The sequence below is a fragment of the Methylobacterium sp. WCS2018Hpa-22 genome (genome assembly GCF_031843785.1).
In the GTDB taxonomy this organism is placed as follows: Bacteria; Pseudomonadota; Alphaproteobacteria; order Rhizobiales; family Beijerinckiaceae; genus Methylobacterium.
In genome coordinates this window covers 1-56,390 of the sequence record NZ_JAVTJA010000024.1, presented here as the reverse complement: position 1 = coordinate 56,390, position 56,390 = coordinate 1, and the positions used below count along the sequence as shown (strand labels likewise).

The window sequence follows — 56,390 nt, the reverse complement described above, 5'->3', positions numbered from 1 at the left end:
ATCCGCCGGAGCGGACTGGCCCAATGTCTTCTAAGGGTCGCGAGCGAGCGGTACCAACCGTGAAATTTCAGCCCCTTGCCTGCCGGCGACTTGGACGGAGGCCACTCGAAGTCGACGCACGCCATCGCGGATGGGCCGGCTCCCCCGACACGTCTTGCAATTATAGATTATGATAATAATCTATAAGCCGAAGCGGTCCCCCGAGGGGGGCGCATCGTGGGAGAGTGTCGTGGGCAAGACGGACATCAAGACGGCCATCGTCACCGGAGCGGCATCCGGCATCGGACTGGCAACGGCCAAGGCCCTGAAAGCGGCGGGCTACCGCGTCTACGGCACGAGCCGCAGACCCGCGCAGGGGCGGGACGGGGACGTCACGATGCTGGCCTGCGACGTGACCGACGACGCCTCCGTCGAGGCCCTGGTGCAGACGGTCCACGGCGAGACCGGGCGGATCGATCTGCTGGTCAACAATGCCGGTTTCGGCATCAGCGGCGCGGCCGAGGAATCCACGGTCGCGCAGGCGCAGGCACTCTTCGACGTCAACCTGTTCGGCGTCATCCGCACGACCCGGGCGGTCCTCCCCCTAATGCGGGGGCAGGCGGGCGGCCGCATCGTCAACATCAGCTCCATCCTGGGGCTCGTCCCGGCGCCCTACATGGCTGTCTATTCGGCCAGCAAGCACGCGCTGGAGGGCTATTCGGAATCCCTCGACCACGAGGTCCGCGGCCAGGGCATCCGCGTCGTGCTGGTCGAGCCCGCCTATACGCGCACGGCCTTCGACGCGAACCTGGTCTCCCCCGATGCCCCGTTGAGCCTCTACGATTCCGATCGCGCGGGCCGGGAGCGTTTCACGCGGGAGGTCATGGCCACGGCCGACGCGCCCGAGATCGTCGCCAAGGTCGTGGTGAAGGCCGCCACCGCGGCGGCGCCCCATCTGCGCTACACCGCCGGATCGATGGCGCGGCAGGCCAGCCTCCTGCGCCGTTTCGTGCCGGCAAAGCAGTTCGACAAGAGCTACCGCAAGCAGATGCGCCTTCCCCCGGTCTCCTGAGCCTCCGCCCTTCGGGGGACGTGGGAAACATGGTCCGCCCGTCTCTCAGCCACGATCGGGATTGACCATCGGGTCGGCCTGGAGCCTCGCCGCGGCCAGACCGATGAAGGCGCGCACCTTGGCCGGCGCGCGCCTTCCCTCCAGGGTCACGATATGGACCGGGAGCGGCACCGCGTCCGGATCGTCGAGGACCAGCCTGAGCCGGCCTTCGGCGACCGACGGCGCCACCTGATAGGACAGCAGAGATGCGATCCCCTGGCCGGCGAGGGCGGCCGCCAGGACCGCGTCGATCGTGTTGCAGATCAACCGGCATCGCGTGGCGCCACGCGTCGGCCCTTCGGCCGGGGAATGGCGCTCGAAGGGCAGTCCCATGGCGGTCGAACCGATGGTCGCGTGGCGGTGCAAATCCCCCATCGATTGCGGTGTTCCGTGCCGGTCGAGATAGTCCGGCGCGGCGCAGAGAACCCGTCGGACGGTGCCGACCCGAACCGCGACGAGCCCGGAATCGGCGAGGTGCCCGATGCGGATTCCCACATCGGCGCCCTCCTCGATCAGGTTGACCACGCGGTCGAGGAACAGCGCACGCACGCCGACGGCCGGGTAACGCGCAAGAAAATCCGTGATGGCGGGTAAGACATAAAGCCGGCCGAACTGCACCGGAGCGGTGATCGTCAAGGTTCCGGAAGGTGTCGCATAGGCGCCGGCCGCGAGTGCTTCCGCTTCTTCCATGTCCGCGAGGATGCGGCGGCAATCCTCCAGATAGCGTCCGCCCGCCTCGGTGAGCATCAGCGAGCGCGTGGTCCGCGTCAGCAGCCGGGTGCCGATCCGGTTCTCCAGGGCGGCCACCGCACGGGTCACTGCGGGTGGGCTCATGTTGAGTTGGCGCGCCGCAGCGGCGAACCCCCCGCTCTCCGCCACCCGCACGAAGACCCGCATCGCCTGCCACCGATCCATGCCGGCTTCCTCCTCACCCGCGGATTATTCCAGAAACTGGAATAGTCGATTGCGGAGAATGCCGGTTCACGCGTTCCACGCAAGGGTCTCTGATGTGTCCGTGGCCGGTGCCCTCGTCCGGCCGTCGCGGAGATCCATCATGAAACTGTTCCACATGGCCCTGTCCGGGCATGCGCACCGGGCGCGTCTGTTCCTGTCCCTGGTGGGCGCGGATTGCGAGATCGTCGAGGTCGACCTCGCCGCCGGCGCGCACAAGACGCCGGATTTCCTGGCCCTGAACCCGTTCGGACAGGTGCCGGTGCTCGTCGACGGCGACGTGGTGGTTCCGGATTCGAACGCCATCCTGGTCTACGTGGCCAAGACACTCGGGCGCACGGATTGGCTGCCGGAGGATGCCCTCGCGGCGGCGCGGGTGCAGCGCTGGCTCTCGGTCGCGGCCGGGCCCATCGCCTTCGGACCCGCCGCCGCCCGGCTGATCACTGTCTTCGGCGCTCGCTTCGACACGGCCGAAGTGATTGCCCGTGCACATCAAATCCTCGGCCGCCTCGAGGCGGAACTCACCGGTCGCGACTGGATCGCCGCCGACCATCCGACCATCGCGGATGTGGCCCTCTACAGCTACGTCGCCGCAGCCCCCGAGGGGAATGTCGATCTCGGCCCTTATTCCGAGATCCGTGCCTGGCTCGGCCGCATCGAGGCGCTACCCGGCTTCGTGCCCTTTCCGACGACGGCGGCCGGCCTGCGCGTGGGCTGACACCACACCCTGCCACGAAACCCTTTCAGTGGGAGATTCCCATGTCATCCGACCATCACCCCGCCTCGCCCTGGCATTCGGGCGAGATCGCGATCCAGAATCATGCGGGCGTCACCGAGCGCATGGCCGAGATCGGTCCCCGCGTCATCCGCGACCGGATGATCGACCAGCATCGCGACTTCTTCCGGCACTTACCTTTCGTGGTGCTGGGGGCTGTGGACCCGGAGGGTGAGGTCTGGGCGACGATCCGGGCCGGCGAGCCGGGATTTCTCGACGCACCGGACCCCTTCCGTCTCCGCGTTCGGAGCGCCGCCGATCCCCACGATCCCGCCGAGGCTGGCCTGGCAGACGGATCGGCGGTCGGTCTTCTCGGAATCGATCTGGCGACGCGACGCCGCAATCGCCTGAACGGGATCGTCCGGCGCGAGGAGGGCGACGAATTCGATGTCCGGGTGCAGCAAAGCTTCGGCAATTGCCCGCAATACATCCGGGTCCGACAGGGGCCTGAGCGTTTACTTGATCCCGTTGCGGCTGCCCCCGAGATCGCCCGCGGCCTCGACGACCGCGCCCGGGCGCTCATCGCAGATGCCGATACGTTCTTCGTCGCGACCTATGCGGACGGGGAGGAGGGGAACCGCCAAGTCGATGTCTCGCATCGCGGCGGCCCCAAAGGTTTCGTGCGGATCGGCGAAAACGACGTGCTGACGGTCCCGGATTATTCCGGCAACCGATTCTTCAATACCCTTGGAAACATTCGCGCGAATCCTCGCGCCGGGCTCGTCTTCATCGACTTTACCAGCGGTGACCTGCTGCAGATGTCGGGGCGGGCGGAGGTGCTCCTCGATACTCCCGAGATCGCGAGTTTCCCGGGAGCCGAGCGGCTCTGGCGCTTCGCGCCCCGCACCCTCGTCCGGCGCGTGGGGGCCGTGCCGCTCCGGTTCGAGGCCGCTTCACCCCCCGGGCGTGCCTGATCCCCTGGGGCGGGACGGATTTCGCCCCGTGCTTCGCCTCAGCGACGGCGGACCTGGCTCTGTTTCGTGTGGAGCACCTTGCGTGCCCGCGCCTCGTGAATCGCGGCCACCTTCATCAGAAGGCGGCGTTCGACGTCCGAGGGAGCGCTCGCGGCACAGTCCCGCAGGGCGATCGCCGCTCGCACATGCATCAGCGCCCGATCCAGCATCCGGTCCTCGCTCTTCGCCTCATTCCCTTCCTGCCTAGCGCCGCTGTGCTTAAGGCATCATCAAGCTGGATGCCGGGGCGGAGCGGTCGCGCGCGCCCAACGAGGCGTCCATTCTTCGCCCGTCTTCACGAAGGTCCGGCCCGGCATTGGGCGGGCCGTCCGGGCGCCGCCGATCCGCTCCGAGAGTTGACGCCGGCCGTCGGGACTGCCAACCCGGCCGCATTGCGGGCGCGGCCGCTCCCTCGGTCCGCAGGAGTACCGAATCTTCATGTCCGATCTGCTTGAGACGATCCGCAGAACCCTCGTGCCGATCCACAAGGAGGGCTACCCCTTCATCCTGATCGGCATCGTGCTGACCGTGCTGTTCGGCTATTTCGCCCAGTTCGCCGGCTGGATCTTCCTGATCCTCACCCTGTGGGTCTGCTATTTCTTCCGCGATCCCGAGCGGGTGACCCCGGTGGCGGACGGCCTGGTGGTTTCCCCGGCCGACGGCCGGGTGAACCTGATCTCCACCGTGCTGCCGCCGCCCGAACTCGACCTGCCGCAGGAGCCGATGACCCGGATCTCGGTCTTCATGAACGTGTTCGATTGCCACGTGAACCGCGTCCCCGTGACCGGCAAGATCGGCCAGATCGTCTACACGCCCGGCCTGTTCCTCAATGCGGAACTCGACAAGGCCAGCGACGACAACGAGCGCAACGGCCTCGTCATCGAGACCACGCATCGCGGCAGCCCCCTGCGCGTCGGCGTCGTGCAGATCGCTGGATTGGTAGCCCGTCGCATCGTCGGCTGGGTGCAGGCGAACGATACCTTGAACGTGGGCGAGCGCTTCGGCCTCATCCGCTTCGGCTCCCGCGTCGACGTCTACCTGCCGGTGGGGACTCGGGTGCTGGTCGGCCTCGGCCAGAAGGCGGTGGCTGGCGAGACCGTTCTCGCCGATCTCGGCGGCGGCCCCGAGCGCAGCTTCCGCCGCATCTGATCCCGCCCGGCCCCGCCCTGGCGGGGTCGCGATCCTTCGCGGACGGTGCCCTTGAGGCCCGTTCGCCCGTCTTTCTGAAAAGGCGCGTCATGGACGATCTCTTTCCGCCCTTCGAGCCGGATGCCAACGAGCCGAAGCCGCGCCGCTTCAAGGCGGTGCCTTTCCGGATGATCGCGCCCAACATGATCACCCTGATGGCGGTGTGCCTCGGGCTGACCGCGATCCGTCTCGCGTTCGAGGGCAAGTTCGAACCGGCCGTGATCGCCATCGTCGCGGCCGCCTTCCTCGACGGGATCGACGGGCGCGTCGCCCGCATGCTCAAGGGAACGTCACGTTTCGGCGCCGAGCTCGATTCCCTCGCCGACTTCGTCAATTTCGGCTGCGCGCCGGCGCTCATCCTCTACGGCTTTGCCCTGAAGGAGCTGCGCTCGCTGGGCTGGATCGTCGCCCTGATCTTCGCCATCGCCATGGCCCTGCGTCTCGCCCGCTTCAACGCGATGCTCGACGATCCCAACCGGCCCGCCTGGAAGAAGGACTTCTTCGTCGGCATGCCGGCGCCGGCCGGGGCCCTGACGGCGCTGCTGCCGCTCTATCTCCACTTCCTCGGCCTGCCGATCGAGCGTTGGGCCGCGCCGGTGGTGCTCGGCTACACGCTCTGCATCGCGCTCCTGGTGGTCTCCACCGTGCCGACCTTCTCCGGCAAGACCATGGGCAAGCGCGTTCCCCGCGAATGGGTGCTGCCGATCTTCCTCGTGGTGGTCGCGGCCTTCGGCCTCTTCATCAGCTACCCGTTCGAGGCCATGGTGGTGATGGCGGCCGGCTACCTCATCACCCTGCCGATCGGGGCGGCGCAGTATCGGCGCCGGGCGAAACACGAGGAGCGCCTCGACGCAACCGACCGTGGACAGATCGGTACGGCGCCTGTCGAAACCTGATCGCCTCGCCTAACGTCCCGGCGGGAATGCGGGCGGCGCAAGTTTTGGAGGCGACGGTGCTGGAAGAATTCAAGAAATTCGCGTTGCGCGGCAACGTCGTCGATCTAGCGGTGGGCGTGATCATCGGCGCCGCTTTCGGCTCCATTGTCACCTCCGCCGTCCAAGACGTGTTCATGCCGATCATCGGCGCGATCACGGGCGGGCTCGACTTCTCGAACTACTACATCGCGCTCTCGTCGAGCGTGCAGAAGGGGGCGGCCTACGCGGACGCCAAGAAACAGGGCGCTGTGATCGGCTACGGCCAGTTCATCACCGTGGCGCTCAACTTCATGATCGTCGCCTTCGTGCTGTTTCTCGTCATCCGGGCGATGAACAAGCTCCAGACCCAGGAGGAGGCGAAGCCTCTTCCCGAAACCCCGGCGGACGTGAAGCTGCTGGGCGAGATCCGCGATATCCTCGCGGCCAGACCCAAGGTCTGAGATCAGATCGTCGTCGCGGGTGGTGCCTTCAGGTCGTCGAGGAGGCCATCAAGGGCCTGCTCCACCGCCCCGGTGCCTTCCTCATGGGTCTTCAGACGGATCTCGAGACGGCGCAATTGCGGCTCGAACTCTTCCGGCACAGCCGGATCGCCGAGGAATTTCGGCGCATCGTCCTGCGTGGTGAAGACGGAGCGCAGCTGTTGGCCGAGATGATCCCGCACCGGCTCGGGCAAGGCCGGATCGACATCCGCGCCGCCGGCCTGACCGGGGGGCGATTTATCAATGCGGAAGATCGGATCGTTCGCCATATCGGGTCTCTCCTCAATCAAGAGCAATAACCAGCCGGGGCGGAGAGTGTTGCGTGCCTCGACTCACAAATGTTGATGGTACCCGATCCAGCGCCGGTATTTCTGGTATTTCTCGTGCGAACCCCGACCATCTTCCGATCCACGAAAAAGCCCCCGGTGCCGTGGCACCGGGGGCTCTTGCCGAATGGTCAGCTGCGATCGACGATGATTAGTCGATGACTTCGACGATGCGGCGGCTGCGATCCACCAGGACCGGACGGTCGTTGACGATGGTGTAGCGCGCGCCGCGGGCATTGTACTCGGACGGCACGTCGTAATAGGTCACGCCAGTGCCGGGCAGGGTCGCGCCGACGCGGACGTCGCCGTCGTAATTGTAGGAGCTGTGACGCTCGCGGGTGACGTACTGGCGGAAGCGGGGACGGTCGTCGACACCGAGGATGCCACCGACGGTTCCGGTCGCAGCGCCGACGGCACCACCGACGATGGCACCTACGGGACCAGCTGCATCGGCACCTTCCTGGGCGCCACGCTCAGCGCCGCGCACGAGGCCCTGGGCCTGGGCGGCGAGGGGGAGGGACAGAGCGATCGCCGAAGCGGCGAGAAGGGTCTTGATGTTCATGATCGAGATCTCCGTATCCGATGACCCGCGAACGGTGACGCTCAGCGGGGTTCGGGGCAGTAACGCCCCATCTCGGAAAAGGGATGCCTCGAAAATCGATTTTGCCGGAATGTCCCGATCATGCCCCCGATGGGAGAACGATATTCCCCGTCCGCAAGACGTCGCGGAACGGGTAGCCCGGTGAGCATGGTGGGGAGCCGATCCCGACCGCCCACCTGGCGGCCTCAGGCGTCCTTCGGCATGGCCGACTGGATCAGCCGATCCGAGCTGAGGTCTTCTTCGTCGTAGCCGAGCAATTCGGCGAGCCGCCCGCGGGCACGGCTGACGCGGCTTTTCACCGTGCCGACCTTGCAGCCCATGATCGTGGCGGCCTCTTCGTAGGACACACCCTCGGCGCCCACGAGGACGAGGGCCTCGCGCTGATCGGGCGGAAGCTTGGCGAGCGCCGTCTGCAGATCCTCGACATCGAGGCGGTCGCCCTGGTGCGGTGCCGTCGCGAGACGCGCCGCGTAGGAGCCGTCCTGGTCTTCCACCTCGCGCACGCGCTTGCGGTGGTCCGAGTAGAAGATATTGCGCAGGATGGTGAAGAGCCAGGCATTCAGGTTCGTGCCCGGCTGGAACCGTGCGCGATGCTGCCAGCCCTTGAGCAGGGTGTCCTGCACCAGATCGTCCGAGCGGGCGGGGTTGCTGGTGAGCGACAGCGCGAAGGCCCGCAGCGACGGCACCGCCGCGAGCAGACCGTTGCGGAACTCGGGCTCCACCTGCTCGCCGCGAGCTTTCAGGGCGGCTTCCAGCTTCTCGATGAGTTCGGCGAAGCGCGTTGCCGGCTCGTCCGCGCCAAGGCGGTCGTAGACGGTGCGGAGCTGGTCGCCGAGATGTGAGCGGATGGTCGCGGTCAGGCCCGGCCGCCCATCGTCGTTCGTGTCGCTCAGGAGGTCGTCGCTGGTTTCAAGGACGTCGCGTGTCATGGCTCGTCGTATTCTGGTCGTTGGGCAGGAAATCGTCCGGTTCGGGCCGGCCGTATCGGATCGGTCCGCCTGACATCGACGGCGAGGCCGTAGCGTGTCTCGGGTTGTAGCGCATCATACCCGGTCACGCACCCCGCCAAGCCACGCAAATGGCGACCTGCGCCGTTCGCGTCCACATGCGGCGGATGGCATCGGCGGCGGCGACATCTTCCCGATATCGAGGAAGGAGGGCCGCCTCTGCTTGCGCCCCATATCCGGCCATTGTCTCACCTGTCTCTCTGCCATCGCGAAAGGAATCGTCCATGCATCGTCGCGCCTTCACGGCGAGTCTCACGGCGGCCGTCCTGGCCGGGCCGGGCGATGCGGTTCGCGCGTCGGCTCGTAGCAGGCCACCCGTCAGCATCGCCATGCTGATGTTTCCCGGCATGACGGCCCTCGACCTCGTCGGGCCGCAGGCGATCCTGGCGGGTCTGGCCGGCGGCCGGCTCCACCTCGTGGCTCGCCAGACAGGCCCGATCCCCAGCGATACGGGCCTGACAATGGTGGCCGATACGTCCTTCGAGACCTGTCCGGGCGAGATCGACGTACTCTTCGTGCCCGGCGGCGACGCGACCCCCGGCCAGATGCGCGAGGAGGCGACCCTCGCCTTCCTGCGCGACCGGGCGGCACGAGCGTCCTGGGTCACCAGCGTCTGCACCGGTTCGCTCATCCTCGGCGCGGCGGGACTGCTCCACGGCTACCGCGCCACCTCGCACTGGTGCGTGCGCGAGACCGTGCTGCCCCGCCTCGGCGCCATTCCGGTGAACCGGCGCGTGGTGGTCGATCGCAACCGCATCACGGCGGCGGGCATTTCCGCCGGCCTCGACTTCGCTCTCGTCCTGGCGGCCCTTCTGCACGGCGACGATGCTGCGAGGACGAGCCAGCTTGTCGCCGAGTATGCGCCGGAACCGCCCTTCTCCGCCGGCACGCCCGAGACTGCCGGGCCGGATATCGCCGCTGGCGCCGGAGCGATTCTCAAGGATCTGGTGGATGGGTCTCTCGCGGCGGCAGCGAGCTACGCGCCGCGATGAGGTCCGGGGCTCAGGGCCTCCGGCCGCACATGGTCTCCCTCCCCCGCGACGGCGCGTCATTTTGCCGGAACTCCGTTGAATGGCCAAGGTTTAGCCCCTGGCGAGAAAGCTGCATGGTCGCGATGCGCTGGCCGCCGGACTTCCGCGCTCCAACCATGAAGGGCATCGATCCATGGCATCAGGCCTCGCTGGCGATCTCACCCGGACGAAATCCCTCGAGCGACTGAATGCCGATGCCGAAGGGGGGGAGCACAAGCTCGAGCGCACCCTCGGCCCCTGGAGCCTCGTCGCCCTCGGCATCGGCGCGGTGATCGGAGCCGGCCTGTTCTCCCTCACCGGGATCGCGGCGGCCGAGCATGCCGGTCCCGCCGTGGTGATCTCCTTCGCCATCGCGTCGATCGCCTGCGCCTTCGCCGGCATGTGCTACAGCGAGCTCGCGGGCATGATCCCCGTGGCGGGTTCGGCCTATACCTACGCCTATGCCACGATGGGCGAGTTCGTGGCCTGGATCATCGGCTGGGACCTTGTGCTCGAATACGCTGTCGGCGCGGCCACCGTCTCGGTGAGCTGGTCGAGCTACGTCACCCGGTTCCTGCGTGACACCCTCGGCATCAACCTGCCGCCCAGCCTCGTCAATTCCCCCTTTGAGACCTACACGGTCGACGGGGTGACGGCGCATGGCATCGTCAACCTGCCGGCCATCCTCATCATCGTCGCCGTCTCGGCCCTGCTGATGATCGGCATCCGCGAATCCGCCCGGGTCAACGCCGTCGTCGTGGCGATCAAGCTCGCGGTGGTGGCGGTCGTGGTGGGCGTCGGCCTGTTCTACATCAAGGCGCAGAACTACGTGCCGTTCATTCCCGAGAACACCGGGACCTTCGGCGAATACGGTTGGAGCGGCATCATGCGCGGCGCCGGCGTGGTGTTCTTTGCCTATATCGGGTTTGACGCGGTCTCGACTGCGGCGCAGGAGGCCAAGAACCCCCAGCGCAATATGATGATCGGCATCCTCGGCTCGCTGGCCATCTGCACGGTGATCTACATCGCCTTCGCTGGTGTGCTGACCGGCCTCGTGCATTACGACGCCATGAAGGGCGATGCTGCGCCTGTGAACACGGCGATCGCCCAGACACCGTTCCCCTGGCTGAAGAGCCTCGTGACGCTCGGCGTCATCGCCGGCTTCTCCACCGTGATCCTGGTCCTGCTGCTCGGCCAGAGCCGGGTGTTCTACTCCATGAGCCAGGACCGACTGCTGCCGGGCTTCTTTTCCAAGATTCATCCGACCTGGAAGACGCCCTATCGCTCGAACCTGTTCTTCATGGTGTTCACGAGTGCTCTGGGCGGCTTCCTGCCGATCAGCCAGCTCGGCCACATGACCAGCATCGGCACCCTGCTCGCCTTCATCCTGGTCTGTGCGGGAGTCATCATCCTGCGCCGGACCCAGCCCGATGCGCGACGGGACTACCGGACGCCGCTGGTGCCGCTGGTGCCGATCCTCGGCATCGTCAGCTGCCTCGCCATGATGGTGTCCCTCGACGGCCAGACCTGGCTGCGACTGATTGCCTGGCTCGCGGTAGGACTTGTGATCTACTTCGCCTGGAGCCGACGCAACAGCCGTCTCGGCCGGGCGGAGGCGGCCTGACCGTAGCAGTCTCGGCTGTCCCCAGGGAACGGGATCCGGTGCTCGTGACGGCGGCCTGATCCGTCAGGCTGTCTTGATCAGCGACAAGAGAGGGCTTTTGGAATCCTTCTCCACCATCACCTCGCCCACATGGACGATCTGCCGCTCGCGCGCGACGAACGCCGTTGGCATTTCGGACTGCATCTCGGCTTCCACGGCACGCAGCATGGCGTCGCTATGGGCGGGATGGAGATGGATGATCGCGAGCGCCTTGGCACCGGCGGCCTTCGCCAGTTCGACGCCCTTCTGCCATGTGGAATGACCCCAGCCGCAGCAGCGCGGATATTCCGACTCGGTGAACATGCCGTCGTAGACGAGGAGGTCCGAGCCTTCCACGAACCGGCGCAGGGACTCGTCCGGCCACGGGTCGGAATGCTCGATGTCGCTGATGATGCAGAGGCGTTTTCCGCCATGGTCGAAGCGGTACCCCACCGATCCTTGCGGGTGGTTGAGGAGGATCGTGTCCACACGCGACCCATCGGGGAAATCGAGCGCCTCGCCGGCCTTGAAGCCGTGATGGGCGAGGGTGCAGGGAAGGATGTCCAAGGTCACCGGGAAGAGTGGCGGCGAGAACAGGCGGTCCAGGGTCTCCTTCGCGCTCGCTCCGTCGAGATTGCCGCAATAGGTGTTGATCGTCCGTTCCGGGTTGAAGATGACCGGCTTGAAGAACGGCAGGCCCGCCGTGTGGTCGAGATGCAGATGGCTCAACAGGAGGTCGATCTCTTTCGGCATCTCCTCGCGGTGATGCAGCCCGCAGGCATTCAGGCCCGAGCCGGCATCGACGATGAACAGGCGCGAGCCGCAGCGGATCTCCAGGCACGGGGTGTTGCCGCCGAACTCGACATAATCCGGCCCGCTAACGGGCGTGGAACCGCGGACGCCCCAGAAGCGTAGGGAGAGGCCGTCTTCGGTCGAGGGCGTGTGCGTCATACTCATGGTTCGACTACCGATTGCCCGATCCGCCTGAGACCCGGTGCCTTTCGGCGCACCGATGCGATCCATTCCTCGCGAGAACGGTCACAAACAGGTTGCCAGGATCGAAGTGGGGTTGACCATGAGGTAGTCAGCCCCCTCCGACATCGATGTGCGGCCACGCACACAGCTTGGAGACGCTCGTCCTCGGCAAAACCGCGCTCACCGGCCAGCTTTCAATCGGAGCGAGCCCAATATTCGCCTGCGTGAACCGGCCGACGCTCCGGGCGGCCGTTGCCTCGGGCAGAGCCAATGTGGCGTTGCCGAGACGGCGAATCCGGCCCTCGTGTCGAGTTCGTGCCCGATCCTGACGACAGCATCTCCGTCGCGATTCCAGAGAAAATTGGGAAATGTCTTTGCCGGAGCCTTCTCGGCTCGGCCCATCGACCTTTGCACTCTTCGGTCTCCGACACTCGGACTTCCCGCTCCTGATCGGCACGTGCTTTACCGAAATCTATCGTCCGGGAGACGATGAGGGCCGAGGCTGCGCATGGATTCCGGCCTATGGGGGAAGGACCGGCTGACGGCATGGGCCGTCACGGCCATCGCTGGTGCTGGATGCGGATACAAGGAACCGGAAGTGGAGCAGCTTGGCGCTCTCCCGTGCTACCGCTGATAGGCAACGATGGCTCACAAATTCGAATATTTCCAAATCAAGACTGCGGAATATTTCCGCTGCTCGCGTTTTATAGTCTTTCCAATATTCAGGCTTACTCTTGATTGATTGGGGGGATTGCCTCTTTATGTCGGTTATCGGGGCAATGCGCGATGAGAAGGCCCTCCAAAATGGAACGGATGCTGGAACTGGTCCGCGGCTATGCACGGCTGGCGTGGTGGGATGGCTGTGCCGTCGACATGCGCCTTCACCGCCTTGCCGACTTCATCGATTTCCTGGCTGCCGCGAGGGAGCCGGTGCTTAGGCACGAGCCGATTCCGATTGTAAAAGGAGAGATTGCGTGAGCGCCTTCCGATCGACCCGGCCATGTATCGAGCCGCCCAAAGAGGGAAGCGAACTGGACGAGGCCTTGCGCCGCGCCTTCTGGACCAGCCTGAACCGCCATCCCCTTCCGGCGCTCCAGGCGCTGGCCACGGCGGCGCGAACCATCGGGACCCTGTATCGACAGATTGCCCAGGCACATGAAGGCCCCGGCGGCTGTGGTTGCGGTTGGGAGCCCGATCCGGACAGCGATCTCATCGTGCTCGAAGCCAATCTGGCCGCTTCCCTGCTGAAGCCGCCCGAACCAGACCTCGCCCACATGGTGACGCTCGGACGAGCGTGACGTCTCATCGGGGTCACTGGCGCGCCGGGGCGTCGATCCACCATCCCACCTATCGAGACGCAACATCGCGGAAGGGATTGGTTAACCCACCAGTCCGCATGATCGGCTCGATCCTGCAGGGTGGAGGTGGGAATGGACGTGATCTACCGCGGTCTCGAAACGTCGCTCCTCGGCCTCACCCTGGTCCTTGGCATCGCGGCCTTGGCCCTTCCATCCCTGGCGCCCCGGATACTCGGCGCTCCGGAACTCGCCGTGACCCTGCCCTTGCTCAGTGTCACCGCCGCACATTGAGGGTTTCGCGCTGGATTTGCGACCCGGCAGCCGATGCCTGAGGTGATCGCCTCAGGCGACGATCATGGCGCTGGCTGTGCGGTTCGACACAATCGACCCACGCTGACGACTTTCACAGTGCGTTGCGTCATCGCACTGCAACTGTTTCGCCCTCACGCGACTTTATAGACTAAGCGCTGCGGTGAGCGCACTGGCTTGGGTCTTTAAGGCGCTCCGGACAACGGCGCGCGGGCAAGGTTGCGATGGCGAAACGATTCGGTCTTTCCGCTGCGTTGGGCGTTGCGCTCATCGTCGGCGCCACCTCTATCCCGGCCTCCGCGATGCCGGGAACCGAGGGAGCCTCGTCCACGAGTGTTCAGCGGGACGCGGAAGTCGGCAAGGTCGCATTGACGGTAGAGGCCGAGGACGATGCCCTGGCCTGCACGAAATCGCGCAAGCGGTTGTTCGTCGATGGCGAAGGCTGGATCGTTCGCCGGGTCACCACCTGCCGCTGAGGTGATCGCCGCTGCAGTCGTGCGGGACCGGTTCATGCATGTGGTCTCGTCCGTTTCGTTCATTCCGGCTATCCGACCACCGTATGGCTCGGTCGTCAGTCGAGCCATCGTTCCCGGCTCAGGCCTATGCGCTGCGAGGTTCGCATGTTGGCGATGAGGAGATGGTCAGCGCATTCAGCAATGCTGGTGCTCACCCTCCTCATTGTGCCCTTTGCCCATGCTCAGACCGCGGTGACTTCCGGCTACGGTCATTCGGATCTCCGGTTCGATGATCGCTACGCCGGACCGTATCCGCCTGCGGCGTATGGTGTTGCTCCGCTGGTACGGTTCCCGCGTCCGACCGAACTCGTTCCGAGCGCTTGGGGCTATGGAACTTACGGCATTCCCACCGCGACCGGCATCCGTCCCGCCTCCGTGGGGACACCCGTTGTATACGTGATCGACACGCCCGCCCGCCGGGTCATGCGCCAGACCCGCAATCCCGGGCCGCGCATTGTGTCGCGTAAGGCGCGAAAGCCGGATCCTGCATCTCTTGCCATATACCATTAGGCCGGCGCGGAGGTCGTGACCCTGCGCATGGAGCGCACCAGCTCGCGCTGAAGACAGAGCCTTGTCAGTATTGCGCGCGCAGGACCGCTTCGGAGACGAGCTTGATCGGCTTTCCCCTGCCCATCATGATCGCCGCCCGCGACTGTTCCGGGTCGGCCTCGAACCGCGTCCGCAACCAGGCGACGAGGAATTTCAGGTATTCTGAACCGATGAGCTTCGCCGTTCCCGGATGACGCCACCAGCGATCGGCGTCGAAACCTTCCGCGATCACCGGATGGGGTAGGACGCGGTCCTTGCCCATCAATGCGTGGTCGAGCTCCACCAGGGTTCGGGGCATATGATAATTCGACGTCACCACGGCCACGGTGTTGAACCGGTGCTGGCGCATCCAGCGACGGGTCTCGATGGCGTTGCCGATCGTGTTGCGGGCCCGGTAATCGAGATCGACGCAGCACTCGATCCAGTGGCGCTGGCTCGGATTGAGCCGGGCGATCTCGTCGCGGCTGGTCCGCTCGTTCACGCCGGTGATGAGAAGACGTCGGCCATAGCCACCGGCCAGAAGGTCGATCGCGTCGCCGATGCGCTGGGCACCCCCGGTCAAGGCCACGATCCCGTCCGCACGGCCGTCGAGAGTGCGCTCGTCACGGGCGATCGATTCCGCGAACACCAGGAAGCCGGCGACCAGGGCCAGGGTAGCGACGGCACCGAGGCCGAGAGCGATTTGACCGAGACGGCGGAGGGTTGAAGACATCACCATGGCGATCCGCGCGGGAGGCACCGACGATTCCGCCCGACCCCGTGGCCAGACCCAACCGAACGCCTCTGGAGGGCGAGTGGTGCCGTGTCCTGACATCCGCGTGGCCATTCTCCAAAGGTAGCGCGGAATGCGTCATCCGCGAGGCGACATTTCCGCCCCGATGGGTTTACGAATGGTTAACGCGGATCCGGCGCGGATGTCTGTAGTCCTATGATGTCATACGGAACCGCTGATCTGGCGGGTCCGGCGACCGGAAAACCGGCTTCAGCGCAGGAAACGCCGGACGGTCAGCCGCGAGACGATGCCGGTGACCACCGATGCGATGACGCCGATGAGCAGGACAGCGGCATAGCCGCGCCAACCGATATGGAACGCACCGAATAAGGCCTCGATCTCGTCCCCGGCGGGTCCCGAGCGCCAGACCTGGGCGAGCAGTCCGGCGAGCGCGAACACGGCCAGAGCCAAGCACGAGCCAATGATCCCGCCACGCAGGCCGAGGCGGAAGAACCGACGCTGGAACGCGCGGGCGATGAAGTCGTCGTTCGCGCCGACGAAATGCAGCACCTCCACGACCTCGCGATTGCCGGCCATGGCTCCTCGTGTGGCGAACACGACGGCGAGGCCGGTGGCGATCAGGACGAGGGTCACGATACCGACTCCGACGCCGACGAAGGTATTGGCCATGGTCGAGAGCCGCTGAAGCCACAAGGCATGGTCGTCGAGGCTCGCGACCCCCGGCATCGCCTCGCTGAGCGACCCCCGCAATCCCTTCAAATCCGGGGGAGGGGATTCCGCGAGCTTCAGGGTGACGAGACGCGGTACCGGAAGGTCCGAGAGGTCGAGGCCGCTCCCGAGCCAGGGTTCGAGCAGGCGCTCCGCCTCCGTCTTCGAGAAGATCCGCGTGCTGGCGATGCCGGGCGTGGCCTTGGCCAGCGACTCGGCCCTCGCCACGTCGGCATCGATGTCACGGCCGACGCTGGGCCTCACCTGGATCGTCACTTCCTGCGCGACGCTGCCCTGCCACTGGTTGGCACTGGACGCGACGATCTCGGCCGCCCCGGCGCACAGGGCGGCCAGGAAGGTCAGGATCGCGATCACCGCGGCGAGCGCCCGGCTCGCCGCCGAATCGGTGGGGACGAGGGGCGCGTTGCGTCGCAGGGTCGCCGGCAGGCCGGCCTCCTGGTCGGGTGTGACGGGCATGGCGGGACGTGGGTCTAGGCTAGCCTCGCCCATCAGCGTTCGATCTGAAGCCGGCCCTGGCCCAGAACGAGCCGGGGGGCGTCGACGAGGTCCATCAAGGCGAAATCGTGGGTCGCGATCAGGACCGAGGTGCCAAGGCGGTTGAGTTCGATGAACAGCCGCAACAGACGGCGGCCGAGGCCGGGATCGACATTGCCGGTGGGTTCGTCGGCAAGGAGCAGGTCGGGCCGGGCGATCAGCGCGCGGGCGATCGCCGCGCGCTGTTTCTCGCCGCCCGACAGAAGCGGCGGCAGGACATGCATGCGCTCGCCGAGGCCGACCCAGCGCAGGAGTTCCACCACCTCGGCGCGGTAACTCGTTTCCGCCCGACCCTGGACGCGCAGGGGGAGGGCGACGTTCTCGTAGGTGGTCAGGTGGTCGAGCAGGCGGAAATCCTGAAACACGATGCCCATCCGCCGGCGCAGGCCGGTGAGCGCCTCGTTGGAAATATCGCTGACCTCTTCCCCGAACACCGAGACCAATCCGCGCGTCGGCCGCACCGAAAGCAGGATCAGGCGCAGCAGGGTAGTCTTTCCCGCGCCCGAAGGGCCGGTGAGGAACTGGAACGAGCGCGGGGCGATCTGGAAGCTCACGTCGCTCAGCACTTCCGGCCCGAGGCCGTAGCGCATGCCGACATTCTCGAACTGAACCACGGGCTCCTCGACGCCCGACAGGAGGCTGTCACGGCTCACGCTAGGGTCCCGGATCCGTCGATGCGCGATTCTGCTGACAAGCCTGCCCTCCCATATCCGCCGCTTCACGGAGGATTAACCGCTTCCGGCGATGACGGTGTGAGTCTTTTTCACCGAGCCGGCAACTGCCGATCGAGATATTCGAGGCGGCGATTCGCCATGCTGATCGTATGCCCCTCCTGCGCAAGCGAATACGACGTCGCCACCGACAGGGTCGGCGTCGAGGGTCGCTCCGTGCGCTGCGCCGCCTGTCGCGAGACCTGGTTCATCTCACCCGACGAGGTCGCCGCCGCCCTTGCCGAGGAGATGGCCGAGATTCAGGCGGCGATGGGCTCTGTGGAGGGGCGCGGCGAAGCGCAGGCCGATCTCGATGCATGGGAAGCGGCGCTGGCCGAGGAGGCCCAGTCCGCGACGGCGGAGCCGGTGTCCGAAGATAAGCCGGTTCGCAAGGCCAGGGGGCGGACGCCGCCAAAGAAGCGCTGGAGCGCCCCGTCGCCCGCCGCCGCCTTCGGGCTCGCCCTGCTGGCCGGCATTCCCCTGGCGCTCCTCGCGCGCAGCACCGTTGTGCGGGCCATGCCCCAGAGCGCCTCGCTCTATGCCCGGATCGGTATGCCGGTGAACCTTCGCGGCATCGAGATCCGCGATCTCGCGGCCTACCAGACCCAGGGCGAGGGGGCGGCGTCCCAACTCGTCATAGAGGGCGACGTGGTCGGTGTGGCGGGCACCACCGTCCCGGTACCGCCGATCGAAATCCAGGTGCGCGACGCGCAGGACCAGACCATCTACCGCTGGACCGTGACGCCGCCGCGTTCCAGCCTCGAGGATCGCGAGACGGCCCGGTTCAGGGCGAGCCTGTCGTCTCCTCCGGCACAGGGGCGTACGATCAAGGTCGGGTTCGCGCTGGAACGGGGAGCGCCGGAAGCGGATGTCGCTCACTGACCCCTGACATTGCCGCTGGTTGAGGGCAAAAATCGATGCCAGCCGGCTCTGCTCGTGGTAGGGAGAATGTATGACCAGCCCGACCCGACGCGTCCGCGTCCTCTTCGACGAAGCCGCCATCGCGAACCGCAACGAGGAGCTAGCCGCAGCCATCGTCGCGGCCAAGCCCGAGAACCTCCTTGTCGTGGCGGTTCTCAAAGGCAGCTTCATGTTCGCCGCCGACCTGCTGCGGGCCTTGCACCGCTCGGGCCTGTCGCCACAGGTCGAGTTCGTGCACCTGTCGAGCTACCGTAGCGGGACGGTATCCTCGGGGCAGGTCGCGATCCTGCGGGACGTGGAGAGCGAGGTTCGCGGACGCGACGTGCTGCTCGTGGACGATATCCTGGAATCGGGACGCACCGTCGTCTTCGCCAAGGATCTGCTCATGGCGCGTGGGGCCAAGCGGGTGCTGACCGCCGTTCTGCTGGAGAAGCCGGGCAAGCGGGCCGTGACCATCGATGCCGATTTCGTCGGCTTCACCTGCCCCGATGTGTTCGTGGTGGGCTACGGCATGGATGTCGCGCACGAATATCGGCAACTTCCCTTCGTCGGTCTCGTGGACCATGTGAGCAGCGAGCCGGATCTCTTCGGCGGAACCTGAGCCCCCCTCTTCAGGGAGGCGAGGCACGCGATGAATCGGGTTCGCGAGGGTTCATCTGTGGGTTTATGGCGACAATTGCGCGCGGCCACATATTGCGCAACATTTACGTATTATTTGATGCAAAGCAGCCCTTGACATAGGGGCTGAGTAGAAGCGCAGTCTGGGCGGTCCAGCAGAGACAAAGAGTTGATGGCGCGAATTCTCCTTGTTGATGACGAAGAGCCGGTACGTGGTTTCCTGAAGCGGGGCCTGGAAATTGACGGTCATTCCGTCGTGACGGCGTCGGATGGCAGTGACGGACTGGATCGGCTGACGGAGGCGGACGGGGCGTTCGATTTGATGCTCACCGATATCCGCATGCCGCTCATGGACGGCATCGCCCTCGCCCTCGCGGCAAAGCGCGATTTTCCCAACTTGACCATCCTCCTGATGACGGGGTTCGCCGACCAGCGCGAGCGTGCCCGCGGTCTCGACGCCATCGTCACCGACGTGCTGACGAAGCCGTTCTCGCTGGCGGACCTGCGTTCCACCGTGAGGCGCGCGCTCGCCGCCTGAAGACGCGTCATCCTTGAAAATTTGATTGAAGCTTGGCCGCCGGTCGTTGCGTTGCCGGAGGGAGCAGTACCTCTCTCTCCCCGCCACGAGTGCCCCATGATGTCATCGACGACCACCCGCGCTGCCCTGGCCGCGGTGCTTCTCTCCGGAACGATCGTCGCGGGCTCCGCATGGGCTGAAGCCCAGACCGGTTCGGCACCCGCCGGCGCCCTCGCCAAGGTCGCCAGCTTCGAGCACCAAGTGACCGGCGTTACCGTGACGAAGGACGGACGCGTCTTCGTCAATTTCCCCCGTTGGACGGAGGACAGCGTCGTCTCCGTTGCCGAGGTAAAGGACGGTCGGATCACGCCCTTTCCCGATGCCGAGTGGAACGCCTGGCGCAACGCGCGCAAGGACGAGGTTTCGGCGGGCGACCATTGGATCTGTGTCCAGAGTGTCGTGGCGAGCCCCGACGGCAATCTCTGGGTTCTCGATCCGGCCGCTCCCGCCATGGCCGCATTGGTGAAGAACGGGCCGAAGCTCGTGGAGATCGACCTCAAGACGAACAAGCCCGCTCGCATCATCGCCTTCGACGAGGCGGTGGCCCCGCAGGGCTCCTACCTCAACGACGTCCGCTTCTCGCCGGATGGGAAGACCGCCTACATCACCGACTCGGGTGCGAGCGGTGCCCTCGTCGTGGTCGATCTCGCCAGCGGCAAGGCCCGTCGCCTCCTCGACGGCGATCCGACGACCCAACCCGACAAGAGCGTGACGGTGACCTATGAGGGCAAGCCGCTGCGGCGACCCGATGGGCGCGGTGTGGAATTCGCCGCCGATGGTATCGCCCTCTCGCCCGATGGCGGCACCCTCTACTGGCAGGCGATCAAGGGGCGAACCCTCTACAGCCTGCCGACATCCGCGCTCACCGGATGGCTGACTTCGTCTCTCGTGCCGGAGGCGCTCAGCGACCGGAGCCTGTCGGCCAAGGTCGAGACGGTGGGCGACAACGGTCCCGCTGACGGCCTCATCATCTCGCGCAAGGATGGGCGGATGTACGTCACCTCGCCCCAGGACGATTCGATCAAGGTTCGGGACCTGTCCGCCAAGGGCTCCGCCCTCATGATTCTGATTCAGGACAAGCGCCTGCGCTGGCCCGATACTTTCGCCGAGGGACCGGACGGGACCCTCTACGTGACGACCTCTCGTATCCAGGATTCGGCCTTCTACAAGGCCGACGCCCCGGCGGCTCTGCCGACCGACCTTTGGAGCATCAAACCAACGAGCGTCGCCGCCGGCTCGACGACGAGCCCATCGGCCCGCTGAGACCGAAGGCCCGGCCTGTCGACGAGACCGGCCTGGGTCTCGCCGCTGCCCTCCGTTGCGAGCTTTTCCATGCGCCGACGCGATATCCTCTGCGGCCTCGCCGCATCTTCCCTCTGGAGCCTGCCCGCCTCGGCGGCCCCGATCCTTCGTTCGGACGATCCCCGGTTCGCCGAACTGGTCGATCCCTCCGCCCGGCCGGCGACCCTCTACCGCGAGGGTCGGTGGTGCGAAGGCGTGTGCTGGGCGCCGCACCTTGGGGGCCTCATCGTCAGTGACGTGCGATCGAACCGCATGCTGGTGATCGGCGAGGATGGAGGAGTGAAGCCGTTCCGCGATCCGTCCAACAATGCCAATGGAAACGTCCTCGATGGCCAGGGACGTCTCGTCACCTGCGAGCACCGCACCCGTCGCGTCGTTCGTCGCGAATCCGATGGATCGATGATTGTGTTGGCCGACATGTATGGCGGCCAGCCATTGAATTCCCCCAACGACGCGGCGCTCGCGCCGGACGGTGCGATCTGGTTCACCGACCCTGTCTTCGGCATCACCGTGCCGGATGAGGGCATTCAGACGACGCCTTCCCAGTCCGCGAGGCGGGTCTACCGGATCGATCCGGCCGGTGAGATCCTGGCCATGACCGACGCGGTCGGCCAACCGAACGGCATCGCCTTCTCGCCTGATGGGCGAACACTCTACGTCACCGAGACCAGTGCCGCCCTCGACAATGCGGAAGGGGCCCGCGCTATCCTCGCCTTTCCGGTGGAAGAGAGCCGCCTCGGTGATCCACGCGTCGTCGCCTCGCTCGAGACGGGCGCTCCGGACGGGCTCGCCATCGACGAAGCCGGGCGGATCTACGCGGCCTGTGACGACGGCGTACGTGTTTACCTGCCCGACGGGACGTTGCTCGGCCGGATCGCCACCGCGACGCCGGCCTCCAATGTCGAGTTCGGCGGGCAGGACGGGAATCGCCTCTTCATTTCGGCGGGCTCCGTGGTGGCGGCCATCGATCTCAAGGTCCGGGGCGCGGTGAAAGCCCGCTGACCGCATTCATATCCTTCAGGATTGCAGCATCCATGACCTTCGCTCGACGTGACATGCTGGCTGCCGGCCTCGCCGGATTTGCCGCACTGACCAGCCAGGCCTCCGCTGAGCAAAAGGACGCGTCCCAAGCAGAATCCGGCACGGGGGTCGCCAGCGATCAGGGCGTTCCCGGGCTCGAACTCGCCATGCTGGCGAATGCGCCCTCGAACCCCACCGGCATCACCCTGTCGCGAAGCGGCCGCGTCTTCGTGATGATGCCGCGCTTCAACGCCAAGGTCCCTTTCACCCTCGGCGAGGTCATGCCGAACGGGAGCGTGACGCCCTATCCCGACGAGGCCACCAACCAGCCCGACCCGAAGGCCTCTCAGCACCGGCTCCTTCACGTGCCCAATGGTGTGATGGACCGCGACGACAGGCTCTGGGTGCTCGATGCCGGATTGCCGGATGGGTCGGGCCCGCCCATGCCGGGAGGTGCCAAGCTCGTCCGGTTCGATCTGACCACCAACCGGATCGCCCAGGTGGTCCCGTTGGAGGCCGGCGTCACGGCGACCTCCTCGCTCAACGACCTCAGGGTCGATATCCGGGACGGACGGGCGGTGGCCTTCATCACGGACCAGGGCCAGGACGGCCATGGTGCCATCCTCGCGGTCGATCTCGCGAGCGGTCGTGTCACCCGACGGCTCGCCCGGCATGCCAGCACCGAGTCCCAGAAGGGCATCGTCAAAGTAGTGGAGAATCGCCAGATCCTGCAGCGCAAGGCCGAGGGGCCGCCGCGTCCGGTCCAGGGCGGCGCGAACGGCATCGCCCTCAGCCCCGACGGCCGACGCCTCTACTACGCCCCACTGATGGGCCGGCGCCTCTATGCGGTGGAGACCGCTCTTCTCCTCGACCCGGCGGTGTCCGATGCCGAGGTCGCCGCCGCTGTGGAGGATCTCGGCGAGAAGGGCATGACCGGAGGGCTCATTGCCGATTCCAAGGACCGCGTGTATCTCGCCCTGCAGGAGCACAACGCGGTGGGCCGGCGCGAGACGGACGGTACCGTCACGATCCTCGCCACCGATCCCCGGCTCATCTGGGCCGACACGTTCTGGATCACCCCCGACCGCTGGCTCTACATCACGGCCGCGCAGGTCAATCGCAGCCCGGACTACAATAATGGACGCGACCTCAGGCAGCCGCCCTATGTGATTCTGAGGATGCGCATCGATGCCGACCCGGCCTGATCAACCGAGCAGATGTGTGAGCAGGGCGCGCAGTTGCGCCGGCTTGATCGGCTTGTGCATCAGCTCCGCCCCGAGCCTCGCCACATCGGCTTCGATCGCGGCGGAATGGTCGGCGGTGGTGACGATCGCTGGCAGGTCCGTGCGGATCACGCCCCGCAGGTAGGTGGCCACGTCGAGGCCGCAGGCGCCGTTGTCGAGGTGGTAATCCAGGATCAGCACGTCCGGTGGTGGACGTCCGGCGGAGACGTACTCTCCGACGCTTGCGAGATCGCGATGAGCACTCACATCGGCATCCCAGTTCCGCAGCAGGCGCGTCAGTGCATCTGCGGTGGCCGGATCGTTCTCCACGATGAGTACGCGCGCGCCCGTCAGCCGCGTCGCGATCGGCGTGGGGCCGGCCGCCGGCTCGACCGGAGAGGTGCCGATGGGGACGGTCAGGCTCATCCGCGTTCCGTGGCCGGGCCGGGAATGCAGGGTGAGCGCGTGATCGAGGGCCGTTGCCATGCGCTGGACGATGGAGAGCCCGAGACCGAGACCGGGCTCACCCTCGTCACCCTCCCTGCCGCCCCGGTAGAATTCCTCGAAGACGAGATGCCGCTCGCTCTCCTCGATGCCGCAACCGGTATCGATGATCTCGATGCGGCACGCCTGGTCCCGCCGACGCGCGGCGATCAGCACACCTCCGCGGCTGGTGTAGCGGACGGCATTGGAGACGAGGTTCTGCAGGATGCGCCGAAGCAGGATCGGGTCGCTGTCCACCCGGAGCTCCGGGCAGCGGACCGCGAGGCGCAGGCCCTTGCGCTCGGCCATCGGCATGAAGCTCGCAGCGATGCCCCCGAGCAGATCGGCGAGGGCCACCGGGTGGATGATCGGCCGGACGATGCCGGCATCGAGCTTGGAGATGTCGAGCAGCGTCTTGATCAGATCTTCGATGGTCTGCAGGCCTCGCTCCACCTGCCCCGACATCGCCAGGGCTTCCGGGCTGAGCGGCATGTCGGAGAGGGCCGAGGCCGAGAGGCGCGCGGCATTCAGCGGCTGAAGCAGATCATGGCCGGCGGCGGCGAGGAAGCGGGTCTTCGAGCGGTTGGCTGTCTCGGCTTCCTCCTTCGCCGCGACGAGGGCGGCGTTGGAGCGCTCCAGGCTGTGCATCAGCCCGGTCAGCTCCTCGGTGCGCGAGCGGACCCGACCTTCGAGGATGATCGCGGTCTGGAACAGCGAATAGGCCCCGCCCTGCTGGTCCATGTTGCGTTCCACATGCGCCATGAGGGCGGCGTTGATGCGCTCGAGCTTGGCGATGCGGCGGGCGGCATCGTCAGGATGATCGGCCTTCATCGGGCGCGCGGCCGGCCGATGGCGATGCCGGTGAAGGTCTGGTTGAGATGCATCGCCCGGTATTGCTCGCCGTAGGTCTCGAACCCGACCACGTCGTAGCGGCGGTAGAGTTCGCAGATGCCCTGGCGGACCTGCCGGCTTTCCGCGTCGAGGCGGCGCAAGACGCAATCGAAGCCGATGATCAGGTCGATCCCACCCAACGCCGCATCGAGGCGGGCGAGGTCGTTGCGGGTGGTCTCCACGATGTCGCGTGGCTGGGCCAGGGTCAGCACGACGCCTTCGTCGATGGCGCAGAAGAAGGTCAGCGAGCCGTCGGCGTTCATGCGCCGGATCGAGCGGCAGAAATACTCGCCGCCGACCTTCACGGCGAGCGGGTAGGCGGCAAAGCTCATCGGTGTCAGCGCTTCCGGATCGAGCCCCACCGCCATGGCGTATTCGCGGGCGGCGGGCTCGGCGTTCAACTCATGGACGATGCGCTGCTCGTCATCGGAGGCCGTCACCACGAACTTCGTCGATGTCGGCTCGAAATGATCGCTCTTGAAGGTCTGGAACGGGTGATCCGTCTCCACCAGCACCACCACGGCCGCCCTGCGATGGATCGTGCCGCCGTGGAGCAAGACCGTTTCGCGGAAATGCAGATCGTCGCCGGCCGATCCCCCGACCAGCGGAATGCCGTCGAGGGCCCAGGCGATGGTCGACACCACCGTCTCCTCCGCATTGGCGAGCCCGTCGATGAAGGACAGGGCGAAGAGCCGGTTCGTCGCGTGGTCGGTGGGGTCCGTCGCCAGCGCCCGGCGCAGCGTGCGGATCGACGAGGCCGTGCGAGCCACGTCGAGATGGTCGATGGCATCGAGGATCGCCGAGACGACGCGAAATCCCTTGGCCGGAAACGCCACCACGACGAGGCCGCCCTCCAGGCCTCCCGCAGGGCAGATCCCGCCCGACATCGTACACCCGGTGATGGGGGTGCCGGGGAAGGCCTCACCCAGGGCGGCGTTCAGGGCGCCGACATCGTAATCGGGGGAGAAGAAGGCCAGCATGTGCGAGAGGCCGGCCGGGCCGATATGGGCGGCGATGTCCGCCACGGCGTCGGCCTCCGCCGTCGCCATCGTCCAGGAGGTCTTGATCCCGCACAGATGCCCACGCATCCGCGTGTCCTCCTCCACCGTCGCGCTCCCTCCGGCGTCGTGGACTGGCTTTGCGCCTTCGTCGTCACGCCACCGACGAGTATGTCGGCGCGCCGAGCGGGGTGCAATGGCGGCGCTCTCCCGCGCCGCCCTTACCTGTCAGTCCACCGTCTTGAGGTCCTTGACCGAGACGTCGCCCTGCCGCGACGAGAAGGTCGGCGCGGAACCGTTGCTCTGGGAGACGCCGCTGATCTGGTGATCGCCGGTATCGTAGGTGGTGCGCTTGCCGTCGGTATCGATTACGAGGCGGCGGGCATCGGGGAAGAACGCATAGCGCATTCCGTTCTGGCCGCCGCTGGTGGAGGGCTGGCCCAGCTCCTGCGGCCACCAGGCCTCGCCGCCGGACATCGGTTTCATCGGCTCCATAGGCTTCATCGGTTCCATGGGCTTCATCGGTTCCATCGTCATCCTCCATACAGGGTCGCGCGTCTGGCACGGCTACGCCTGAAAGCCGACATGGTTGCATCCCGGGGGAGCCGCCGACCCATCGATTGCACGACCTGCCGATTTTTCGCGCCGTTCCGAGTCGGCACACCGGTTCGCTTCTCGCGGCATCTGTTTGCCCGCACTCGGTTGCACGCATTGAATTTCCCCGTTGTAGGGATCATATCGCGCACCGTTCGATCCCCGGAGGCAAACCCTTGAGCGATACCCTGGAACGGCACGAATTCGGTGCCGAGGTCGGCCGGCTGTTGGACCTCGTGGTCCATGCCCTTTACTCCGACCGTGAAATCTTCCTACGGGAACTGGTGGCCAACGCCGCCGATGCCCTGGACCGGCGCCGTTTCGAGGCGCTGACGCAATCGGTCTCGGCGCCGCCGGCCGACGCAAAGGTCACGATCACCCCCGAGAAGACCGCGCGCACGCTGACGATCTCCGATCCCGGCATCGGCATGACCAAGGCGGAGCTGGCGCAGAATCTCGGCACCATCGCCCGTTCCGGCACCCGCGCCTTCAGCCAGTCGCTCGGAGATGCGAAGGCCGAGGACAAACCCAGCCTGATCGGCCAGTTCGGCGTCGGCTTCTACTCCGCCTTCATGGTGGCCGACCGCGTGACCGTGACCTCTCGGCGCGCCGGCTCCGACGAAGCCTGGACCTGGGCCTCGGAGGGCCAGGGCAGTTATACCCTGGAACAGGCGATACGCGACGAGCCCGGCACCGACATCATCCTTCATCTCAAGGAGGATGCCGACGAGTATCTGGAGAGCTACCGGCTCGACCACGTCGTGCGCAAATGGGCCGACCACATCACCGTGCCGGTCGCCATCGTCGCCGAGGGCAAGACCGAGACCGCGAACCAGGGCACGGCCCTGTGGCGCAAGTCGAAATCCGAGGTCACCCCGGAGCAGTACACCGAGTTCTACCGCCATGTCGGCATGAACTTCGACGAGCCCTGGGCGACCCTGCACTGGCGGGCGGAAGGGGCCCTCGAATTCTCGGCGCTGCTGTTCATCCCCGGCATGAAGCCGTTCCAGGCGGTGGAGGGCGAGCGCGCGAGCAAGGTCCGGCTTCACGTCCGGCGCATGTTCATCACCGACGAGGCCGAGTTGCTGCCGACCTGGCTGCGTTTCGTACAGGGCGTGGTCGACACCGAGGACCTGCCCCTCAACGTCTCCCGCGAGATGCTGCAGGCGACGCCGGTCCTCACCAAGATCCGTCGCGCCGTCACCGGTCGCGTCCTGTCCGAACTCGGCACCCGCGCCAAGGATGCGGAGGGCTACCAGTCCTTCTGGGAGAATTTCGGCCCCGTCCTCAAGGAAGGCATCTACGAGGATTACGAGCGCCGAGGCGAAATCGCTCCGCTCCTGCGCTTCCGCTCCTCGGCGGTGGAGGGCTGGACCTCGCTGCCCGATTACGTCTCGCGCATGAAGGATGGTCAGGAGGCGATCTATTACCTCGTGGCCGACGATGCCGACGCCCTGGCCTCCTCGCCGCAGCTCGAGGGGTTCCGCGCACGCGGCGTCGAGGTTCTGCTGCTCTCCGACCATGTGGACGCGTTCTGGCCGGAGCAGCTCGGCCGGTTCGAGGAGAAGCCCCTGCGTTCGGTGACCCAGGGCGGCCTCGACCTCTCGAAGATCGCCGCCACCGAGGAAGCCGGCGAGGCGCCCGCCTCCGTCGATGCCCTCGTCGCCGCCCTCAAGACGGCGCTCGCGAAGGACGTCGCCGACGTGCGAACCACCGACCGGCTGGTGGAGAGCGCCGTGGTCCTCTCCGCCTCCGGCAGCGGGCCCGACCTGCAGATGCAGCGCCTTCTGCGCCGGGCCGGGCGTGGAGCCGGCGGATTGCCGATCCTCGAGATCAACCCGCGCCACCCGCTGATCGCCTCCCTCGGCGCCAAGGCGGAAGCCGGGGAGGATGTGGCGGAGGCCGCCGGCACCCTCGTCGATCTCGCCCGCATTCAGGACGGCGACACCCCGCGCGACCCCGTGGCCTTCGCCCGCAAGGTCGCCGCTGCCCTGGCCCCCGGCGCCTGAACGCACGACCGGAGGCGCCTGCCGGGAGCAGGCGCCTCCGTTGGCCAGCCATGAATGCCGATGCGGTTCTCGACTCGCGCTTCACGTCTTGCGATCTCCGCCGCACTCGTGCTAACGAGCCTTCGTCTCATCGAGGCGCCCCGCGGAGAGGTGGCAGAGCGGTTGATTGTACCGCACTCGAAATGCGGCATGGGTGCAAGCCCATCGGGGGTTCGAATCCCCCCCTCTCCGCCAAGTCTTCTCGCCTAGGTGAGCTCCTCCCCGAAAAGTGTCTCTGCCCGTCATGTATACGGGATTGCACGCGCGTGCCGAGCCGTCACCTTACCCGCCATGGGCGGGGCCCTGTCTTCCAGATCCGGGTACCGAAGGCCTTCGATCCTGGTTTGCGGGTGGCCCCCGATTCGGGTCACGATCGGTCGAGTGCCGAATTTGCGGTCGCCCCGGATCACCGATATCCTCACCGGGATGGTGCGTGACGAGTTCGAGCGTATCTGAATTAGCCGATTGAACGCCGTCGACCTGTTGTCACTCGCAGTCAGATCGAGAACCGCCTGACGGGCGCGATTCTGGCGCTGCTTGGTCTCACAGTTCTCGATTAATGCGCGCTGCCCGAGGATATTCGCGAGCCCGCCATGGACGCCGTCTTCGATGCCTCGAGCCACTTCGGCTGCACGCGCGCGATGAGCCAAGTGCCATCGACGTGCGAGCCCTGGATGGAAGTTCCGATTGCGTCAGCATTTCGGGGCGAAAATACCGCTCGTGCAATGCTTGGCATGAACCAAGTAGTGGCCGTCCCGCGACCCGGCCCTGTCATGACTGAACTCGCGGCTATCAGAGCCATTTTAAGCTGACTGTTTTGACGAAAGAGTACGGCCGGACTGAGCGGGGTTCTACCCGACTGCTTGACGGTAAATCATCGGCAAGGTGGACGTAAACGTTGAGCAGATATTTGTATCTTCGCAGCCATTCGCGTCACGGATAGAGCCCCGTTCGGCTCGTCACGGGTTTGCGTAAAGGTAGGCTGCGATGTCCCGAGCCTGCGTTTCCGATATTCCCGTGATGGGCATCGCGGTTCGCGGGTTCAGGGATTTCGGGTCGACGATCCAGCGAACGAGGTTCTCGGGCGTATTCGTGACCACGCCACCGATATAGACGCGCTCGGCCAGCCCGCGCAGAGGCGGGCCAACCCGGCCGCTGGGGCCTGCGACACCCGGAACGTCATGGCAGCCGGCACAGCCATAGGTGATCATCAGGGCCGGTGCACGTGCGGGATCGCCGCCGGTCAGTCCCTTGGCGAGGTCCACCCGAGCTTGCCCGCGCTCGATCCGATGCACGACGATTCCCGCCACGGAATCGATCGCGGCGAGACCGGCGGCAAGGACGATCCATCTACGTCGCATAGGATCGCCGCGTGGGACTTGGGTGCCGTATCCAGAGCCCCATCAGGATCAAGGCGGCAGCCGTATAGACCAGACCGGCGGGAACCCACATGACGAGCCCGGCCAGCTGCTGGTCCTCCAGGGGGGTGAGTCCCCATTCGGCGGCGGCAGCGGTTTGGCGTGGATACCAGAGACGGGGCGAGACCGTGAGCAACACGCCAAGCAGACCGGTATGGAGGCTCGTCAGGAACAGGTAGACGAAGGCCGCGCCAAAACCGCGGCGGCGCGCCGGTCCTCGCAACAAGGCCCACCAGAACATCAGGGCCGACATCAGGAAGCTGACATGCTGCAGCCAATGGGCGAGCGGGCTGACGAGAACGAGGTCGTACACTCCCGGCATATGCCAAGCCCAGAGCGCAACGGCATGAATGAGCGTCGCCGCCAGAGGTAGGCTGACGACGCTCCAGGCGCCCGCAAGACCAAGCCGTCGCGGCAGTCGAACGACTGGTCCGCGCCAGCGGGCGGGCAAGGCCCAGAGCATAGCGCTTCCAGGCCGCGCCAGCACGATCAGGGGCGCGGCGATCGCCATCAGCAATTCGTGCTCGATCATATGCGCCGTGAACAGGCGCTCGCCGAGCCAATGCAACGGCGAGAGCAGTGCAAGGGCGAGCACCGTCCATCCCGACCAGAAGCACGCGACCTGCCAGCGTCGCACACCGCGCCCGTGGCCGGCCCGGCGCCACAACCGGACGGTCCCGATGAGGAACAGGATGGCGCTGCCATAGAGCGGCAGGATGACCCGCAGATCGCTGGTCCAGGCCGCGCCCGTGGCCCAGAGTTCGCCGAGATCGCCGCCATGAGCGGAGGCGCTGCCCGGAAGGAACATGGTGGCGAGCCCGAGGCCGATCGCGGCGGCAGGTCGGCTCATCGCTCGCATCCATCGAACACGATCCCGGCGACGCCGTGGACCGCGATGACCAGGGCGAAAAGAAGGGAGACCAGGATTCCGATGATTGCGACCAGGCGATGTGGTCGTCCGCCCTCGGGCGGGTCGAGGGGAGGCGCCCTCGACGCATCGGGCATCGGAACGGTCCCGATACCAGCCGCCCTGGACCGTCCGAACGCTCGCCAGGACAGAAAGGCGCCCGCGAGACTGAACATCATCAGCGGAAAGGCGACGAGCGGCACGGCCCGTAGGCCATGGGCGCAGGTCCAGGGGACCATCGCGTAGTTCGCCTGCGTGCTCACGAGCCAGGCCGCCGGGCCCGCATAAAGGCCGGCCGATGGGAGCCCGCGCGCGAGCAGTTTCCGTACGGACGACGTCACCACCGGGGGACCCAGTACACGACGAGGTAGATCGGCAGCCACGAGGCCACGACGAAATACCAGTAGAAGGCATTGTCGCTCACGTCGCTGAAACGTCGTCCCTTGGCGGGGCCCTTCGCATGGTGCGTGAACATCAGGACGGTCAGGACGAGGGTGTCGCCGGCATCGGTGACGAGATGCGTCAGGTGAAGCGCGAGCAGGACCCAGGTGATCGAGCCGTAAGCGTTCTGGTCCCAGCGGACACCCAGACCGGCGAACTCGTAGAGTCGCAGGCCAAGGGCGGCGAGCGCGATGAGCGACATCAGGATCAGCCCTCGCCGGACGCGGGGAAGATCCTCGTGATGGGCATCGCGATCGACGATGGCGTTGGGCCACAGGCTCGCCAGCAGCAATGCCGTGTTGAGCGTGCCCGCCCAATGATCCGGCGCTACGGGTGCGAGCGGCCAAGCCTGGTTCTGCTGGACGAGGTAGAAGTAAGTCCCCAGCGCCAGTGCGAAGGCCATTCCCTCGGTGACGAAGAAGCCGAGGGTGCCCCACCACATCGGGCTCTTGGGCCCGAACCCATAGGTTGGAAGATGCGAGAGGTCGCGGACGATGCGCGCCGGCGCGACGGCGGAAAACGGCGGCGGGTCGCGAGGCGGGAGGGTCATTCCTCGTCCTCCGGCGTGTCCTTGGGCCAGAACCAGGCGATGAGGGCCGCGGCGATCGGGATCGCTCCCCAGAGGACGGCGTAGGGCGTGAAAATCGACCCGATGAAGGTGGTGCCGACGACGAGAGCGGCGATTAGCGGCCAGATCGAGGGGGCGGGCGAGGTCTCGCGCAGTTGCGGCTCGGCCTCCGACACGCTGGTGACCACCAATTCACGGTAGCGCGTGCTCAGTCCCGTCACCACCGGCAGTCCCTGCCGCTCCGCCCAGAGCGGCTCGCGATGGGTCACGAAGGGAATATGGTCGAAGTTCTGCGGTGGCGGCGGCGAGGCCGTGGCCCATTCGAGCGTGCTGGCGCCCCAGGGGTTCGGGCCCGCCACCGCGCCGTGACGACGACTCGCGACGACATTCCAGAGGAAGACCAGGAAGCTCGCCAGCAACAGGAGGGCGCCCGCCGTCGAGAGCATCTGGAGGTTCGCCCATCCCATCTCGGGACCGTAAGTATAGACACGCCGCGGCATACCCATCAGCCCGCTGATGTGCATCGGAAAGAAGGTGATGTTGAAGCCTGTGAAGGCGAGCCAGAAGTTCCAGGCACCGAGTCGCTCCGACAGCATCCGGCCGGTGAATTTCGGGAACCAGTAGTAGATCGCCCCGAGGAGCGGAAAGACGTTGCCGCCGATGAGCACGTAGTGGAAATGCGCCACGACGAAGTGGGTGTCGTGCACCTGGGTATTGATCGGCACGGAGGCGAGCATGATGCCCGAGAGGCCGCCCGCCACGAAGATGAAGAAGAAGCCCATCACGAACAGGAGCGGTGTGCGCCAGATGGGGCGTCCATCCCATAGCGTCGCGATCCAGCAGAAGATCTGCAGCCCGTTGGGGACGGCGATCAGCATGCTGGAGGCGGTGAAGAAGGCCGCTCCCAGTTGTGGGAGTCCCGTCGTGAACATGTGGTGGACCCACAGCCCGAAGGAGAGGAACCCGGTGGCGACCAAAGAGAGGACGAGGGCGAGGTAACCGAAGATCTCGCGGCGCGCGAAGGTCGGGATGATGGCCGAGACGAAAGCGGTTCCCGGCAGGAAGATGATGTAGACCTCGGGGTGGCCGAAGAACCAGAACAGGTGCTGATACAGCAGCGCGTCACCGCCCTCGGCCGGGTTGAACAGATGCGTTCCGATCAGCCGGTCAAGGATGAGAAACGTCGAGGCGATCATCACCGCAGGCAACGCGAAGATGATGATGAAGGAGTCGAGGCGATCATCACCGCAGGCAACGCGAAGATGATGATGAAGGAGTTGATGAACAGCGCCCAGACGAAGAGCGGAATACGGTCGAGGCTCATGCCCGGCGCGCGCTGCTTGAGCACGGTGACGATGATCTCCACCGCCACACAGAGTCCCGACAGCTCCGTGAAAGTGATCATCTGCGCCCAGACGTCGGCGCGCTTGCCGGGCGAGTATTCGGGACCCGCCAGGGGGACGTAGGCGAACCAGCCGACATCGGGGCCGATGTTGAGCATGAAGGAGATCCACAGGAACATCCCTCCCGACAGGTAGATCCAGTAGCTGAAGGCGTTGAGGCGCGGGAAGGCGATGTTGCGGGTGCCGACCATCAGCGGCACGAGGTAGACCGCCATGGCTTCCCCGATCGGCACGCCGAACAGGAACATCATGGTGGAGCCGTGCATCGTGAAAAGCTGGTTGTAGGTGTCGGGCCCGACGAGCTTGCCCTCGGGCCGCGCCAGCTGCAGGCGCATCACGATGGCGGTGAGGCCGCCCAGAAACAGGAACAGGAAGGCAGTGGCGATGTAGCGGCGACCGATCACTTTGTGGTCGACGCTGGAGAGCCAGCCGATGATCCCCTCCCGGGTGCCCCATATCCGGGCAAGCCGAGCGGTGAGGGGCGGGCCCTCGCGCGCCACATCGGGCGGGTCGCCGATGGCGGTGGTGGCCTCGCTCATTTGAGGCCCTCGAGGTAAGCCGAGATGGTGTTGATCTGATCGGGGTCGAGCTTGACCAGAGGCATGTTCACGCCCGGCTTGATGCCGTGCGGGTCCACGATCCAGGCCGCGAGATTGCCGCGGCTCATCGGCAACGTGGCGGCGCCAAGCGTGCTGCGCGAGCCCAGATGCGTGAGATCCGGGCCGATGCGGCCGGCGGCCCCCGTCCCGCGAATCTGGTGGCACATGGAGCAGGGGGCGGCGGTGAAGGCGGCCTCGCCTGCGCTGGCAGCGGCGCTCGCCGGCTCGATGCGGGGGTGGACCTGCGCGTCCCGCCAGCGGCCGAAGGCCTCCGGCTCCTGGGCGATCACCAGCATACCCATCTTGGCGTGCTGCAGGCCGCAGAACTCGGCGCATTGGCCGCGATAAGTGCCCGCACGGTCGGCGGTGAAACGGAGGGTGGTGCTGCGCCCGGGGATGAGGTCCATCTTGCCCATCAGGCTGGCGACCCAGAAGGAATGAATGACGTCCGTCGATTCGAGCTTCAGCAGAACCGGCACGCCCACCGGCACATGAATCTCATTGGCGGTGGTGAAGCTGCGGCTGGGATCCGCACCTTCGTATTCGAGCTCCCACCACCATTGATGGCCGAGCACCCGAATGGTCAGGCCAGGGGCCTCGGACGCGGACAGGCGCCGCTGCCCGGCATAGCTGAGGCCGGTCAGGACCAGCACGACGAGCCCGGTGGCGACGGCCAGTCCGGCCACGAGGGCGGCTGTCCGGTTTTCGCGACGGAGATCGACGCCGAGCGGATCGGCATCGAGAGCGCGGCGCGCCCGCAGGCTCGCAAGCAGCGCCAGCATCACCGCGAGCCAGATCGCGAAGAGGATTCCGGTGAAGATCCAGAACAGCCAGAGCAGGTCACGGGCCTGGGGGCTGACAGGGTTCAGGGGGGACTGCATCAGGTTGCAGCCGGTCAGAGGCAGGATGGAGACCAGGGCCAGGCCATGCCGGGCGGGGAGCGACGCGCTCATTGCGGCATCTGCCCGGACGGCGGGACGATGCCGCCGGAGACCGGTGGGCTCGGGCTGGTCCGGTTCTCGGAAGGGTGCGGGTGCAGGGTGTCGCTCCGGGCGGGCGCTGCGCTCGCCGGAGCGTTGCCGCTCATCGACCGGACATAGGCGGCGAGCTGCCAGATCTGGTCTTCCGTGGCCCGTCCCCGGAAGGACGGCATGCCGTTGGGTCGCCCTTCACGCAGCGTCTGGACGATGTTCTCGATGGAGCCGCCATAGATCCAGCGATCGTCCATTAGGGCGGGACCCATGCCGCCGCCGCCCTGGCCGTGGCAGCCGTTGCAGTTGAACCAGGTGAACAGCTTCTTGCCCTGGCTCATCTGGTAGGCGTTGCCCTCGAATAGCCGGGCCTTGCCGCTGGTCTGGACCATCGGCCCGGGCTCTCCGGGCGAGAGCCCGACGAGGGCGACCTGCTCCTGGCTTTCCGATCCGACCGGGCTCGGCCGAGCCTCCCGCTCCTCGCGTTGGCAAGCCGTCAGAACGATGCCGACGAGGATCAGCGCGGGCAGACGCGCCGTCATCGCGCCGCGACGGGTTGCGCGACCGCCTCCTCGGCACGGGGCACGTGGTACTCGGCCAGAATCGCGTCGATCTGCTGGCGACGCCCGGCGAGCGACGCGCCGACTTCCTGGCGGAGCGCCTCGTCCTCCCGACGCAGGCCCATGACGATGTCGAAGACCATCGGACGCATCGGGCCGTCGATCAGCGGCGAGACCGGTGTGACTCGCAGCCGGACATCGGATCGCGCTGCGAAATACCCGGCCATCGGCCCCCAGGCGATCGCCACATCGATCTCGCCCTTCGCCACAGCGTCGATGATCCGAGCCGGCGGGTTGGGTTCGGCGTAATCACCCGTCAGCACGAAGCCGCGGACGTTGTCGGTGAGGCCGCGCCGGGCGAGGGCCTGGCCGGGCGGAGTGGTCGCCGCATCGTTGCCGGCCAGCTGCACCCCGATCCGGAGGCGGGCCAGGGCCGGGTCGTCCAGGGAGGCGACCGCCGGCCCATCCGCACGCGACACGAAGACGTAGGCGGAACGATAATACGGCCGCGTCGGACGCAGTCCCCCGAGCCCTACCGGCATGCCGGGAACGAGATCGCATGTCCCGGCGCGGATCGTGTTGCGTAGGAAGCCGCGCCGCTGCGCCCACCAAGTATAGGCGACGGTCGCCTTCAGATCCCTGGCGATGAGTTCGACGATGCGGTTCTCGAACCCTTCACCGCGCTCGTTCGAGAAGGGCAGGTTGTTAGGGTCCGCGCAGACCCGCAGCTCACGCGCCTGTGCGCCGGATGCAGCAACCATCGCCAAGCAGCACAGGAGGGCTGCCCCGCTCTTATGGGAGGGCGAAATCATAGAGCATTCCCCCCTTGGTGGTGGCCTCCTTGAGGTCTCGCATGGCGTTGAGGAAGCCAAGGGCACCGGTGCCGTCGCGCGGGTCGAGATCGGCGGAAACGACGACGCCCGGCCAGCCTCCGACGCCGGACAGGATCGCCACGTGCTGGCGCCCGTCCGGACCCCGATAGGTGGTCGGCTGCCCGATGATCCCGGAGCCGGTCTTGAACTGCCAGACGACCTCGCCCGTCCTGGCGTTCACGGCTTTGAACCAGCCGTCCATGGTCCCGTAGAAGGAGACGTCGCCGGCGGTGACGAGGGTTCCGCTCCAGACCGGGAAATTTTCCTTGATCGACCAGGCCACACGTTCGTTGGCGACGTCCCAGGCGGTGTAAACGCCCCGGTGGCCACCGGGCCCCGGCTTCATCCGCGTCTCGGAGCCGAGATAAGGCGTGCCGGCGATGTAGTTCGCCTGCATGTGCTCCTCGTCCATGCAGAGATTGGTATGCGGCATGTAGAGGAGGCCGGTCTTGGGAGAGTAGGCCGAGGGACTCCAGTCCTTGGCACCGGAGGCGTTGGGGCAGATGTCGCGCATCACCTTGCCCATCTCGGGCTTCTTCTCGGGAATGTATTGCAGACGACCGGTTTTCAGATCGACGCCCGTCGTGGTCGTGATGGCGTGGAAGGGCTTTGCCGAGAGAACCTCGCCGGTCACCCGGTCGAGGATGTAGACGTAGCCGTTGCGCTCCGGCCGGACGAGCACCTTCCTGGGCTGCCCTTGCCAGGTCATGTCGAGCAGGATCTGCTCGTTGATCCCGTCCCAATCGTAGAGATCGTGCGGGCTCCACTGGTAGAACCAGCGCGCCTGACCCGTTTCCGCCTCGCGGGCGAAGATGCCGGACGTCCACTTGTTGTCGCCGGGCCGCTGGTCGGCGTTCCAGGGACCGGGATTGCCGGTGCCGTGATAGAGGAGATCGAGATCGGGGTCGTAGGAGAGCCACCCCCAGACCGTGCCGCCGCCCTGCTCCCAGGCCTGGGGCGGCCACGACGTCACCCCGAGATCCTGGCCCTTGTCCATGTCGTAAAACGGCTTGAACGCAGGCCCGATCAGCACGTCCTTGTCCGGCCCCGTATTGAAGGCCTTCCAGGCGACCTTGCCGCTTTGCTGGTCGAGCGCCTGGATCCAGCCGCGCACGCCGAATTCGCCGCCTGAATTACCGACGAAGACTTTGCCCCTGGCGACGAGAGGCGCCATCGTCATGGTCTCGCCGATGTGGATGTTACCGACCTTCGTCTTCCACGCCTCACGCCCGGTCTCGGCATCGACCGAGACGACGTTGCCGTCGAGGGTGTTGAAGAAGACATGGCCATCCGCGAAAGTCGGCCCGCGATTGACCACATCACAGCATGCGACGCCCTGGGACGCAGCCTCGGGCTTCGGATTGTACTGCCATTTCAAGGGCGCGCCCGGCTTCGTCAGGTCGAGTGCGTAAAGGATGTTGGGGTAGGGCGAGAGGACGTACATCGTCCCGCCGATCACGAGTGGTGACGATTCCTGACCGCGATTGACGCCCACCGAGAAGGTGAACGTGACGCGCAGGTTTCCGACGTTCTCCGGCGTGATCTCGGAGAGTTCACTGTAACGGGTGCTCGCGACATTCTTGGCCGGCATCGTCCATTGGCCGTCGTCGGGAGGCGCTGCGGACGAAGGCGGAACCGGAAATACCTTGGCGGAGCCACTCGGTTGAGCCGATGCGATCGTACCCTGGGCTGATCCAGGCGTCCCCGACGTCCAGAGCGACACAAGAAGCAGAGCCGAAACGATGCACCTGTTCACTTCAAACTCGCGGGTCTCACGGCGCAAAGAGTATAAGAGATCCTTATGAACGCTGATATTATAGCCTGCATTGACCTTGGTTAATGCCGTTGATGGCGTCTGGAAGGCACCGCTCTCGATTCGCCGGCTCGACGGAGGGCGCCTTCGTGAAGGCCGCTCCATCCGGTAAACCGGTCCGGCCCGCCTTGCTGGGTGCCAGATACAGATAGGTGGGATCGAACCCGACGAGTTCGCTCAAGGCTCGCCAGTTCTCGATGACGAGTTCATCACCGGCCAAAGAAATCAGGCCGCGGGCCCTCAAGTCTCGCAGGACCTGACCGGCATCGCCCGCCGTAAGTCCGGTGGCATCGGTAAGATCTCCCGTCGTCAGGGGAAACCTGCAGCGACCATCCTGCGCCAAGCCGATGGCGGTGAGCTTCGTGTAGATCTCACAGAGCAGATGGGAGATCCGCCCCGTCGAGGAGCGTCGGCCGATATTGACCATCCATTCGCGGAGGATCGCAGCGTCGAGCAGAGTATCCCGCCAAAGGGCCGCCGCGATGGCAGGAAAATGCTCTGTCAGACCACGGAGAGCGTGATGGGGAATGAAGGCAACCGTGCATTCCGTCAGGGTGCCGAGGCTATGCTCCATCGCCGGTAAATGCAGCTTTTGCAGATCGGGGATATCACCTGGGAGATGCAGGGACAGGATCTGTCGCCGACCGTCCTGCAGGGTTTTGAAACGGCACGCCCACCCGTCGAGGATGACGGAGCATTGCGATGAACCGTGACCCTCGGACGTGATCTCCTGGCGAGCAGCGAGGCGGCGGTATGTCCTGGGTAATCCTTGGATGGCATGGCGCTCATCCTCGGACAAAGTCATGACATTCATGAGCTTGCGGATCAGCGGCATCGGATCACTGGCGGTTTTGACGCTCGACGGAGCGCCGCCTCTGCCACCCGCGGAGAGACAGCGAGCCTGCACGCAAGACCACGCACCGTCGGCGGACTATCTCTACCGACTATCACCCCCGATCCGGCCGAGCGTTAAAATAGATTGGCATCCGCGCAAAATCATCCCTCAACAATGATAAGCACATATTTTAATAAGTGTTGTTGTCATCGAATTTTCGTCGCGCAACCCGTCTCGGCCGCGAGACTCTGCGATGGTCGACAGGGGGCACGGTCATCCATCGCCCCTTTCGCCATACGGGCGCCAAATCAGGGCTTCCTCCGTCACGCGGCATACAACGACATCTCAACGTGACAGCATTCGTCGCCACCGATCTTTCACCAAGCTTCGCCGCCTCGATTGATTCAGGTTGTTGTTCTGCCCCCCGCACCTCCTGAGAATGGCGTTGCTCCTCGTGGGCAGGGCTCGGCGATGGCCTGCGATGCAGCCGTGACCCCCTCTCGAATGTGCGGCGGCGATGGGGAATCGAGCGGCGCGGAGCGTATCGGGGGTAACTTTCAGGACGGATGACGGGATGACGATCGCATCACCGGTGAGCAGGGATACTTGCCTCGATTGCCTCGTGATCGGCGGTGGGCCGGCAGGATTGACGGCGGCCTTGTACCTGGCCCGGTTCGAACGCCGCTTCCTAGTCGTCGATTCCGGTCAGGCGCGAACGTCCTGGATCCCGACGAGTCACAATATTCCGTTCTTCAGCGCAGGAATATCCGGCCCGGAAATCCTGACCCGCCAGCGCGAGCATGCTTTCCGGTTCGGTGCGAAGATCGTCGACGGGACGGTCACGAAGCTGGAAAGACACAACGGCCGTTTCATCGCTACGGTCGAGGGCGGGGGCGCCCAACACCAGATCCGCGCGCACCGCGTGCTGCTCGCCACGGGTGCCGACGACATCGAGCCGAACCTGCCGGACCTGCCCGACGCGATCCGGCGCGGGCTCGTGCGGTATTGCCCGATCTGCGACGGCTACGAAGCGAAGGACAAGCGGATCGCCGTCATCGGCTATGGCGACCGCGGCCTCGGCGAGGCCGTCTTCGTCGCTCGAACCTATTCCCGGGACGTCACCCTCCTGACCCTCGGCCAGGGCATGGCGCTCGACGCGCGCCAGCGCGAGCAGGTGGAACGACATGGGATCACGGTGGTGCACGAGCCGGTGCTCGGCCTCGACATCGGGGACGGCCGGATCACCGTGCTGCGAACGGCGGACGGCGCGGAGCACCGTTTCGAGGTGCTCTATTCGGCCCTGGGTTTGACGATCCGCTCCGAACTCGCCCTCGCCATGGGTGCCCGCCATGACGGGACGGGCGCCCTGATCGTCGACGAGCACAACCGGACCACGGTGCCGGGTCTCTATGCGGCCGGCGGCGTGGTGCGGGGCCTCGATCAGGTGGTCGTCGCCATGGGCCACGGAGCCATTGCGGCCACCGACATCCACAACCGCTGCGAATTACCGACCGAAGAAGAAGCGGATGGCGGCGCAGCGGTCTCCGATTGAGCCTCCCGTCGGAGGTCGCGATCCGGCCCCTCAGGCGGGGCTCGGCGCGGCCAATTCATGGCCCGCCGACGGGCGCGCTCGCCCGTCGCGCCGCGACACCTCCGCATCGATCCGCCGGAACGTGGCCAAAGCCTGCCCGACGATCTGGTCCATGTTGTAGTAACGATAGGTCGCCAGGCGTCCGACGAACCAAACCCTTTGCTCTTCCAGGGCCCGGCGCTCATACCGCTTGTAGAGCGCCTGATGCTCGGCGCAGGGGATCGGATAGTAGGGCTCACCCTCCGCGACCGGATATTCGTAGGTCAGCGCAGTATGAGCGTGCTGCTGCCCCGTGAGATGCTTGTACTCGGTGACGCGCGTGTAATCCTCGGTCTGGGGATAGTTGACCACCCCGACGGGTTGGTGCCAGGGCACGTCTCGCGTGACATGCTCGAAGCGCAGGCTGCGATAGGGCAGCGGGCCGTAGCAGGTGTCGAAGAAGGCGTCGATCGGTCCCGTGAAGATCGTGCGGCAGGCCCGCACGGAACGGCTGAGGCTCCGGTAATCGGTATCGAGAGCCAGGGTGATGTTCGGATGATCGAGCATGGCGGTGAACATCGCCGTGTAGCCATGCTTCGGCATCGCCTGATAGATGTCGTTGAAGTAGCGGTCGTCTCGGTTCGTCCGTGTCGGCACGCGTGCCGTCACGGATTTGTCGAGCTGTGAGGGATCGAGCCCCCATTGCTTGCGCGTATAACCACGGAAGAACTTTTCGTAGAGTTCGCGCCCAACTGTGGAGACAACGACATCCTCCGCCGTCCGGATCTCCTCCACCGGCTCCGCCCGTGCCGCGAGCCACGCTTCGAGCTGTGAGGAATCGAGATCGAGCCCGTAGAGCCGGTTGATCGTGTCGAGGTTGATGGGGATCGGAACGCGCTGGCCATCCACTTCGGCCAGTACACGGTGCTCGTAGGGGCGCCACGCGGTGTAGCCGGAGAGATAGTCGAACACGGATTTCGCGTTGGTGTGGAAGATGTGCGGCCCGTATTGGTGGATCAGCAAGCCATCTTTATTCAGGCAATCATAGGCGTTGCCGCCGATGTGGTTGCGCCGGTCGACGAGGAGGACTCGCTCGTCGCGCTCCCGTGCGATCCTTTCGGCCAGGACACTGCCCGCGAAACCCGCTCCAACGATCAGCCAGTCATACATCGCTTTCAAGCCCTCATGCAGCGGCCCGACGCCGTCGCCCGGGCGGCGGCGTGGAGAGGCGCGCGACAAAGTGGAAAAGGAAGATCAGGCCGTCTCGCGGAGCGGCGGCGAATAGGAAGCAAGTATCGGGATGCCCAGGGCGGCCATGATTTTCGCCTCCATGTCGGCCCAGGTCCGCTCCCAGGAACCGCCCGCGAGGCGAGTATCGACCTGGGTGAGCCAGGGCTCTCGCGGGCGCGCCATCAAGGCTTCGGCTGCGAGGACGGCCTGGATCGGCGTTTCGGCAATCTCGACGAGACCGATCTCGCCGTAGCTGCGCACCACGTCGACGATCGGCGTCGAGACGACCGGCAGTCCGGCGGCCAGGAACTCTGGCGTCTTCGTCGGGCTGATGAAGCGTGTCGAGGCGTTGAGGGCGAAGGGCATCAGGCCGAGATCCCAATGCGCCAAGTAGTCCGGAAGCTCGGCGTAAGACTTCGGCCCGAGCCAGTGGATGTTCGGCCCTCTCGGCAATCCGGCCGGATCGATCTTGACCACCGGACCGAGAATGACGAACTGCCAGTCCGGCCGCAGGTCGGCGAGTTCGTCGAGGAAATCGGCGTCGAAACGTTCATCCACGACGCCGAAGAATCCCAGGCGCGGATGCGGGATCGCAGCCTGATCGGCAGGGTCAGCCGTGACGCTTCCCCGAGCGCGGGCGAAATGCGCCGCATCGACTGAGGATGGGAAGCAATGGATGTTCGGATGTCGGTCGCATTTCGCGGCATGGAGGCTGTGCCCGCCGGTGAAGACGAGGTCGGCCTGTCCCAGCAGAGCCGTCTCCTGAGCGACCAGCGTGTCCGATGCACCCTTGAAGGCCGACAGCTCATCCATGTTGTCGTAGAGCGTCAGATCGCGCGGTAGTTCGGAAGTGAAGGCAATGGCTGCCGGCGTATAGTACCAGAAGATCCGCGTCGTATGGCCGAGGGCGTCCAGTTCTTGTGCGAGGAGGCCTTGCAGGATCCAGACGGCCTCATGTGCATCCGCGGGATCGATGACCGGGACGAGGAGCTGCAGGGACGGCCCAATCCGCTTGCGCTCCAGCCGCGCCATGGCTCCCGCCTCGAAGATGGGCTCCTCGACGAAGACGACGTCGAACCGTTCGGAGGCATGGCTGAGAAGATGCTGTGGACGCTGCCAGACGAAATTCCAGCGTAGATGTGAGAAACAGACCAGCAATGGGCGAGCATCGCTCTGCGACGCACCCCGATACTCGAAGTCGAGGCGCGAATGCCGCAACGTCGGGATCGCATTGATGGCGGAAAGTCCCTGTCCAATAGATGAAGGCGGCGTCGGTCCAGCTTCTTGCTTCACAGATGAATTCCCTCCTCAACTCCGCCAGCCATCGCTCAAGCGAAGCAGCACAGGCAGATCAGGATCAATAAAAAACCAATATTTTCAGCTAAACATGCCGTCTATCGCATAAGTTAATGATATTACCGTGGCCGATGCATATTATTATTCGAATAACATGTGACATCTTTTCAGATATCGGGTCATGATTAGTATGAAACCCGACAAATGCCTAAACCGGCGGTCGCGGATTGGACGATGAATTCATCAGCCGCACCCCCTGAACTGTGGGGTGGTTTCGAATGTACGGTTGCCCGGATTCAAGACCGGTTCCGCGATCAGATCCGCGAGACCGGTCACCGCTGGCGCATGGGGGATATCGATGCCGTCGCGCGGCTCGGAATCCGTACCCTGCGCTATCCTCTTCTGTGGGAGACGGTCGCCCCGCATGATCCGGATGCGCGGGATTGGTCCTGGCACGATGCGCGGCTGGCCCGCCTGCAGCGCCACGGCATCGTCCCGATCGTCGGCCTGCTTCATCACGGTAGCGGCCCGCGCTACACCAGCCTCCTCGATCCGGCCCTGCCTCGCCTGTTGGAGGATTATGCCGGCTCGGTCGCCAGGCGCTTCCCCTGGCTACGCGACGTCACGCCGGTCAACGAACCGCTGACCACGGCGCGATTCAGCGGTCTCTACGGCCATTGGTACCCTCACCTGCGCAGCGAGGCCGCTTTCCTGCGCATGGTTGTCAACCAATGCAAGGCGACCCTCCTCGCCATGCGGGCGATCCGCCGGGTGATCCCGGATGCCCGCCTCGTCCAGACCGAGGATATCGGGCGGACCTTCAGCACGCCCGCCCTCGCCAACCAGGCGGCCTACGAGAACGAGCGACGCTGGCTTAGCCTCGATCTCCTCTGCGGGCGGGTCGATCGTACCCATCCCTGGTTTCGACGCCTCATCGATCATGGCGTTCCGTTGGACGATCTGGCCCTTCTCGGCGAGGGGGAAGGTGCGCCCGACATCATCGGTGTGAACCATTATCTCACGAGTGAGCGCTATCTCGACGGTCGGCTCGGCGCGTACCCGAAGGATCTGCGGGGCGGAAACGGCCGCCAACGCTACGCCGATGCGGAGGCCGTACGCGTCGCCCTCTGCGACGGCGGTACGGGTCCCGCCGCCCGCCTCACCGAGGTCTGGCAGCGCTACCGCACGCCCATGGCGATCACCGAGGCGCATCACGGCTGCAGCCGGGACGAACAACTGCGCTGGCTGGCGGAGCTTTGGAATGCCGCCACGGCTCTCCGTGTGAAAGACATTCCGGTCAAAGCCGTGACCCTATGGTCCCTCATGGGAGCGGTGGACTGGAACAGCCTGCTCGTCGCCCGGGCCGGAACCTACGAGCCCGGCGCCTTCGACATCCGGGCACCGCTGCCCCGCGCGACGGCCTTGGCCAAAGCCGCGGCATCGCTCGCGCGCACGGGACGGTTCGATCATCCGGTCCTCGACATGCCCGGCTGGTGGCGCCGACCGTCGCGCTATTACGACAAGCAGGCCGAAGCCTCTCCGGTTGCCCATACGGAGCGGGCCAGGCCTGTCCTGATCCTCGGTTCCGACGGCGCGCGGGCGCGCGGGCTGGCTCGCATCTGCGAGGAGCGTGGTCTCCGTCACATCGGCGCTCCGGCCGCGTTCGGAGAGGTCTCGGCCCTCGCCGAACTGATCGCCCTGCACGGAGCCTGGGCGGTGATCGACGCCACCGGCCTCGATATCGATGCGGCGGCAAGGCGTTATCCCGGCGGTACGCTTCTCGTCGATGCCGGCCGGGCAGGGCGGGTCGCCTCAGCCTGCACCTCAGCGGACATTCCACTCCTGGTTTTTTCCAGCGACCGGGTTTTCGACGGCAGCCTCGGTCGCCCCGCCTGCGAGGCCGATCCGGTCAGGCCCGAGGGCCTCTATGCGCAAAGCGTCGCCGAGGCCGAAAGGCGCATCCGGTCCCACGCCCCGCGCGCCTTGATCGTGCGGCCCGGCCTCGTCTTCGATGCGCCCGAACCGGCCAGCGGATCGGAGCAGTTTCTCGGAGCCCTCGGGGAGAGCGGCGGAAGACTGCCCCGGCCGACCGAGATCCTGTCCCTGAGCTACCTGCCGGATCTCGCCCATGCGGCGCTGGACCTCCTCATCGATGGCGAGGCCGGGCCCTGGCATCTCGCCAATCGCGGTGCGGTCCTGCGAGACAGCTTTGCCGCGGAAATCTCACGCCTTCTGTCGAGTCCTGCGCCGCCTGCCATCCAGGGTGGAGCGCCGACCACCAACCGAGCCCTGACGAGTTCACGGGGCCTCCTCATGCCGACCCGGATCAGCGCCATGCAGCGCCTTCGCGACGCCCTCGGTGCCACTCCGCCGCTCCCCGCGCGCCAGGCTGCGGAATGACCGGCGCCGTGAGCGCGTTCCGCGAGGAACCGGCATGCGGGAGGGGGTACGCGATCACCCCGACGCCGTTCCTCGGCGGGTTCGAATGTTCGACCCATCGCCGCGCCGATGGACGCCGCCTCGACCTGATCGCCGCCACCGGCCACGACATCTGGGCGGCCTCCGATTATGCGGCCCTGCGCGCTCGCGGGCTGGGCGGCGCCCGCGATGGCCTGCGTTGGCACCGGATCGAGGTCGCCCCTGGCTGCTACGACTGGTCGAGTGCCCTGCCGATGCTAAGGGCGGCCCGTGACAGCGGCCTGCGGGTGATCTGGGACCTCTGCCATTACGGCTGGCCCGACGACATCGACATCTGGTCGGATGCCTTCGTTGCCCGCTTCGCCGCCTTCGCCTCCCACGCCGCACGGGTCGTCGCTGCCGAGACCGACGGGACACCCGCCTTCTGTACCGTCAACGAGATCTCGTACTGGGCCTGGGCAGGAGGCGACGTCGCCCGCATGGCGCCCCTGGCACTGGAACGGGGGCCGGAGCTGAAGCGACAACTCGTGCGAGCCTCCATTGCCGCGACGAGGTCCATCCGGGAGGTCGTGCCGGACGCACGCTTCCTCCATGCCGAACCCCTGATCCATGTGATTTCCGGGCATCCCGAGGGCGAGGCGGCCGCGAACGCCTACCGGAGCGTGCAATACGAAGCTTTGGACATGGTGAGCGGACGCCTCTGTCCGGAACTCGGCGGTGATCCTGGCTGCCTCGATATCGTCGGCGTGAACTTCTATCCGGACAACCAATGGGTCCATGGCGGGGGGACGATCCCCCTCGGGCACCACGCCTACCGGCCCCTGCGCCACATGCTGGCCGACGTGCATGCCCGGTTCGCACGCCCCATTCTGGTGGCCGAGACGGGCGCCGAAGGCAGCGCCCGCCCTGCCTGGCTGCATTACGTCTGCGGCGAGGTCCGGGCCGCCCGCCGAATGGGCGTTCCGGTGGAAGGAATCTGCCTCTATCCGGTCGTCGACTATCCCGGATGGGACAACGAGCGGCCCTGCGCGGTCGGTCTGTTCTCGACGCCCGATCCCGATGGACGACGGTCCTGCGACCCGGACTTTGCCGCGGAACTCGCCCGCCAGCAGGGCCTGTTTGCGGACATATCAGGTACCTCATGACGGACGCTCCCTTCGTCTCCCCGCACCTGTCCGGTCCCGGCCGGTTCATCCTGCATCACATCTCGCGCTGGCGTTGGCATTTCGGCCTGCTCTTCGCCCTCGTGATCGCCTCGGCGGCCTGCGGCGTCGGCCAGCAATACGTGCTCAAGCGGTTCGTCGATGCGATGACGCTGCCATCCGACGCCGCGTCGGCCGTTACCGGGGTGCTGATACTGTTTCTCGGCCTGATCGCCGCCGAGAGCCTGCTCGCCCGGCTGACCGGCTGGCTCGCCTGCCGCACGACGGTCGGGGTCGGGGTCGGCCTGCGCCTCGAACTCTTCGACGAGCTCAGCGCGCAATCGATGCGTTACTTCGCCGAGAACCTCGCCGGTTCCCTCGGTCAGCGCATCACGGCCACGGCCGGCAATTTCGGAGCGCTGATCAACACCCTGATCTGGCGGATCATTCCGCCGCTCGTGGATGTCGGCGGGGCCGTGATCATCTTCTCCACCATCGACCTCGCGCTCACGGCGGCCCTCCTCGTCTTCGTCACCGCCGTGACCCTTGGCCTGATCGTGTTCGGGGAGCGCGGCCGGCCGATTCATCGGGCCTATTCGGGGGAGGCGGCGACCGTGGCCGGCGACCTCGTCGACACGATCACCAACATGTGGACGGTCAAGGCCTTCTCGGCGCGCCGCCGCGAATGGCTGCGCCTGCGGACCGGCTTCGAGGCCGAGGCCGCCGCCCAGCGACGGAGCTGGATGTATCTCGAAATCGCCCGTCTCCTCCACGACCTCGCCCTCTGGGTGATGGCGGCCGGCATCCTGACCTGGGCGATCGTTCTCTGGGGGCGAGGGCAGGCGAGCCCCGGCGACATCGTGATGGTCGCGAGCCTGACCTTGCGCATCCTGCACAGCTCGAAGGACATGGCCCTCTCGCTCGTGGACGTGGCCCAGCAATTCGGCTTCATCGAGGAAACCCTGGCGGTCATCGCCAAGCCCCGGACGGTACGCGACGCGCCGGGCGCTCCCGCCCTGCTCTGCAGCGCCGGCCGGATCGAATTGCGGGATGTCTCCTTCGCCTATGGACCGGGTGCGCGCGCGCTCGACGGTGTCAGCCTGACCATTCCGGCCGGGCAGAAGGTCGGGATCGTCGGCCCTTCCGGCGCGGGCAAGTCGACGCTGATTCAACTCCTGCAGCGCCTGCACGACGTGGAGAGGGGGGCCATCCTCATCGATGGGACGCCCATCGACTCCATCACGCAGGATTCGCTTCGCGATGCCCTCGCGGTGGTGCCCCAGGACATCAGCCTCCTCCATCGCAGCGTGATGGAGAATATCCGCTTCGCCCGCCCGCATGCCGACGACGCGGCCGTCTTCGCCGCCGCCCGGGCCGCGGCCTGCGACGGTTTCGTCCGGCGCCTGCCGCAGGGCTATCACACGATCGTCGGCGAGCGCGGTGCCAAGCTCTCGGGCGGCCAGCGTCAGCGGATCGGCATTGCACGCGCCTTCCTGAAGGATGCTCCGATCATCCTGCTCGACGAAGCGACCTCTGCCCTCGATACCGAATCCGAGATGGCGATCCAGGCCGCCCTGGTGCGGATCATGCGTCACCGGACGGTCGTCAGCGTGGCCCACCGGCTGTCCACCCTCACGGGTTTCGACCGCATCCTCGTCATCGACCAGGGCCGTGTGGTCGAGGATGGCAGCCCCGCCTTCCTGCGCCACGCCGGCGGCGTCTTCGAGCGGATGTGGCGGCTGCAGGCCGAGGGACTGCCCAGCGACCGCCACGACGCTGGCGGTGCCGAGGCGGCGGTGGCGGAACACGCCCATCCCGCCTGATACCCAGTCTCGGTGAGGTCCGGCGGACGGGCCTCGACAAATCAGGCTCGTTCAGGCGCTGTGCGAGCCGGATCGTCGAACGCCGACCGGTTCGGGCTCCCGTCAATCAGATCAGCATCCAGAGCAAAAGGTCGGCCGCGATCGCGGTCACGACACCGAGCGTGAGGCCGAGGCCGAACTGAAGAGCGGCTATGATGGGACGGTCGCCGTTCACGTCCTGTCCAACCTGCTGCGTGGTTGCGGGATCGGGCGCATGGCCGAGCGGCGGTGGACCTAATGATGCTTCGGCGCGGAAGGGGTCTGCGGCATCATGTTGTGGTTCATGTTGTTCATGATCCAGATCGAGCCCCCGAACAGAAGGATGACGATCAGGACGCCGAAGGCCAGGGCCATCACGTTGTTGGTGTTGTCCGGCCCGGTGGTGATGTGCAGGAAGAAGACGAGGTGGACACCCATCTGGGCGATGGCGAAGACGAGGAGCGCCACCGGAATGGCCGGGGCCCAGACGAAGTTGGCACGCAGGATCGCGAAGGACGCGGCGGTCAGCAGCGAGGCCAGGACGAGCCCGATGAGATAGCCGCGCAGGCCCTTGCCGATATCCTCCCCGCCGAACTCGTCCCCGGGCGCGGTATCCGTCTCGTGGCGATTCTCGGCGCTCATGCGATCGACCCCATCAGGTAGACGACGGTGAATACGGCCACCCAGACGATGTCGAGGGCATGCCAGAACAGGGAGAAGCACATGACCCGGCGCAGGATGTCGGGCCGGAAGCCTTTGGTGGCGACCTGAGCCATCATGGTGAGGAGCCACAGGAGGCCGGCGAAGACGTGCAGGCCGTGGCAGCCCACGAGCGTGAAGAAGGCCGAGAGGAAGGCGCTGCGGGTCGGCCCCGCGCCCCGATCGATGAGGTCCGCGAATTCCCGGATTTCAAGGGCGAGGAAGGCCGCGCCGAACAGGAACGTCACCGCCATCGCGGCCTGGAACATCAGGTGCCGCTTGGCCGTGAGCGCCAGGCCGGCGACGCCGCAGACGAAGCTGGAGATCAACAGGAAGGCGGTCTCTATCGCGACGTTGTCGAGGTCGAAGAGCTGCGCCCTGGTAGGGCCGCCCGCGGTGCCCGTCTGCAGCACCGCGTAGGCCGAGAAGAAAGCCGCGAACATCACGATGTCGCTGAGGAGGAAGATCCAGAACCCGTAACCGACGACGATCCGCTTGGGAGAAGGGCCGCCGGTTCCCCGGCCCGTGGCCGTCGCATGGCCTTCGCCCGACCGGGCATGGTGGCCGAGATGGTGAGGGTCCGTCCGGATCCGGGCCTGTGCCGAGAGAGCGAGGCCGTCCGTCATGCGGCTCTCCGCCGTGCGTTCTCAAGAGCCTGCATCCGGGTCGCGCGGTTGGCGCGGTTGATCCGTGCGACGCGGTCGGCCGGGATCTCGTATTCGAGCCGGTCGCGCCAGGCGAAGACCACGAAAGTCGCGAAGGCGCCGGCGATTCCGAATCCGGCCAGCCACCAGATGTGCCAGATCATGGCGAACCCGATCAGCGTCGCGAAGAAGGCGCAGATGAAGCCGGTGGGGCTGTTGAGCGGCATCTCGACCGGCTCGTAATCCGGCTCCTCGCGCAGGCGCGCCTGCTCGCGGGCTCGCTGCTTGATGGTCCAGTAGGCTTCCTCGCCCTCCACCCGAGGCATCACCGCGAAGTTGAACACCGGCGGCGGCGAGGCGAGCGAGGTCCAGCAGAACATCGGCATGCGCAGGTAGCTCATGCCCGGCGCCCGGATCTTCAGGATCGTGGTCACGAGATTGACGCCGGACAGCAACGTGCCGATGCCGGAGATCTGGATCGCCCAGAGGTAGTAATCGACCCCGACGCCGGGTGAGTAGGTCGTCTCGCTCAAGGGCGGCGAGGGCCACCAGCCGGTGCGGGCGAACTCGCCGACGACCAGGGATATGTTGACGAGGAGCGCCCCTGTCGCCGTGAGCCAGAAGCTCACCGAATTCAGCGTCGGAAAGGCGACGTCGCGCACGCCGAGCTGCAAGGGGACGACGAAATTCATCAACCCGACGATGAACGGCATCGCGCCGAAGAAGATCATGATCGTGCCGTGGGCCGAAAAGATCTGATCGTAATGCTCGGGCGGCAGATAGCCGGGGGATTGGTAGGCCAGCGCCTGCTGCGTGCGCATCAGGATCGCGTCCGAGAAGCCGCGGATGAGCATCGCCAGGGCCAGGGCGCAGTACATGACGCCGATGCGCTTGTGGTCGACGCTGGTGATCCATTCCCGCCAGAGATACGGCAGGTGTCCGCCGATCACGATCCAGGCCAGGACGCCCAGGACGAGGAGGGCGACCACGCCGGAGGCGACGAGGGGAAGCGGCTGGCTGAGGGGAATGGCCTCCCAGGTGAGCTTGCCCAGCATGTCTACGATCCCCCCTTGGGCCGGACGTTCGGCGGCGCACCGTCCGCTTTCTCAGTCGGCCCCGGCCCCGGAGGGACGGTCTGATCGACGATCCCCTGAAACAGTTCGGGATCGATGTCGCCGAAGGTCCGGGGCTTGTCCGCGATGCTCTGCTGGGCCAGCGCGCCGTAGGCCGCCTTGTCGAGATTCGAACCTGCGCCCCGGGCCGAGGCGACCCATGCGTCGAAACCGGCGGGCGAGACCGACTTCATGGTGAAGTTCATGTCCGAGAATCCGTCGCCGCTGAAATGGGTCGACAGGCCGAGATGGTCGCCCTCGCGGTCGGCCAGCAGGTTGAGCCGGGTGACCATCCCGCGCATCGTGTAGATCATGCTGCCGAGGCCGGGGACGAAGAACGAGTTCCAGACACTGCTCGAGGTCAGGTGGAACTGGATCGGCGTATCGACGGGGACGACGAGCTGGTTGACCGCGGCGACGCGCTGTTCGGGGTAGATGAACAGCCATTTCCAATCGAGCGACACGACCTGGACCTGGATCGGCTTCTTGTCCGAGCGGATCGGAACGGCCGGATCGAGATCATGGGCGCCAATCCAGGCGATCCCGCCGAGGAAGATGATCGTCAGCAACGGGATCGACCAGACCACGAGTTCGATACGTCCCGAGAAGGCCCAGTCCGGCCGGTAGCGCGCCTTCGGGTTCGATTCCCGGTACCACCACGCGAAGATGACGGTGGCGATCATCGTCGGCACGATGATCGCCAGCATGATGACCGTCGCGATCAGCAGGATGTTGTTCTCTGCGGCGCCGATGGGTCCCTTGCTGTCGAGGATGCTCGGCTGGCAGCCCCCGAGGAGGAGACCTATTCCGATGGCTGGTGAGGCGGCACGGATGCACCGTCGGATCGTCGGCGAAGGGAGCTTCGCCATCATGCGCATGCCGCTGAGTCAGCCAACGATCAGCCTCGTCCTTGCCGGAATTTAACGAAGACTTGCGCAGTTCAATCGGGCATACAACAACATGGGTTGAGGCCAAATGAGTGCTGCTAAGTATTTGAATTAACCCTCATTACTTTCGTCGACGCCGGATCAGGTCCTCATCGGGGCGATGCCGTGAGCGAGACCCGGATGCCGGTCGGTCCCGGCAGGATGTCGCGAGACACCCCCGTCATCCCGGCGCGTGGCCGAGCGGCAGCGGGGCTCGCCGGCCGCAGCCCACGACGGAACGTCGCGCGGCTGCGGTGGTCTCTCGCGGGTCTTATCCGTCGAATGTCGCGATGCTCGGGGGGGCTTTGCTGGGAAGCGGGGCGGGGCCGCCCTCAACCGGTGGCGTATTCGAGTTGAGGCGCCAGCACGCGGTCGTCATCGGCATGCAGGGTGACCGGGATGGTCTTGGCCGCCGGAGTCTTGCTGCCGATGGCATAGTGCCAGATCGGCATCAGCACGTTGCATTCCGGATAGTAGCCACCGATGCAGCCGATGGGGATGTCGTAGGCGACCACGAGCATGTCGGAGAGCCGGCGATCGATCCCGTCATCGGCGACGGTCTTCAACGTCACCGCCTGTCCGATCTTCAGCCCGAGCCTGTCGATGTCCGAGCGGTTCATCAGCACCACTTTACGGGTATTCTTGATGCCCCTGAAACGATCGTCGTAGCCGTAGACCGTGGTGTTGAACTGATCGTTCGAGCGTAGCGTCATCAGGCGCAGGACGCCGTGACCGACGTCGGGCATGTCGGCGTCCTCGTCCAGGCCGGTCGGCGTCACGAGGTTCGCCCGGCCCGTATCCGTATGCCATTCGCGCTTGTTCGCAGGCAGGTGACGCTGGAAGCCGCCCGGCTCCCACATGCGCCGCTCGTAATCCCAGAAAGAGTCCGGCAGCGTCTCCGCGATTTCCTTGCGGATCTCGGCGTAATCCTCCTGATAGGCGTCCCAGCGCACGCGCGGATTAGGCTCCAGCACCCGCCGGGCCAACTCGCAGATGAGACGGACCTCGCTGATGAGGTGGGGCGAGGCCGGGCGGCGCAGGCCCCGGTTGCCGTGAATGCAGGCGGAGGTGTCCTCCATCGAGAGGACCTGCTGCCCCGCTTTCGTCTCGTCGATCTCGAGGCGGCCGATCACCGGCAGGATGTAGCTGACCGCGCCCGGTAGCAGGGCCGATCGGTTGAGTTTGGTGATCACGTTGACGGTGAGCCGCAGGCGGCGCCAGGCCGGCTCCATCTGGCCGTGGTCGGGAATGGCCCGCACGAAGTTCCCGCCCAGCATGAAGAAGGCCTGTACCTCGTCCTTCAGGATCGCTTCGCAGGCCTCCACGGTGTTGTAGCCGGCCTCTCGCGGTGGCTCGAAGCCGAACTGCTCGCCCAGCCGGTCCAGGGGAAAGAGTTCGGGCTTTTCGGTGATCCCCACCGTGCGCTGGCCCTGCACGTTGGAATGTCCGCGAATTGGGCAGATTCCGGCACCCACGCGGCCGAGATTACCGCGCATCAACAGGAGGTTGACCAGCATCCGCACGGTCTCGACCCCGGCCCGGTGCTGGGTCAGCCCCATGCCGTAGACGCCGATCACGGCGTGCGATTGGCAATAGACGCGCGCCGTTGCTTCCATATCCGCGCGGTGGAGGCCCGAACGGCGCTCCAACTCGTCCCAGTTCTGGAGGCGAAGCCAGGCGGCGAAAGTCTCGAAGCCGTGGGTGTGCTCGGCGATGAAGGCCTCGTCCAGCACGGCCGGGCCGCCCGCTTCCCGTGACGCCTCGTGCGTGTCCAGCACCGCCTTGCAGATGCCCGCCAACGCGGCGAGATCGCCGCCAGCCTTGACCTGGTGATACTGCGAGCTGATCCGGGTGTCCTTGCCGGTCAGCATCTCGGTCGGCGATTGCGGGTTCAGGAACCGTTCCAGCCCGCGCTCCCGCAGCGGATTGTAGGTGATGATCGGAACGCCGCGCTCGCTCGCCTCCTGCAGCGGGTGCAGCATGCGGGGAGCGTTGCTGCCCGGGTTCTGACCGAAGAACAGGATGCAGTCGGACTTGCCGATATCTTCCAGGGTCACCGTCCCGACGGCCTGTCCGATGCTGGCGGGCAGCGCCACCGAGGTGGTCTCGTGGCACATGTTGGACGAGTCGGGCAGGTTGTTGTTGCCATAAAGCCGGGCAAAGAGCTGGTACAGGTAGCTCGCTTCGTTCGACAGGCGGCCCGAACTATAGAACACCGTGCCCTTGTGACGGTCCTCGACTGCACCCAGCTCCCGGGCGATCTCCTCCAGGGCATGCCCCCAGGAGACGGGCACGTACTTGTCGCTGGCGGCGTCGTAGCGGAGCGGGTGTGTCAGGCGGCCCGGCTGTTCGAGGTGGAAATCGTCCCAGCCCCGAAGTTCGGTGACGGTGTGCTCGGCAAAGAACTTCGGCGTGCAGCGATGTGCGGTCAGCTCCCAGGCGACCGCCTTGACGCCGTTCTCGCAGAACTCGAACGGCAGGGGGCTCGCGGGCTTCACCCAGGCGCAGCTGTTGCACTGGTAGCCGTAGACCTTGTTGTGGCGGGTCAGCGCGATCGGCACGCTCGCCAGCACCCCTTCGCGCCGCAGGATGTTGCCGACGGAGCGGGCCGACCCCCATCCCCCTGATGGAAGGCGGTACGGCTTGTAGGTGGGCTTATCCAATGAACGATCTCCGTGCCAATACAGCTGCGGGAACATCGGCCGTCTCGTCAGGTTCTACGTCCGGCCCATGCATCCATGTATAGTTGCAAAATCAGGTGCGGCATTATCGGAGGTTACGATGATGATTGATCGAGATTACCTTCTAAAGAAGCCGGCTGGACCGTCGAGGCCGAAGTTTTTCTTGGATACGACCATCGTGCCGCTTGTCGCAAATCTCGCCGGTGGCTTCGAAGTCGCCTTGGATCGCTCGGCCAGGCGCATGGGAGTCAGACCCTCACGGATCCTGGCAGGGGCAATGAGCCTCGCCGCATTGGGCACTCTTTGTCTGATGCGCCGGCGCGGCGCGACCCGTCATCCTATCGCGACAGCAATGAAACCTGCAGCCTGCGATGTATAAGCTTGGACTTATCGGGTTTGGAGGGGCCGTGGGGCCGGAACACCGAGCAAGCTTCCGTGCCAACGGGCCGGTCCGGTCTCCCGCAACGTCCAGGCTCCGTCGGATACTGGGACTAGACTCAGACTGAGGTCCAAGCCGTGGCCGCCTGACCCAGAGTAGCGAGCGAGGCGCAGGTCGGCCGCGACTTTGCCTCCTGATGACATGCGATCAGGACCGGAATTCGTTCCGGTCGCGATCGTGTTTGGGCCGGGCTGCAAACGCGCTCGGGCTGAGCTCACCGAGGCTCCTGCGACAGCGGCACCTATCATGTGCGACCTGCCCCGGTCTTCCCGAAAGCCGGTTCCCACCGTTCGGGTCGATGCTGTAGACGGGCAGGCATGACATCCGCCCCTCTCGTCCGCTTCGCGCCCTCGCCCACGGGGTATCTCCATATCGGCAACGCCCGTCCGGCGCTGTTGAACGCCTTGTTCGCGCGGGCGCATGGCGGGCGCTTCCTGCTGCGCCTCGACGACACCGACCGGGAGCGCTCGACGGAGGAATTCGCCAAAGCCATCGAGGAAGACCTCGCCTGGCTCGGCATCGTGCCCGATCTCTTCGCCCGCCAGTCGGACCGCTCCGCCATCCACGACGCGGCGGCCGAGCGGCTGAAGGCGGCGGGCCGGCTCTATCCCTGCTACGAGACGCAGGAGGAACTCGAGCGTCGCCGGCGGCGCCAGCTCGGCCGTGGCCAGCCGCCGATCTACGACCGCGCCGCGCTCAGCCTGACCGATGACGAGCGTGCGGCCTTGGAGGAAGAGGGGCGCACGCCGCATTGGCGCTTCAAGCTCGACGCCCGCACCGTCGCCTGGGACGATCTCGTGCGCGGGCCGGCGCATGTGGATTGCGCCTCCCTCTCGGACCCGGTGCTGATCCGCGCCGATGGCAGCTACCTCTACACGCTGCCCTCCGTGGTGGACGATGCCGAGATGGGGATCACCCATGTCATCCGCGGCGAGGACCACGTCACCAATACCGGCGTGCAGGTGCAGATCTTCGAGGCCCTGGACCAGCCGGTGCCGATCTTCGGCCACCACAACCTGCTCACAACCGCCGACGGCGAAGGTCTGTCGAAGCGCCTCGGCCACCTCTCTCTCCGGGGCCTGCGCGAGGCGGGCTATGAACCCGGCGCGGTGCGCTCCCTCGCCGTGCTCACCGGCTCGGCCGAGGCGGTGCGCGCGGTGCCTAACCTCGACGAACTCGCCGCCCTGGTCGATCTCTCCCACATCTCGCGGGCGCCGGCGAAATTCGATCCGCAGGAACTCGACGGGCTCAATGCCCGCCTGATCCATGCCATGCCGTATGAGGAGGCACGCGAACGCCTCCTCGGAATGGGCATCCCGGAGGAACGGGCGCAGGCGTTCTGGGCGGTGATCCAGCCCAACCTCACCAAGGTCGGGGACGCCGCCGAATGGTGGCGGATCGTGGCCGGGGAGGTGACGCCGGTCATCGCGGATGCGGGCTTCGCCGCCGCCGCCCTGGACGTGCTGCCGTCCGAGCCCTGGGACGGCCAGACCTGGAAAGCCTGGACCAATGCGGTGAAGGAGCGGACCGGCGCCAAGGGTAAGGCCCTGTTCATGCCCCTCCGCCTCGCGGTGACAGGGCTGGAGCACGGCCCGGACCTCTCGGGCCTGCTGCCCCTCATCGGCCGGGACATCGTGGCGGCGCGGCTCGGCGGTCGCGACTGACAGAATCGGCCCGAAAAGCGGATCCCGCTTCTCAGACCAAGCGGCGCTGATCCCGACCGATGGTCGTCCTCAGCGCGTTCGGCGGACGCCCGCCGCCGCGCAGTCGCGCGGGCGGCCGACGATGAGTTCTCCTCATCGTCGGCCGGTCTCAGACCGATGCCGGTCGGCCTCATACCCCCTCCGGTCGGTCGCTTCGGTCAGGTTGGCCGGAGCCGGCTCCCTCTCCCGTGTGGGAGAGGGGACCCGTGCTCGCCGGACACCGAATGTAGCGGCCGGAGACGGCCTCAGGCCGCTCTTACGCCGGCGAGGAAGCGGCGGACCTCGGCGTTCAGGTGCTCGGATTGGCGAGAGAGCTCG

At 66.2% G+C, this 56,390-nt stretch carries 52 protein-coding genes, 1 tRNA gene and 1 pseudogene; 25 read left to right on the top strand and 29 right to left on the bottom strand.

Going from position 1 to position 56,390, the window contains the following annotated elements:
* Nucleotides 1-229 precede the first annotated feature (229 nt).
* Nucleotides 230-1,051 (top strand): oxidoreductase, encoded by an 822-nt coding sequence (locus RQI43_RS22945; RefSeq protein ID WP_311276712.1) that lies wholly within the window; start codon nt 230-232, stop codon nt 1,049-1,051.
* A 45-nt stretch (nt 1,052-1,096) separates the two neighbouring features.
* Here the strand turns inward: RQI43_RS22945 and RQI43_RS22940 are convergent, their stop codons facing one another.
* Nucleotides 1,097-2,005, bottom strand: coding sequence for a LysR family transcriptional regulator (locus RQI43_RS22940; RefSeq protein ID WP_311276711.1), 909 nt, complete (start codon nt 2,003-2,005; stop codon nt 1,097-1,099).
* Nucleotides 2,006-2,144: 139 nt separating this feature from the next.
* Between RQI43_RS22940 and RQI43_RS22935 the strand changes: the two genes are divergently transcribed.
* A complete protein-coding gene (locus RQI43_RS22935) occupies nt 2,145-2,759 on the top strand; it encodes a glutathione S-transferase (protein WP_311276710.1) in 615 nt (204 codons plus the stop codon).
* Nucleotides 2,760-2,800: 41 nt separating this feature from the next.
* Nucleotides 2,801-3,730, top strand: a complete 930-nt coding sequence (locus RQI43_RS22930; protein ID WP_311276709.1) for a pyridoxamine 5'-phosphate oxidase family protein — start codon at nt 2,801-2,803, stop codon at nt 3,728-3,730.
* A 38-nt stretch (nt 3,731-3,768) separates the two neighbouring features.
* Here RQI43_RS22930 and RQI43_RS22925 read toward each other — a convergent pair whose 3' ends face one another.
* Nucleotides 3,769-3,939: a hypothetical protein gene (locus RQI43_RS22925; RefSeq protein WP_200919005.1), complete on the bottom strand. Its 171-nt coding sequence runs from the start codon at nt 3,937-3,939 to the stop codon at nt 3,769-3,771.
* A 268-nt stretch (nt 3,940-4,207) separates the two neighbouring features.
* Between RQI43_RS22925 and RQI43_RS22920 the strand changes: the two genes are divergently transcribed.
* From RQI43_RS22920 to mscL, 3 genes are all read left to right on the top strand, one after another.
* A complete protein-coding gene (locus RQI43_RS22920) occupies nt 4,208-4,918 on the top strand; it encodes a phosphatidylserine decarboxylase (protein ID WP_018045459.1) in 711 nt (236 codons plus the stop codon).
* An 89-nt stretch (nt 4,919-5,007) separates the two neighbouring features.
* Complete coding sequence (locus RQI43_RS22915; protein WP_056421958.1) at nt 5,008-5,853, top strand: phosphatidylcholine/phosphatidylserine synthase; 846 nt, start codon at nt 5,008-5,010, stop codon at nt 5,851-5,853.
* 56 nt (nt 5,854-5,909) lie between these two features.
* Nucleotides 5,910-6,332, top strand: a complete 423-nt coding sequence (gene mscL, locus RQI43_RS22910; protein WP_311276708.1) for a large conductance mechanosensitive channel protein MscL — start codon at nt 5,910-5,912, stop codon at nt 6,330-6,332.
* Nucleotides 6,333-6,334: 2 nt separating this feature from the next.
* On the opposite strand, the gene RQI43_RS22905 is transcribed toward mscL, so the two are convergent.
* From RQI43_RS22905 to RQI43_RS22895, 3 genes are all read right to left on the bottom strand, one after another.
* Nucleotides 6,335-6,640: a hypothetical protein gene (locus tag RQI43_RS22905; RefSeq protein ID WP_311276707.1), complete on the bottom strand. Its 306-nt coding sequence runs from the start codon at nt 6,638-6,640 to the stop codon at nt 6,335-6,337.
* Nucleotides 6,641-6,848: 208 nt separating this feature from the next.
* Nucleotides 6,849-7,259 carry a DUF1236 domain-containing protein gene (locus RQI43_RS22900; RefSeq protein ID WP_056421956.1) on the bottom strand — a complete coding sequence of 137 codons (411 nt, stop codon included), beginning with the start codon at nt 7,257-7,259 and terminating at the stop codon, nt 6,849-6,851.
* A gap of 224 nt (nt 7,260-7,483) precedes the next feature.
* The gene (locus tag RQI43_RS22895; protein ID WP_056421955.1) at nt 7,484-8,227 is read right to left on the bottom strand and encodes a sigma-70 family RNA polymerase sigma factor; all 744 of its coding nucleotides are present in this window, start codon (nt 8,225-8,227) and stop codon (nt 7,484-7,486) included.
* 302 nt (nt 8,228-8,529) lie between these two features.
* Here RQI43_RS22895 and RQI43_RS22890 point away from each other — a divergent pair, with 302 nt between their 5' ends.
* A complete protein-coding gene (locus RQI43_RS22890) occupies nt 8,530-9,297 on the top strand; it encodes a DJ-1/PfpI family protein (protein WP_082470619.1) in 768 nt (255 codons plus the stop codon).
* 172 nt (nt 9,298-9,469) lie between these two features.
* The gene (locus RQI43_RS22885; RefSeq protein WP_056421954.1) at nt 9,470-10,939 is read left to right on the top strand and encodes an amino acid permease; all 1,470 of its coding nucleotides are present in this window, start codon (nt 9,470-9,472) and stop codon (nt 10,937-10,939) included.
* 63 nt (nt 10,940-11,002) lie between these two features.
* Here the strand turns inward: RQI43_RS22885 and RQI43_RS22880 are convergent, their stop codons facing one another.
* Nucleotides 11,003-11,914, bottom strand: a complete 912-nt coding sequence (locus RQI43_RS22880) for an MBL fold metallo-hydrolase (RefSeq protein ID WP_056421952.1) — start codon at nt 11,912-11,914, stop codon at nt 11,003-11,005.
* An 822-nt stretch (nt 11,915-12,736) separates the two neighbouring features.
* Between RQI43_RS22880 and RQI43_RS22875 the strand changes: the two genes are divergently transcribed.
* The 4 genes from RQI43_RS22875 (at nt 12,737) to RQI43_RS22860 (ending at nt 14,015) form a co-directional block, all read left to right on the top strand.
* Complete coding sequence (locus RQI43_RS22875) at nt 12,737-12,910, top strand: hypothetical protein (RefSeq protein ID WP_207412307.1); 174 nt, start codon at nt 12,737-12,739, stop codon at nt 12,908-12,910.
* Nucleotides 12,907-13,230 (top strand): hypothetical protein, encoded by a 324-nt coding sequence (locus tag RQI43_RS22870; RefSeq protein ID WP_056421950.1) that lies wholly within the window; start codon nt 12,907-12,909, stop codon nt 13,228-13,230. The genes RQI43_RS22875 and RQI43_RS22870 overlap by 4 nt, the downstream gene beginning before the upstream one ends.
* A gap of 132 nt (nt 13,231-13,362) precedes the next feature.
* A complete protein-coding gene (locus RQI43_RS22865; protein ID WP_200919001.1) occupies nt 13,363-13,521 on the top strand; it encodes a hypothetical protein in 159 nt (52 codons plus the stop codon).
* 242 nt (nt 13,522-13,763) lie between these two features.
* Nucleotides 13,764-14,015: a hypothetical protein gene (locus tag RQI43_RS22860; RefSeq protein WP_207412308.1), complete on the top strand. Its 252-nt coding sequence runs from the start codon at nt 13,764-13,766 to the stop codon at nt 14,013-14,015.
* Nucleotides 14,016-14,628: 613 nt separating this feature from the next.
* On the opposite strand, the gene RQI43_RS22855 is transcribed toward RQI43_RS22860, so the two are convergent.
* The 3 genes from RQI43_RS22855 to ftsE form a co-directional block, all read right to left on the bottom strand.
* Nucleotides 14,629-15,321 carry a YdcF family protein gene (locus RQI43_RS22855; RefSeq protein WP_056454796.1) on the bottom strand — a complete coding sequence of 231 codons (693 nt, stop codon included), beginning with the start codon at nt 15,319-15,321 and terminating at the stop codon, nt 14,629-14,631.
* Between the two features lie 264 nt (nt 15,322-15,585).
* Nucleotides 15,586-16,521 (bottom strand): ABC transporter permease, encoded by a 936-nt coding sequence (locus RQI43_RS22850; protein ID WP_244478210.1) that lies wholly within the window; start codon nt 16,519-16,521, stop codon nt 15,586-15,588.
* A 32-nt stretch (nt 16,522-16,553) separates the two neighbouring features.
* A complete protein-coding gene (gene ftsE / locus RQI43_RS22845; RefSeq protein WP_056421937.1) occupies nt 16,554-17,252 on the bottom strand; it encodes a cell division ATP-binding protein FtsE in 699 nt (232 codons plus the stop codon).
* Between the two features lie 159 nt (nt 17,253-17,411).
* Here ftsE and RQI43_RS22840 point away from each other — a divergent pair, with 159 nt between their 5' ends.
* The 6 genes from RQI43_RS22840 (at nt 17,412) to RQI43_RS22815 (ending at nt 22,952) form a co-directional block, all read left to right on the top strand.
* Nucleotides 17,412-18,191 (top strand): zinc-ribbon domain-containing protein, encoded by a 780-nt coding sequence (locus RQI43_RS22840; protein ID WP_311276706.1) that lies wholly within the window; start codon nt 17,412-17,414, stop codon nt 18,189-18,191.
* Between the two features lie 70 nt (nt 18,192-18,261).
* Complete coding sequence (gene hpt / locus RQI43_RS22835; protein WP_056421935.1) at nt 18,262-18,831, top strand: hypoxanthine phosphoribosyltransferase; 570 nt, start codon at nt 18,262-18,264, stop codon at nt 18,829-18,831.
* A gap of 189 nt (nt 18,832-19,020) precedes the next feature.
* Nucleotides 19,021-19,386, top strand: coding sequence for a response regulator (locus RQI43_RS22830; protein WP_056421932.1), 366 nt, complete (start codon nt 19,021-19,023; stop codon nt 19,384-19,386).
* A gap of 96 nt (nt 19,387-19,482) precedes the next feature.
* On the top strand, nt 19,483-20,688 hold the full coding sequence (locus RQI43_RS22825; protein ID WP_311276705.1) for an L-dopachrome tautomerase-related protein: 1,206 nt from the start codon (nt 19,483-19,485) through the stop codon (nt 20,686-20,688).
* A 69-nt stretch (nt 20,689-20,757) separates the two neighbouring features.
* Nucleotides 20,758-21,729: an SMP-30/gluconolactonase/LRE family protein gene (locus RQI43_RS22820; RefSeq protein WP_311276704.1), complete on the top strand. Its 972-nt coding sequence runs from the start codon at nt 20,758-20,760 to the stop codon at nt 21,727-21,729.
* 32 nt (nt 21,730-21,761) lie between these two features.
* Nucleotides 21,762-22,952 carry an L-dopachrome tautomerase-related protein gene (locus tag RQI43_RS22815; protein ID WP_311276703.1) on the top strand — a complete coding sequence of 397 codons (1,191 nt, stop codon included), beginning with the start codon at nt 21,762-21,764 and terminating at the stop codon, nt 22,950-22,952.
* Here the strand turns inward: RQI43_RS22815 and RQI43_RS22810 are convergent, their stop codons facing one another.
* From RQI43_RS22810 to RQI43_RS22800, 3 genes are all read right to left on the bottom strand, one after another.
* Nucleotides 22,953-24,284 (bottom strand): ATP-binding protein, encoded by a 1,332-nt coding sequence (locus tag RQI43_RS22810; RefSeq protein WP_311276702.1) that lies wholly within the window; start codon nt 24,282-24,284, stop codon nt 22,953-22,955.
* The gene (locus RQI43_RS22805) at nt 24,281-25,432 is read right to left on the bottom strand and encodes an FIST N-terminal domain-containing protein (protein ID WP_311276701.1); all 1,152 of its coding nucleotides are present in this window, start codon (nt 25,430-25,432) and stop codon (nt 24,281-24,283) included. Before RQI43_RS22805 ends, RQI43_RS22810 begins: the two co-directional genes overlap by 4 nt.
* 138 nt (nt 25,433-25,570) lie before the next feature.
* The gene (locus tag RQI43_RS22800) at nt 25,571-25,864 is read right to left on the bottom strand and encodes a hypothetical protein (RefSeq protein WP_311276700.1); all 294 of its coding nucleotides are present in this window, start codon (nt 25,862-25,864) and stop codon (nt 25,571-25,573) included.
* Between the two features lie 248 nt (nt 25,865-26,112).
* On the opposite strand from RQI43_RS22800, the gene htpG reads away from it, so the two are divergent.
* On the top strand, nt 26,113-27,945 hold the full coding sequence (htpG, locus tag RQI43_RS22795) for a molecular chaperone HtpG (RefSeq protein ID WP_311276699.1): 1,833 nt from the start codon (nt 26,113-26,115) through the stop codon (nt 27,943-27,945).
* 144 nt (nt 27,946-28,089) lie between these two features.
* Nucleotides 28,090-28,179 (top strand) — tRNA-Ser (locus RQI43_RS22790).
* A 764-nt stretch (nt 28,180-28,943) separates the two neighbouring features.
* On the opposite strand, the gene RQI43_RS22785 is transcribed toward RQI43_RS22790, so the two are convergent.
* The 10 genes and pseudogenes from RQI43_RS22785 to RQI43_RS22740 form a co-directional block, all read right to left on the bottom strand.
* Nucleotides 28,944-29,345 carry a c-type cytochrome gene (locus RQI43_RS22785; RefSeq protein ID WP_311276698.1) on the bottom strand — a complete coding sequence of 134 codons (402 nt, stop codon included), beginning with the start codon at nt 29,343-29,345 and terminating at the stop codon, nt 28,944-28,946.
* Nucleotides 29,335-30,252 (bottom strand): cytochrome c oxidase assembly protein, encoded by a 918-nt coding sequence (locus tag RQI43_RS22780; RefSeq protein WP_311276697.1) that lies wholly within the window; start codon nt 30,250-30,252, stop codon nt 29,335-29,337. Before RQI43_RS22780 ends, RQI43_RS22785 begins: the two co-directional genes overlap by 11 nt.
* Nucleotides 30,249-30,572: a hypothetical protein gene (locus RQI43_RS22775; RefSeq protein WP_311276696.1), complete on the bottom strand. Its 324-nt coding sequence runs from the start codon at nt 30,570-30,572 to the stop codon at nt 30,249-30,251. The genes RQI43_RS22780 and RQI43_RS22775 overlap by 4 nt, the downstream gene beginning before the upstream one ends.
* Before the next feature lie 74 nt (nt 30,573-30,646).
* Nucleotides 30,647-31,300 carry a cytochrome c oxidase subunit 3 gene (locus RQI43_RS22770; protein ID WP_311276695.1) on the bottom strand — a complete coding sequence of 218 codons (654 nt, stop codon included), beginning with the start codon at nt 31,298-31,300 and terminating at the stop codon, nt 30,647-30,649.
* Nucleotides 31,297-33,260: pseudogene (gene ctaD, locus RQI43_RS22765) on the bottom strand (cytochrome c oxidase subunit I). The gene RQI43_RS22770 and the pseudogene ctaD overlap by 4 nt, the downstream one beginning before the upstream one ends.
* Complete coding sequence (gene coxB / locus RQI43_RS22760; RefSeq protein ID WP_311276694.1) at nt 33,257-34,273, bottom strand: cytochrome c oxidase subunit II; 1,017 nt, start codon at nt 34,271-34,273, stop codon at nt 33,257-33,259. Before coxB ends, ctaD begins: the two are co-directional and overlap by 4 nt.
* Nucleotides 34,270-34,833: a c-type cytochrome gene (locus RQI43_RS22755; RefSeq protein WP_311276693.1), complete on the bottom strand. Its 564-nt coding sequence runs from the start codon at nt 34,831-34,833 to the stop codon at nt 34,270-34,272. The genes coxB and RQI43_RS22755 overlap by 4 nt, the downstream gene beginning before the upstream one ends.
* Nucleotides 34,830-35,663, bottom strand: a complete 834-nt coding sequence (locus tag RQI43_RS22750) for a substrate-binding domain-containing protein (RefSeq protein WP_311276692.1) — start codon at nt 35,661-35,663, stop codon at nt 34,830-34,832. Before RQI43_RS22750 ends, RQI43_RS22755 begins: the two co-directional genes overlap by 4 nt.
* Nucleotides 35,644-37,401 (bottom strand): PQQ-dependent dehydrogenase, methanol/ethanol family, encoded by a 1,758-nt coding sequence (locus RQI43_RS22745; protein WP_311276714.1) that lies wholly within the window; start codon nt 37,399-37,401, stop codon nt 35,644-35,646. The genes RQI43_RS22750 and RQI43_RS22745 overlap by 20 nt, the downstream gene beginning before the upstream one ends.
* 136 nt (nt 37,402-37,537) lie before the next feature.
* Nucleotides 37,538-38,371 (bottom strand): Crp/Fnr family transcriptional regulator, encoded by an 834-nt coding sequence (locus tag RQI43_RS22740; protein WP_311276691.1) that lies wholly within the window; start codon nt 38,369-38,371, stop codon nt 37,538-37,540.
* 574 nt (nt 38,372-38,945) lie between these two features.
* Between RQI43_RS22740 and RQI43_RS22735 the strand changes: the two genes are divergently transcribed.
* The gene (locus RQI43_RS22735) at nt 38,946-39,923 is read left to right on the top strand and encodes an NAD(P)/FAD-dependent oxidoreductase (protein ID WP_311276690.1); all 978 of its coding nucleotides are present in this window, start codon (nt 38,946-38,948) and stop codon (nt 39,921-39,923) included.
* A 30-nt stretch (nt 39,924-39,953) separates the two neighbouring features.
* Here the strand turns inward: RQI43_RS22735 and glf are convergent, their stop codons facing one another.
* Both glf and RQI43_RS22725 read right to left on the bottom strand, forming a co-directional pair.
* Complete coding sequence (glf, locus tag RQI43_RS22730) at nt 39,954-41,111, bottom strand: UDP-galactopyranose mutase (protein ID WP_311276713.1); 1,158 nt, start codon at nt 41,109-41,111, stop codon at nt 39,954-39,956.
* Nucleotides 41,112-41,195: 84 nt separating this feature from the next.
* Nucleotides 41,196-42,389 carry a glycosyltransferase gene (locus RQI43_RS22725; protein WP_311276689.1) on the bottom strand — a complete coding sequence of 398 codons (1,194 nt, stop codon included), beginning with the start codon at nt 42,387-42,389 and terminating at the stop codon, nt 41,196-41,198.
* Between the two features lie 312 nt (nt 42,390-42,701).
* On the opposite strand from RQI43_RS22725, the gene RQI43_RS22720 reads away from it, so the two are divergent.
* From RQI43_RS22720 to RQI43_RS22710, 3 genes are read left to right on the top strand one after another with little or no spacing between them, the layout of a single operon-like run.
* Nucleotides 42,702-44,867, top strand: a complete 2,166-nt coding sequence (locus tag RQI43_RS22720) for a family 1 glycosylhydrolase (protein ID WP_311276688.1) — start codon at nt 42,702-42,704, stop codon at nt 44,865-44,867.
* An 8-nt stretch (nt 44,868-44,875) separates the two neighbouring features.
* The gene (locus RQI43_RS22715; protein ID WP_311276687.1) at nt 44,876-46,030 is read left to right on the top strand and encodes a beta-glucosidase; all 1,155 of its coding nucleotides are present in this window, start codon (nt 44,876-44,878) and stop codon (nt 46,028-46,030) included.
* Nucleotides 46,027-47,850, top strand: a complete 1,824-nt coding sequence (locus RQI43_RS22710) for an ABC transporter ATP-binding protein (protein WP_311276686.1) — start codon at nt 46,027-46,029, stop codon at nt 47,848-47,850. Before RQI43_RS22715 ends, RQI43_RS22710 begins: the two co-directional genes overlap by 4 nt.
* A 273-nt stretch (nt 47,851-48,123) precedes the next feature.
* On the opposite strand, the gene cyoD is transcribed toward RQI43_RS22710, so the two are convergent.
* From cyoD to RQI43_RS22685, 5 genes are all read right to left on the bottom strand, one after another.
* Nucleotides 48,124-48,510: a cytochrome o ubiquinol oxidase subunit IV gene (cyoD, locus tag RQI43_RS22705; RefSeq protein WP_311276685.1), complete on the bottom strand. Its 387-nt coding sequence runs from the start codon at nt 48,508-48,510 to the stop codon at nt 48,124-48,126.
* Complete coding sequence (cyoC, locus tag RQI43_RS22700; protein WP_311276684.1) at nt 48,507-49,193, bottom strand: cytochrome o ubiquinol oxidase subunit III; 687 nt, start codon at nt 49,191-49,193, stop codon at nt 48,507-48,509. Before cyoC ends, cyoD begins: the two co-directional genes overlap by 4 nt.
* Complete coding sequence (locus RQI43_RS22695) at nt 49,190-50,266, bottom strand: cbb3-type cytochrome c oxidase subunit I (protein WP_311276683.1); 1,077 nt, start codon at nt 50,264-50,266, stop codon at nt 49,190-49,192. Before RQI43_RS22695 ends, cyoC begins: the two co-directional genes overlap by 4 nt.
* 2 nt (nt 50,267-50,268) lie before the next feature.
* A complete protein-coding gene (gene cyoA / locus RQI43_RS22690) occupies nt 50,269-51,195 on the bottom strand; it encodes a ubiquinol oxidase subunit II (RefSeq protein ID WP_311276682.1) in 927 nt (308 codons plus the stop codon).
* 386 nt (nt 51,196-51,581) lie between these two features.
* Nucleotides 51,582-53,948, bottom strand: coding sequence for an FdhF/YdeP family oxidoreductase (locus tag RQI43_RS22685; RefSeq protein WP_311276681.1), 2,367 nt, complete (start codon nt 53,946-53,948; stop codon nt 51,582-51,584).
* Nucleotides 53,949-54,686: 738 nt separating this feature from the next.
* Here RQI43_RS22685 and gltX point away from each other — a divergent pair.
* Nucleotides 54,687-56,033, top strand: coding sequence for a glutamate--tRNA ligase (gltX, locus tag RQI43_RS22680; protein ID WP_056454360.1), 1,347 nt, complete (start codon nt 54,687-54,689; stop codon nt 56,031-56,033).
* Nucleotides 56,034-56,390 lie beyond the last annotated feature (357 nt).

Bases quoted from the DNA above. Each gene is read 5' to 3' on its own strand.
- RQI43_RS22940 (WP_311276711.1), bottom strand. From the start codon at position 2,005: ATGGATCGGTGGCAGGCGATGCGGGTCTTCGTGCGGGTGGCGGAGAGC.
- RQI43_RS22935 (WP_311276710.1), top strand. From the start codon at position 2,145: ATGAAACTGTTCCACATGGCCCTGTCCGGGCATGCGCACCGGGCGCGT.
- RQI43_RS22930 (WP_311276709.1), top strand. From the start codon at position 2,801: ATGTCATCCGACCATCACCCCGCCTCGCCCTGGCATTCGGGCGAGATC.
- RQI43_RS22925 (WP_200919005.1), bottom strand. From the start codon at position 3,939: ATGCTGGATCGGGCGCTGATGCATGTGCGAGCGGCGATCGCCCTGCGG.
- RQI43_RS22920 (WP_018045459.1), top strand. From the start codon at position 4,208: ATGTCCGATCTGCTTGAGACGATCCGCAGAACCCTCGTGCCGATCCAC.
- RQI43_RS22915 (WP_056421958.1), top strand. From the start codon at position 5,008: ATGGACGATCTCTTTCCGCCCTTCGAGCCGGATGCCAACGAGCCGAAG.
- RQI43_RS22905 (WP_311276707.1), bottom strand. From the start codon at position 6,640: ATGGCGAACGATCCGATCTTCCGCATTGATAAATCGCCCCCCGGTCAG.
- RQI43_RS22900 (WP_056421956.1), bottom strand. From the start codon at position 7,259: ATGAACATCAAGACCCTTCTCGCCGCTTCGGCGATCGCTCTGTCCCTC.
- RQI43_RS22895 (WP_056421955.1), bottom strand. From the start codon at position 8,227: ATGACACGCGACGTCCTTGAAACCAGCGACGACCTCCTGAGCGACACG.
- RQI43_RS22890 (WP_082470619.1), top strand. From the start codon at position 8,530: ATGCATCGTCGCGCCTTCACGGCGAGTCTCACGGCGGCCGTCCTGGCC.
- RQI43_RS22885 (WP_056421954.1), top strand. From the start codon at position 9,470: ATGGCATCAGGCCTCGCTGGCGATCTCACCCGGACGAAATCCCTCGAG.
- RQI43_RS22880 (WP_056421952.1), bottom strand. From the start codon at position 11,914: ATGAGTATGACGCACACGCCCTCGACCGAAGACGGCCTCTCCCTACGC.
- RQI43_RS22875 (WP_207412307.1), top strand. From the start codon at position 12,737: ATGGAACGGATGCTGGAACTGGTCCGCGGCTATGCACGGCTGGCGTGG.
- RQI43_RS22865 (WP_200919001.1), top strand. From the start codon at position 13,363: ATGGACGTGATCTACCGCGGTCTCGAAACGTCGCTCCTCGGCCTCACC.
- RQI43_RS22860 (WP_207412308.1), top strand. From the start codon at position 13,764: ATGGCGAAACGATTCGGTCTTTCCGCTGCGTTGGGCGTTGCGCTCATC.
- RQI43_RS22855 (WP_056454796.1), bottom strand. From the start codon at position 15,321: ATGGTGATGTCTTCAACCCTCCGCCGTCTCGGTCAAATCGCTCTCGGC.
- RQI43_RS22850 (WP_244478210.1), bottom strand. From the start codon at position 16,521: ATGCCCGTCACACCCGACCAGGAGGCCGGCCTGCCGGCGACCCTGCGA.
- RQI43_RS22840 (WP_311276706.1), top strand. From the start codon at position 17,412: ATGCTGATCGTATGCCCCTCCTGCGCAAGCGAATACGACGTCGCCACC.
- hpt (WP_056421935.1), top strand. From the start codon at position 18,262: ATGACCAGCCCGACCCGACGCGTCCGCGTCCTCTTCGACGAAGCCGCC.
- RQI43_RS22830 (WP_056421932.1), top strand. From the start codon at position 19,021: ATGGCGCGAATTCTCCTTGTTGATGACGAAGAGCCGGTACGTGGTTTC.
- RQI43_RS22825 (WP_311276705.1), top strand. From the start codon at position 19,483: ATGATGTCATCGACGACCACCCGCGCTGCCCTGGCCGCGGTGCTTCTC.
- RQI43_RS22820 (WP_311276704.1), top strand. From the start codon at position 20,758: ATGCGCCGACGCGATATCCTCTGCGGCCTCGCCGCATCTTCCCTCTGG.
- RQI43_RS22815 (WP_311276703.1), top strand. From the start codon at position 21,762: ATGACCTTCGCTCGACGTGACATGCTGGCTGCCGGCCTCGCCGGATTT.
- RQI43_RS22810 (WP_311276702.1), bottom strand. From the start codon at position 24,284: ATGAAGGCCGATCATCCTGACGATGCCGCCCGCCGCATCGCCAAGCTC.
- RQI43_RS22805 (WP_311276701.1), bottom strand. From the start codon at position 25,432: ATGCGTGGGCATCTGTGCGGGATCAAGACCTCCTGGACGATGGCGACG.
- RQI43_RS22800 (WP_311276700.1), bottom strand. From the start codon at position 25,864: ATGAAGCCCATGGAACCGATGAAGCCTATGGAGCCGATGAAACCGATG.
- RQI43_RS22785 (WP_311276698.1), bottom strand. From the start codon at position 29,345: ATGCGACGTAGATGGATCGTCCTTGCCGCCGGTCTCGCCGCGATCGAT.
- RQI43_RS22780 (WP_311276697.1), bottom strand. From the start codon at position 30,252: ATGAGCCGACCTGCCGCCGCGATCGGCCTCGGGCTCGCCACCATGTTC.
- RQI43_RS22770 (WP_311276695.1), bottom strand. From the start codon at position 31,300: ATGACCCTCCCGCCTCGCGACCCGCCGCCGTTTTCCGCCGTCGCGCCG.
- coxB (WP_311276694.1), bottom strand. From the start codon at position 34,273: ATGAGCGCGTCGCTCCCCGCCCGGCATGGCCTGGCCCTGGTCTCCATC.
- RQI43_RS22755 (WP_311276693.1), bottom strand. From the start codon at position 34,833: ATGACGGCGCGTCTGCCCGCGCTGATCCTCGTCGGCATCGTTCTGACG.
- RQI43_RS22750 (WP_311276692.1), bottom strand. From the start codon at position 35,663: ATGATTTCGCCCTCCCATAAGAGCGGGGCAGCCCTCCTGTGCTGCTTG.
- RQI43_RS22740 (WP_311276691.1), bottom strand. From the start codon at position 38,371: ATGCCGCTGATCCGCAAGCTCATGAATGTCATGACTTTGTCCGAGGAT.
- RQI43_RS22735 (WP_311276690.1), top strand. From the start codon at position 38,946: ATGACGATCGCATCACCGGTGAGCAGGGATACTTGCCTCGATTGCCTC.
- glf (WP_311276713.1), bottom strand. From the start codon at position 41,111: ATGTATGACTGGCTGATCGTTGGAGCGGGTTTCGCGGGCAGTGTCCTG.
- RQI43_RS22720 (WP_311276688.1), top strand. From the start codon at position 42,702: ATGAATTCATCAGCCGCACCCCCTGAACTGTGGGGTGGTTTCGAATGT.
- RQI43_RS22710 (WP_311276686.1), top strand. From the start codon at position 46,027: ATGACGGACGCTCCCTTCGTCTCCCCGCACCTGTCCGGTCCCGGCCGG.
- cyoD (WP_311276685.1), bottom strand. From the start codon at position 48,510: ATGAGCGCCGAGAATCGCCACGAGACGGATACCGCGCCCGGGGACGAG.
- cyoC (WP_311276684.1), bottom strand. From the start codon at position 49,193: ATGACGGACGGCCTCGCTCTCTCGGCACAGGCCCGGATCCGGACGGAC.
- RQI43_RS22695 (WP_311276683.1), bottom strand. From the start codon at position 50,266: ATGCTGGGCAAGCTCACCTGGGAGGCCATTCCCCTCAGCCAGCCGCTT.
- cyoA (WP_311276682.1), bottom strand. From the start codon at position 51,195: ATGATGGCGAAGCTCCCTTCGCCGACGATCCGACGGTGCATCCGTGCC.
- RQI43_RS22685 (WP_311276681.1), bottom strand. From the start codon at position 53,948: ATGTTCCCGCAGCTGTATTGGCACGGAGATCGTTCATTGGATAAGCCC.
- gltX (WP_056454360.1), top strand. From the start codon at position 54,687: ATGACATCCGCCCCTCTCGTCCGCTTCGCGCCCTCGCCCACGGGGTAT.